The organism is Mycolicibacterium sp. XJ1819, from assembly GCF_053483675.1.
The window spans coordinates 1-57,671 of record NZ_JBEFST010000023.1; the positions used below are offsets into that span (position 1 = coordinate 1).

Consider the following 57,671-nt stretch of genomic DNA (forward strand, 5'->3'; position numbering starts at 1 on the left):
AGCCTTTCAGGCGGGCGGCCAGGTAGTCGCTGACGGCGTCCAGCGCGACGCGGTCCTGCGTCATCGCGTCGCGCTCGCGGATCGTCACCGCGTGGTCGTCGAGTGAGTCGAAGTCGACGGTCACGCAGAACGGTGTGCCGATCTCGTCCTGTCGGCGATAGCGCCTGCCGATCGCGCCCGCGTCGTCGAACTCGACGTTCCAGTGCTTGCGCAGTTCGGCGGCCAGGTCGCGAGCCTTCGGCGAGAGGTTCTCGTGCCGCGACAGCGGCAGCACCGCGGCCTTGATCGGTGCCAGGCGCGGATCAAGGCGAAGCACCGTGCGCTTGTCCACCCCGCCCTTGGCGTTGGGCGCTTCGTCCTCGGCGTACGCGTCGACCAGAAACGCCATGAACGACCGGGTCAACCCTGCTGCCGGTTCGATCACGTACGGCACATAGCGGGTATCGGAGGCCTGATCGTAGAACGACAGGTCGACGCCGGAATGCTTGGTGTGCGTGGACAAGTCGAAGTCGGTGCGGTTGGCCACACCTTCCAGCTCACCCCACGGATTGCCGGTGAAGCCGAACTTGTACTCGATGTCGACGGTGCGCTCCGAGTAGTGTGACAGCTTCTCCTTGGGATGCTCGTAGAGCCGCAGATTGTCCCGGTCGATGCCGAGATCGACGTACCACTGCAGACGCTCGTCGATCCAGTACTGGTGCCACTCGCGCGCGGTCGCGGGCTCGACGAAGAACTCCATCTCCATCTGCTCGAACTCGCGGGTCCGGAAGATGAAGTTGCCCGGGGTGATCTCGTTGCGAAAGCTCTTGCCCGTCTGGGCGATACCGAACGGCGGCTTCTTGCGCGCGGTCGTCACCACGTTGGCGAAGTTGACGAAGATGCCCTGGGCGGTCTCGGGCCGCAGATAGTGCAGCCCCTCCTCGGTCTCGATAGGGCCGAGATGAGTCTTGAGCATCATGTTGAAGTCACGCGGCTCGGTCCACTGGCCCTTGGTGCCGCAGTCGGGGCACCCGATCTCGGTCATCGGCACCGCGTCGGGATCGTCGAGACCCTTCTTCTCCGCGTAGCCCTCCTGCAGGTGGTCCTGCCGATGGCGCTTGTGGCAGTTCATGCACTCGACCAGCGGGTCGTTGAACACGTCGACATGGCCGGAGGCCACCCACACCTCACGCGGCAGGATGATCGCGCTGTCCAGCCCGACGACGTCCTCACGGGCGGTGACCACCGAGCGCCACCACTGGCGCTTGATGTTCTCCTTGAGTTCGACACCCAGCGGCCCGTAGTCCCATGCCGAGCGGGTCCCGCCGTAGATCTCGCCGGACTGATACACCAGGCCACGACGCTTGGCGAGGTTCGCGACGGTGTCGACGATCGATGAAGATCTCGAAGAAGATGAAGCCACGACTGCACAGCCTAGCGACCTCGGCTCGCATCGTTGACATGCATGGGTGCGCATGTATTCTGGCGCCATAATGAAAACCGTTTCCACTATCGCGGCCCGGGTCGACGACGACCACGACCACAGCGGCACGCCGTATCCCGAGCTGCCGCCGCGCGACGTGCTCGACACCTCCGGTGACCTGCTGCGCGCGCTGGCCGCGCCGGTGCGGATCGCGATCGTGCTGCAGCTGCGGGAGTCGGCCCGGTGCGTGCACGAACTCGTCGACGCGCTGGCGGTGCCGCAGCCGCTGGTCAGCCAGCACCTGCGCATCCTCAAGGCCGCGGGTGTGGTGGCCGGGCAGCGGTCGGGGCGCGAGGTGATGTATCACCTGGTCGACGGGCACCTGGCCGACATCGTGGTGGCCGCGGTGACGCACGCCAGCGAAGACAGTCAAGACAGTGACGAAGACAGGGTGAATCAGGGGTGAGAAGGACGGCCGGTGTGCGCTCGACTCGGCAGCGCGCCGCGATCTCCGCTCTGCTGGACAAGCTCGACGGCTTCCGTTCGGCCCAGGAGTTGCACGACGAGCTGCGCCAGCGCGGCGAGGGCATCGGGCTGACGACGGTCTATCGCACCTTGCAGCACATGGCGGCGGCGGGCACCGTCGATACGCTGCGCACCGACACCGGCGAGTCGGTGTACCGGCGCTGCTCGGAGGACCACCACCACCATCTGGTGTGCCGCGCGTGCGGATCCACGGTCGAGGTGCAGGGCGGCCACGTCGAGGCGTGGGCCACCGAGGTCGCGCGCGAGCACGGTTTCTCCGACGTCAGCCACACCATCGAGATCTTCGGCGTCTGCGGCGGCTGCGCCGCGGGCAGCGCCGCGGCCGCGAAACCCTAGGCGGCCCCCACCAGCGCGCGACGCACGTCGGCCCCGGTGGCCAGCACCATCATGATCAGCGTGCGCAGTGCATCGTCGGTCAGGCCCGCGCCGGGAAAGTTGTAGCGCAGCAACACGTCTGCGACCTTCTTGGCACGCTTGCCGCCGGCCTGGCCCGCCACGCTCTTGGCCGTCAGCGACACCGTGCCCAACAGGGTCTGGTGCGCATGGTCGGCGACCGTCGTCCGCAGCTTCGCGTCCAGGGGTAGATCCCAGGCCAGAATCTGGGTGAGCGAGACCATCTCGAGGCCCGCGGCGATCTCCACCACCCGCAGCGAGGCGAACGTGCCGTCGTGGGACACCGTGACCGCACCGTCGGACTCCCGTTGCACGGGCGACACCTCGCCGAGCACGGCGGCGAGTCGGTCGGGCCAGGCCGGCATCGGCTGTCCTCTAGGCCCTGCCGAATCGGCGGTTGCGGTTGACGTACTCCTGACAGGCCGCCCACAGGTCCCGGCGGTCGTAGTCGGGCCACAGCTTGTCCTGGAACACGAATTCGGCGTAGGCGGCCTGCCACAGCAGGAAATTGCTTGCGCGCTGCTCCCCCGAGGTCCGGATGAACAGGTCGACGTCGGGGATGTCGGCGCGGTGAAGGTGCTTGGCGAACGTCGCCTCGGTGATGCGGTTCGGCTTGATCTTGCCGTCCACCGCGAGTTGGGCGATCTCGCGCGTGGCCTCGACGATCTCGGTGCGGCCGCCGTAGTTCACGCAGTAGTTGATGGTGATGACGTCGTTGCCGACCGTCATCTGCTCGGCGATGTCGAACTCCTTGATGACGCTGCGCCACATCCGCGGTCGGGAACCGACCCAGCGCATCCGCACGCCCATGTCGTTGAGGTTCTCCCTGCGGCGGCGCACCACTTCACGGTTGAACCCCATCAGGAAGCGCACCTCTTCGGCGCTGCGGTTCCAGTTCTCGGTGGAGAACGCATACACCGTCAGATGTTTGATGCCGATTTCGATTGCGCCGCAGGTGATGTCGATGAGCACTGCCTCGCCCATCTTGTGCCCTTCGGTGCGGTGCAGGCCGCGCTGGGTGGCCCAGCGACCGTTGCCGTCCATCACCACGGCGACGTGGTTGGGCACCTGCTCGGCCGGTATCCGCGGCGCGGCGGCCTTCGACGTGTGTTGCGGCGGGCGCGCGAACCGGCCGTTGGTGTGCGGTGGCAGGTCGGGGAACACGACGGGCCACGTCGACTTGTCCGGGAAGCTGGGGTAGTCGTCAGGCGCCGGAGGCAGCTGTGGATGGGTAGCCTTCGTCGTCCGCTGCCCCGGCCGTTTCACTGCCATGAGCCACATCCTGCCCGACCAATGACACGCGATTCTCAGCGACTGTCCGGTCCACCCGATAGACCCGTTCCACCAGCGGCAACGTCCGCAACTGACGCTCCAGATGCCACTGCAGGTGTGCGGCCACCAGACCGCTGGCCTGGCTGCGATGCGAGTGCGACGAGACCTGGGCGTGTTCCCAGTCTCCTTCGTACAGCGCGGCCATCAGGTCCAGCACCCCCTGCGGAGGTGTCACCGACCCCGACGGCCTGCAGTGCACGCACACACTGCCGCCCGCCGCGACGTGAAACGCCCGGTGCGGCCCCGGCGCGGCGCAGCGGGCGCACTCGAGCAGAGCCGGCGCCCAGCCCGCGATCCCCATGGCACGCAACAGGTACGCGTCCAACACCAGTTCCCTGGGGCGGCTGCCGTCGGCCACCGCCCGCAACGCGGCGACGGTGAGCCGGTGCAGCGCGGGCATCGGGAGGCGCTCCTCGGAGGCCAGCCGTTCGGCGGTCTCCAGCATCGCGCACGCGCAGGTGTAGCGGCCGTAGTCGCTGACGATGTCGGTGGCGAACGCATCGATGGCCTGCACCTGGGTGACGATGTCGAGGTTCCGCCCGGGGTGCAGCTGAACGTCGATGTGCGCGAACGGCTCCAACCTGGCCCCGAACCTGCTGCGGGTGCGCCGCACCCCCTTGGCCACCGCGCGCACCAACCCGTGGTCGCGGGTGAGCAGGGTGACGATCCGGTCGGCCTCGCCGAGCTTGTGCTGGCGCAGCACCACCGCACGATCCCGGTACAGCCGCATCGACACAGTCTCGCACTGCGATCGGACAGGAACCGAGACGCAGCGCCGATATCCTCGTAACTGATGTCCGACACGGTTCGTTTTCCCACGCTCACTCAGCAGCTGTTCCAGCTGGCCAGTGGCACTGTCACGTCCGAAGAACTCACGCGTCGGGCGCTGGCGGCGATCGAGGCCAGCCAGCCGACGCTCAACGCGTTTCGAGTGGTGCTCACCGCAGCGGCCCTCGCCGACGCCGCCGAGGCCGACCGCAAGCGGGCCGCGGGGTCGCAGCTTCCGCTGCTGGGCATCCCCATCGCGGTCAAGGACGACGTGGACGTCGCGGGCGTGCCGACCCGGTTCGGCGCCGACGGCGACGTCGCGCCCGCCACGGCCGATTCCGAGGTCGTGCGGCGACTGCGCGCGGCGGGCGCGGTGATCGTCGGCAAGACCAACACCTGCGAGCTGGGTCAGTGGCCGTTCACCAGCGGTCCCGCGTTCGGCCACACCCGCAACCCGTGGTCGCGTGCGCACACACCGGGCGGGTCGTCGGGCGGCAGCGCCGCGGCGGTGGCGGCCGGACTGGTGACCGCGGCCATCGGCTCGGACGGCGCGGGCAGTGTGCGCATCCCGGCGGCGTGGACACATCTGGTGGGGATCAAGCCCCAGCGGGGGCGCATCTCCACCTGGCCGCTGCCCGAGGCGTTCAACGGCATCACCGTCAACGGCGTACTGGCACGCACGGTCACCGATGCCGCCCTGGTGCTCGACGCGGCGTCGGGCAATGTGGACGGCGACCTGCACCGGCCGGCGCCGGTGCGGGTGTCCGACTTCGTGGGTCAGGCCCGCGGCCCGTTGCGGATCGCGTTCTCCACCAAGTTCCCCTACACCGTGTTCCGGGCCAGGCTGCATCCCGAGATCCGCGCCGCGATGCACGTCGTCGCCGGCCAACTCGAGGATCTCGGCCACACGATGGTCACCGCCGATCCCGACTACCACCTGCGGATGTCGTGGAACTTTCTGTCCCGGTCCACATCTGGGCTGCTGACCTGGGCCGAGCGCCTTGGCCACGGTGTCAGGCTGGACAAGCGCACCGTCGCCAACCTGCGCACCGGCCGGCTGCTCTCCGAGCACGTGTTGCGCAAGGCCCGCGCCCGGGAGGCCGACGCGCAGCGTCGGATCGGCTGGATCTTCAACATCGCCGATGTCGTGCTGGCGCCGACGACGGCCCAGCCGCCACCCCCGGTGCACGATTTCGACCACCGCGGCGGACTGTCCACCGACCGCACGATGATCAAGGCGTGCCCGGTGACGTGGCCGTGGAACCTGCTGGGCTGGCCGTCGATCAACGTGCCCGCGGGATTCACCTCCGACGGGCTTCCCATCGGGGTTCAGCTGATGGGCCCGGCCAACAGCGAGCCCCTGCTGTTCTCGCTGGCCGCCGAACTCGAGGCGCTCAACGGCTGGTCGACCAAGCAGCCGAAGATGTGGTGGACATCCGACCAAGGACCCACGGACACAGCAAATCCTGACGTTGAGAGGATCGTCACAGACGAGGTCGCGTAAGGTCTTCGATCATGATTCCGCGACGCAGGCTTTCGACGACCCCTTTCGTGCGCGGCGCGTACGCGCTACCGATCCTCGCCATGGTCGGCGGGTTGGTAGGCATGCCGACCGCCCAGGCCGACAACAAGCGACTCAACGACGGTGTGGTGGCCAACGTCTACACCGTCAAGTCCCAGGCCGGCTGCGAAACGGACATCAAGATCAACCCGAAGCTGCGGCTGGCGGCGCAGTGGCACACCAACGATGTGCTGCACAATCGGGCGCTCAACGCCGACATCGGCTCGGACGGTTCGACGGTCGCCGACCGCGCCAGCAGGGCCGGATACGCCGGCGAGGTGTCCGAGACGGTGGCGATCAACCCGGCGCTGGCGATCAGCGGCATCGAGTTGATCAACCAGTGGTATCACCGCCCCGATTACTACGCGATCATGGCCGACTGCTCCAACGTCGACATCGGCGTCTGGTCGGAGAACCTGATCGACCGCACGGTGGTGGTCGCGGTATACGGCAAGGGTGACAGCGCACCGCCGGTGCAGGCGCCGGGTCGCGACGTCGGCCAGCCGGGCGCGGGCGTCCCGGGCTGACGCCCGGACGTCTCAGAACCCCAGCCGCCCCAGCTGCTTGGGGTCGCGCTGCCAGTTCTTGGCGACCTTGACCCGCAGGTCGAGAAACACCTTGGTGCCCAGCAGCCTCTCGATCTGGGTGCGCGCGGCGGTGCCCACCTCGCGCAACCTGGCGCCGCCCTTGCCGATGACGATGCCCTTCTGGCTGTCACGTTCGACGTAGAGGATCGCGTACACGTCGACCAGCGGGTCGGCGTCGTCGCGACCCTCCCGCGGCGTGATCTCCTCGATCACGACGGCCAGCGAGTGCGGTAGCTCGTCGCGCACGCCTTCCAGCGCGGCCTCCCGGATCAGCTCGGCGATCAGTACCTCCTCGGGCTCGTCGGTCAGCTCGCCGTCGGGGTAGAACGCCGGGCCGGGCGGCAGTTGCCGGGCCATCACCTCGATAAGCACGTCAAGGTTGTCGCCGGTGGTGGCCGACACCGGCACCAGTTCGGCCTCCGGTCCCGCCAGCTCGCTGGCCGCGATCAGCTGTGCGGCGACGCGGTCCTTGGCCACCTTGTCGATCTTGGTCACGACGACCATCAGCGTGGTGTTGGGCGCGACGGCGCGGATCTGTTCGTAGATCCACCGGTCGCCGGGCCCGATCCGCTCGTCGGCCGGAATGCACAGCCCGATGATGTCGACCTCGGAGTAGGTGTTCTTCACCAGATCGTTGAGCCGCTGGCCCAGCAGGGTGCGCGGCCGGTGCAGACCCGGGGTGTCGATCAGGATGATCTGGAAGTTCTCGCGGTGCACGATGCCGCGGATGGTGTGGCGGGTGGTCTGCGGGCGGTTGGAGGTGATCGCGACCTTCGTGCCGACCAGCGCGTTGGTCAGCGTCGACTTGCCGGTGTTCGGCCGACCGACGAAACAGACGAAACCGGACCGAAACTCGCTCACGCGATCACGTTGCCGGAGCGGTCGGCGACGATGACGGCGGCCTGCGCGGACAGCTCCCGCACCGCGGCGACGCCCGCATCGTCGGCGGACCCCCCGACCAGCACCGCGGCCTCCAGTCCGGTGGCGCCGCTGGACACCGCGGCGGCGACGGCGGCCTGCAGCGCGGTCAGCTTCAGCGCGTCCAGCGCGACGGGCGCGCCCGCGTAGGTGCGGCCGTCGACGTCGCGCACGGCCGCACCGCTGTGCGCCTCGGCGCGGCCCATCGCGCCGCGGGCCAACGTCACGAGTTTGGCGTCCTCGGGGTCAAGCTCTGTCATCACGCTCCTCGTCCACCGGCTCGGTCGGGCTGACAAGGACCGTACCGACGCGCACCCGGCCGCGGTGATCGCGGCCGCCCTCGGCCCGTAGCCGCAGCCCGTCCCAGGTCACCTCGGCGCCGGGCAGCGGCACCCGGCCCAGCTCGAAGGCCACCAACCCGCCCACGGTGTCCACGTCGAAGTCCTCGTCGAACTCGATGTCGTAGAGCTCGCCGAGGTCCTCGATCGGCAGCCGGGCCGACACCCGGTATCGCCGATCCCCCAGCTCCTCGATGGGGGCGACCTCACCGGCGTCGTACTCGTCGTTGATCTCGCCGACGATCTCCTCGAGCACGTCCTCGATGGTCACCAGCCCCGCGATCGCGCCGTATTCGTCGACCAGCAGCGCCATGTGAACGCGATCGCGCTGCATCTCCCGCAGCAGTTCGTCGAGCGGTTTGGAGTCCGGCACGAACACCGCCGGGCGCATCACGTCGCACACCCGGGTGTCGCGGCCGCCGGTGGTCGAGTAGTAGGTGCGCTCGACGAGGTCCTTGAGGTAGACCACACCGACGATGTCGTCGACGTTCTCCCCGATCACCGGGATGCGGGAATGCCCGCTGCGCACGGCCAGCGACGTCGCCTGCCCCGCGGTCTTGTCGCTCTCGATCCACACCATCTCGGTGCGCGGCACCATCACCTCACGGGCCGGGGTGTCGCCGAGTTCGAACACCGACTGGATCATTCGGCGTTCCTCGTCGGCGACCACGCCGCGTTGCTGTGCGAGGTCGACCACCTCGCGCAGTTCGATCTCCGAGGCGAACGGGCCGTTGCGAAAGCCCCGGCCCGGGGTCAGCGCGTTGCCCAGCAGCACCAGCAGCCGGCTCACCGGGGTCAGCACGATCGAGATCGCCTGCAGCGGAAGCGCCGCGGCCAACGAGATGCTGTAGGCGTTCTGCCGGCCCACGGTGCGCGGCCCGACCCCGATCACCACGAAACTGACCACCGTCATGATCGCCGCGGCGAACACCAGACCCCAGCTGACCCCCAGGTAGTCGTCGAGGTACGCGGCCAGCAGGACGGTGGCGCTGACCTCGCAGGCGATGCGGAGCAGCACGACGAGATTGATGTAGCGCGGTCGTTCGGCGATGATCCGGTCGAGCCGGACCGCACCCGGACGTTCCTCGCGGACCAGTTCTTCGACGCGCGCGATCGACACGGTGCTCACGGCCGCGTCGATCGCGGCGAACAGCCCACCCAGTCCGATCAGGGCGATCGCGCCGACGAGCTGCCCGAATCCGGTCACGGCTCGTCGAAGTATCGGGATTTGTCCAGCAGCCTGCGGTCCTTCTCCGACTGCCGGTCCTGGTGGTAGGCCTCGACCTGGTCGGCCACCCACTCCTCGAGCAGTTCACGCTGCAGCGCGAACATCTCCTTCTCCTCGTCGGATTCGGCGTGGTCGTAGCCGAGCAGGTGCAGCACGCCGTGCACGGTCAGCAGGGCCAGCTCCTGCCCGAGTGAATGGCCCTCCGCGGCGGCCTGTTCGGCGGCGAACTCCGGGCACAGCACGATGTCGCCGAGCAGCGCCGGCCCCGGTTCGGGGGCATCGGGTCGGCCGCCGGGCTCGAGCTCGTCCATCGGAAAGCTCATCACGTCGGTGGGCCCCGGCAGGTCCATCCAGCGCATGTGCAGATCGGCCATCGCCGCGGTGTCCAGAAGCACCATCGACAGTTCAGCCGCGGGATGCACTTTCATCTTGCGGATGACGAATTGGGCGATGCTGATGAGTTCCTCTTCGGAAACATCGATGCCCGATTCGTTGGACACCTCAATGCTCATGTTCGACTTCCGCTACCGCCGGGGACGATTTCCGGACGCGCGCCGCTGCGCACGGTTCATCAGACCGGGTTCCTCGAATTTCGCGTAGGCGTCCACGATTTCGGAGACCAGCCGGTGGCGCACCACGTCGGCGCTGGTGAGCTCGGCGAAGTGGATGTCGTCGATATCGTCGAGGATCTGCATTGCCGCACGCAGGCCGGAGTGCGCCCCGCCGGGCAGGTCGACCTGGGTGATATCGCCTGTCACAACGACTTTCGAGCCGAAGCCCAACCGGGTGAGGAACATCTTCATCTGCTCGGCGGTGGTGTTCTGCGCCTCGTCGAGGATGATGAACGCGTCGTTGAGCGTGCGCCCCCGCATGTACGCCAGCGGCGCCACCTCGATCACCCCGGCGCTCATCAGTTTCGGGATCAACTCCGGATCCATCATGTCGTGCAGCGCGTCGTAGAGCGGCCGCAGATACGGGTCGATCTTCTCGCTCAGGGTGCCGGGCAGGAACCCGAGGCGCTCGCCGGCTTCCACCGCGGGACGGGTGAGAATGATGCGGGTGACCTGTTTGGTCTGAAGCGCGTTGACGGCCTTGGCCATCGCCAGGTAGGTCTTGCCGGTGCCCGCCGGGCCGATCCCGAACACGATGGTGTGCGCGTCGATGGCGTCGACATAGCGCTTCTGGTTCAGCGTCTTGGGTCGGATGGTCTTACCGCGCCGCGACAGGATGTCGAGTGTGAGCACCTCGGCGGGTGACTCGTTGCCGGTGCCGGTGAGCATGGCGACGCTGTGGTGGACGGTGTCGGGGGTCAGCGTCTGGCCGCTGCCGACGATCGTGAGCAACTCCGAGATCACCCGTTCGGCCAACGCGACGTCGGCGGGTTCACCGGACAGTGTGAGCGCGTTGCCTCGGGCGTGGACATCGGCGGCCAGCAGGTCCTCGATTGTGCGCAGGTTCTCGTCGGCGGAACCAAGCAGGCCCATGACGAGGTCGGGCGGAACATCAATGCTGCTGCGGACCGAGGAACCGCTCTCGGCGTCGGAGTCAGCGTTCGTCTCGCGGGGCGTCACCTGGGGTTTTCTGCCTGCTTTCTGGGTTCTGGCCTGGTTGTTTGCGCTATCCGGTCCAGTTTAGCGCCGGGCGTCGACCCATCCCAACGGTTAACGCCTCCGGCCGGCTCGAACCAGCGAGGACCAGCTAGGACCACCGACCGGTGAGCACCCCCAACGCCCCCAGGGCCACCGCCGCGGCGGTGGAGGTTCGCAGCACCGTCGGCCCGAGCAGCACGGGTTCGGCGCCGGCGTCGGACAGCGCGGCGATCTCCCCGTCGGTGAGGCCCCCTTCGGGTCCGACGACCAGGATCAGTGAATCGGCCTGGGTCAGCGGCACATCCGCGATCGATCGGGTGGCCGACTCGTGCAGCACCAGAGCTCGTGTCGAGACGGCCTCGCGGATCCGCTGCACCAGGTCGTCGGTGGTCTCCACGCCGCTGACCGGCGGGATGTGGGCGCGCCGTGACTGTCTGGCCGCCGCGCGCGCCACCGCGCGCCAGCGTCGCAGGCCCTTGTCGACCCGCGCCGGCCCGTCCCAGCGCGCCACGCAACGCTGCGCCTGCCAGGCCACCACCGCGTCGGCGCCGGCCTCGGTGGCCAGCTCGACGGCCAGTTCGGCGCGGTCGGATTTGGGCAGTGCCTGAACGACGGTGACGGTCGGGGTGGGCGCCGGAACCGTCCGCCGGTCGAGCACCCGTGCCGTCAGCCGGCCCTTTGCCACCTCTTCGACCACGCAGCCGGCGAGTTGCCCGGCGCCGTCGCCGAGGTCCAGCGCCTCGCCGGGCCGGATGCGTCGCACGTTGGCGGCGTGGAAGCCCTCGTCGCCGTCGACCACGGCCACCTCCCCCACGGCAGGCACGGTGTCGACGTAGAACAGTGCGCCGCGGGCGCGAAGCGCGCCGGAGTCGTCAGCCACCAGACGTCACGAGATGTTAATGGCCGCTGAACGTTTCCCGCAGCCTGCTGAACAGTCCACCGCCGCTGGAAGCCGCCTGGGTGGAGCGCACCTCGGCGGTGTCGCGCCCGCGCTTCTCCTTCAGCTTGCGCAGCAGCTCGATGTCGTCGTGATCGAGCTTCCTGGGCACCACGACGTCGATGTGGGCGTGCAGGTCGCCACGGACCCCCGAGCGCAGATGCGGCATGCCGTGCCCGCGCAGCACCACGACCGCACCGGGCTGGGTGCCTGCCGGGATGGCTATCTCGGTGGGGCCGTCGATGATTCCCTCGACGGTCACCGCGGTGCCCAGCGCGGCGTCGACCATCGGCACCGAGATCGTGCAGTGCAGGTCGTCGCCGTCGCGCACGAAGATGTCGTGGGGTTTCTCGTGGACCTCGACGTAGAGGTCACCGGCGGGCCCGCCGCCCGGGCCGACCTCGCCCTGTGCGGCCAGGCGCACCCGCATCCCGTCGCCGACGCCCGCGGGGATCTTGACGCTGATGTCGCGTCGGGCGCGGACCCGGCCGTCGCCGCCACAGCGGTGACACGGATCCGGGATGACCTCACCGACACCGCCGCACACCGGGCAGGGTCGCGACGTCATCACCTGGCCCAGCAGGGAGCGCTGCACGGTCTGGATCTCGCCGCGTCCGCCACAGGTGTCGCAGGCCGCCGGTGCGGAGTTGCCGTGGGTGCCCTTGCCCTGGCACAGGTCGCACAGCACCGCGGTGTCCACGGTCACCTGCTTGGTGACGCCGGTGGCGCACTCGGCGAGGTCCAGTTGCACCCGCAGCAGGGAGTCCGATCCGGGCCGGACCCGGCCGATCGGGCCGCGCGAGGTGGTTCCGCCGCCGAAGAACGCCTCGAACACGTCGCCGAGTCCGCCGAAACCGGCGAATCCGTTGCCCGCGGCGGCCGCGGATTCCAGCGGGTCGCCGCCCATGTCGACGATGCGGCGCTTCTCCGGATCGCTGAGCACCTCGTAGGCGACGCTGATCTCCTTGAACCGAGTCTGCGCCTCCTCGTCCGGGTTGACGTCGGGATGCAGCTCACGGGCCAGTCGTCGGTAGGCGCGTTTGATCTCCGAGTCACTCGCACCTCTGCTGACCCCGAGCAGGCCGTAATAGTCGCGTGCCACGCTTGACCTTTCGAACGCCGGTTATCGGCTGCCTAGGACTTCTCCGATATACAGAGCAACCGCAGCGACATTAGCGATAGTTCCCGGATAGTCCATTCGGGTGGGTCCCACCACCCCCATGCCGCCGTACACCTTGCCCGCACTGCCGTAGGCGGTGGACACCACCGACGCCTGCACCATCTCCTCGGCCTCGGTCTCGTGGCCGATACGCACGGTGACCTTACCGGCCTCTTGCTGGGCGGCCAGCAACCGCAGCACCACCACCTGCTCCTCGAGCGCCTCGAGCACCGGCCGCAGGGTGCCGCCGAAGTCGGCGGTGTTGCGGGTGAGGTTCGCGGTGCCGCCCAGCAGCAGGCGTTCCTCGCGGTGTTCGACCAGCGTCTCGACCAGCACCGTCGCCGAGCGACCGACGGCGTCGGAGAGCCCGCCGTCGGAGCCGTGCAGCTGCGAGGCCAGATCGGAGACCGCGATGGACGCGGCGGCCAACGGCTTGCCTTCCAGCGCCTGGCCGAGCAGGTCGCGCAGCTTGGCGACGTCGTGTTCGTCGAGGGTGTCGCCGAGCTCCACCACCCGCTGATCGACCCGGCCGGTGTCGGTGATCAGCACCAGCAGCAGCCTGGCTGGGGTGAGCGCCACCACCTCCAGGTGGCGCACCGTCGAGGTCGACAGCGTCGGGTACTGCACGATCGCGACCTGGCGGGTCAGCTGCGCCAGCAGCCGGACGGCCCGGCGCAGCACGTCGTCGAGGTCGACGCCGGACTCCAGAAAGTCCAGGATGGCGCGGCGCTCCGGCGTCGAAAGCGGCTTGACCTCGTCGAGCCGGTCGACGAACTCGCGGTAGCCCTTCTCGGTGGGCACCCGGCCCGAGCTGGTGTGCGGCTGGGCGATGTAGCCCTCGGCTTCCAGCACCGCCATGTCGTTGCGAACCGTCGCGCTCGAGACCCCCAGGTTGTGTCTCTCCACGAGGGATTTCGAGCCGATCGGCTCCTTGGTGGCCACGAAGTCGGCGACGATGGCACGCAGCACCTCGAAGCGTCTGTCTTCGGCGCTACCCATGTTCACCTACCTCTCGCACCTCTCGCACATCGTTTACTTGCCATTTTACGGGTGACGAACAACGCACAGCGCTCGTGCGGGTTCTGCGCGTGGCGCTGGCGGGTCGATGGCGACCCGCTCGGCTAACCTGTCATGCCGAGGGGCCGAGTAGGCGAAGGCGCGTCGATGATCTTCAAGGGTGTCCGCGAGGGTAGGCCGTACCCCGAGCACGGGCTGTCGCACCGGCAGTGGGCGCAGATCCCGCCCCGCCAGATCCGCCTCGACGAGTTGGTCACCACGACCACGGTGCTGGCGCTGGACCGACTGCTGTCGGAGGACTCGACGTTCTACGGCGACCTGTTCCCGCACGCGGTCCGGTGGCGGGGCGTCATCTATCTGGAGGACGGGCTGCACCGCGCGGTGCGCGCGGCGCTGCGCAACCGGACCGTGCTGCATGCGCGGATCTTCGACATGGACGAAGCGGCGGCGTGGGCCCAGCCGCAGCCGCGTTGATCCGCCACCGTCAGGTGTCGGCGGACATGGTCTCGCGGGCCTCGCGCAAGCTGCGCGGACGCATGTCGGTCCAGTTCTCCTCGACGTAGGCCAGGCAGTCGGCCCGGGTGCTTTCGCCGAACACCACGCGCCAGCCGGCGGGCACATCGGCGAACGTCGGCCACAGGCTGTGCTGGTCCTCGTCGTTGACCAGCACGTAGAACGTGCCGGCTTCGTCGTCAAATGGGTTGGTGCTCATCACTTCTCCTGAGTGGTGTGTCGGTGGGCGAGGTGAGCTGGGCGCCGAGCACCCGGTCGGACAGCAGCCCCAGACAGGACAGGTTGGGAAATCCCGGGCCCTGGGTGAGCCCGGCCAGGCCGGGCAGAAACAGTTTCGGCATCACCTCGGCGACGGCGAGGTCGTCACCGATGGACTCTTGAAGCCGCTCGCCGGTCAACGGGCCGCCCAGACCCAGTTCGAGCAGGTCCAGGGCGTCCTGGGCCAACAGCGGCACGAACCAGAGCGCGTCGGCCCCGGACCCGTCGATCACCAGATCGAAACCGTGCACGGTCTCCAGCTTCTCGCCGCCCTGGCTGGTGTTCAGGGTCAACCGGATTCGGCTGTCACGGGCCACCGCGTGCGCGACCCGGCCGCGCAGATGGCGGATCCGGTCGTCGGAGAGCAGCGCGTCCTGCACCCGCGCCGAGAACACGCCACGGTCGGTGCGCGCCATCGCGTCGCGGCGTTCCGCCAGCGTCAGGCCGGTCCAGCCGGTGGGGTCGGAGAACAGCGTGTTCTCGAAGAACCCCTCGCCGCGGGTGAACAGGGTGACCTGCGGCGAGATGACGGTGATCGTCGAAACCCGGTGCCGGAACAACTCGTTGAGCATCGACGCCGCGGTCTCGCCACCGCCGATCACCGCGACCCGTTCCGCGGCGATCAGATCCCGTTGCGCGGCGCGGTGCCAGAACTCCGCGATCGACAGCACCCGCGGATTGCCCGGCAGGATCGAGCGTTCGGGCTGGCCGGGCCCGGTGATCATCACCCCGTCGGCGACCACGCTCTGATCACAGGTGTGCAGCACCCACCGCGGCCGCCCGGCCGTCGCGTCGACACTGATCCGGTTCACTTCGCCGAAGACCACCCGCATCGCGCAGTTGTCGGCGACCCACCGCAGGTATTGGCTCCACCGGCGGTGCGTGGGCGCGGGTCTGCCGCGGTCCACCCACTCGGCGAACTGGTTGGTGCAGATCAGATACGCCTGCCAACTGTGCCGCGTCATGCGCTCGTCGAGTTCGGCGTTTCTGCGCGGCACCAGCGCCGAGCGGTACGGGAAGCCGACGTCCTTCTCCGGGCTGGTGCCCAGCCGGTGCTGACCGTCGGTCCAGCCGCCGTCGGCCTGCCAGTTGGCGGCCACCGCGGTGCGTTCCACCGCGACGACATCGGGGGCGTCGATGCCCATGGCACGCAGTTCAGCGGCCTTGGCGGCGACCGCGACTGCCTTCGCACCCGCCCCGACGATCGCCAGGGTGCCCGCGGTCACGACACCACCTCGCGCAGCGCGTCCTGCCACATCGACTGCAGGGTGGCGACGTCGTCGGCGGACAAGATGTCGGGCACCGTGCGCCACTGAGTGCCCAGCAGCGGCGCGTCGACCTCGCCGAGCACCGCCGCGAGGATCGTCAGCTCGTGGCGCACCGCCACGTCGGGCTCCGGCAGCGGTGACACGTCGGCCAGCAGGGCGCGATCCGGCAGCAGCGCACCTCCGGTGCCGACGTGGATGCGGCCCAAGAAGTTCAGCAGCAGTTGCGGTTCGGGGCTGCCGCGCAGCCGTTCGGCGGTGTCGGCGCGCAGATAGCGCAACAGGCCGTAGTCGATTCCGTCGCCGGGGATCGTCTCGATCGACTCGGGAGTGGCCATCCGCAGCGGGTAGATCGCGGTGAGCAGGCCGACGGTGTCGGAGGTGTCGGCATCGACGAGATGGTCGGCGCGGCCGTGGGTCTCCAGCGCCAGCAGCGGCGCCGGCTCGGCCTGTCCGCGGCGCCGACGCCACCGGGTCACCGTCCGCGCGGTGGCCTCGGCCAGCAGGTGTGTGGCGGGCCGCGGCCCGGCGAGCAGGCGTGCGGTCACGTCGCTGTCGGTCATCGACATGGTGACGACGACGTCGCCGATGCGGTCGTGGCCCGGGCGGACCCGTCGGGAACCGAGCTGCGGATCAGCCCCGTCGAGTTGCGCGGCCCAGAAGTCCACGGTGTCAAGGCTTTCGACGCGCTCGGCGAGCAGCCGCGACCACCGGCGATAGCTGGTGTGCTCCAGTGCCGGCACGGGACTGCGGCCCGCGGCGATCGCATGCCATCCCGCGTCGAGCTCACCGAGCACGACCCGCCACGACGCGGGATCCAGGGCCAGCACGTGCGCGGTCATCACCAACACACCGGGGCCCTCGCCGTCGCGCAGCCACACCGCGTCCAGCATCGCACCCCGCTGCGGGTCAAGCCGTTGCACCGCGGCGGCGGTGTGCGCCGCGACGGCGACGGCCATGTCCCCGTCGATCCGCGCCTCGGTCAGGATGTCGCCGGGTTCGTGCTCGACCAACATCATCGTGGCGACGTCGAGGCGGCTGCGGAGCACCTCGTGGCCGTCGATCACCGCCCGCAGCATCCGAGTCAACTGTTCGCGGGTGATGCCGTCGGGCAGCCGGATCGCTTCGGTCTGCGCGAGCCGGCGCGGGTCGCCGTGTTCGTAGAGCCAGTGCGCGGCGGGTAGCACCGGGATCGGCCCGGCGCCCGCGTCGCCGCCGGGCAGGCAGACGTGCTCACTGTCGATCGCGGTGGCGAGTTCGCGCAGGGTGGCGCACTCCAGCATCAGCCTGGCGCGCAGCGGAATTCCGCGGCGGCGGGCACCCTGAACCACCGACAGCGCGACGATGCTGTCCAGTCCCAGTTGCAGAAGATCCGCGGTGACATCTATGTCGGACGTGTCGAGCAGTTCGGCGAGGACCGCGACCAGCGCGGCCTCGGTTTCGGTCTCCGCGGCGGTCGACGGGCCGTCGTCGACGGCGACGGCGGCCAGCGCGGCCTCGTCGATCTTGCCGTGCGATGTCAGCGGCATCTGCTCGACCACGACGATGCTGTGCGGAACCATGTAGCGCGGCAGTCGTTTGGCCAGCATGGGGCGCAACTCGGCCACGGCGGGCGGCGGGTCGGCCGCCACATAGGCGATCAACCGCGGCGCCGCGCCCGCCCGTTCGCGCACCGCGACGTGGGCGTGCTGCACGGCGGGGTGGCTGTGCAGCACCGCGGCGATCTCGGCGGGTTCGACCCGAAAGCCGCGGATCTTGACCTGGGAGTCGCAGCGGCCGAGGAACTGCAGCGCACCGCCGGGCCCCCTGCGCACGACGTCGCCGGTGCGGTACATCCGCTCCCCCGCCACGAACGGATCGGCGACGAACCGGCCCGCCGTCTCGGCGGGCCTACCGAGGTAGCCGCGGGTGAGTTGGTCGCCGGACAGGTACAGCTCGCCGGGTACCCCATCGGGCACCGCGCGCAGCCAGGAGTCCAACACGTATGCGCGGCTGGGCCCGGTCGGCACTCCGATGGTGGGTTGGTCGTGTTCGGCGATGGCGCCGACGACCGCTTCGACGGTGGCTTCGGTTGGGCCGTAACAGTTATAGGCCGTCATACCAGTGCGCGCGCACTCGTCGCGGATGAGGTTCCATGCCGGGATCCCGACGGCCTCACCGCCCAGCGCCAGCACCCCGAGCGGCACCGTGGACAGCAGGCCGACGGCATGCAGTTGGGCGAACATCGACGGTGTGGTGTCGATGATGTCGATGCCGTACCGCGCGATGGTCTCGACCAGCGCCTCGGCGTCGCGCTGCACGTCGTCGTCGACGATGTGCACCGCGTGGCCGTCCAGCAGCGCGGCCAGCGGCTGCCAGGCGGCGTCGAACGTGAACGACCAGGCGTGGACGACCCGCAGCGGGTGACTCAGCCGGGCGGCGGCCGGGCGCAGGATGTTTCGCGCATGGTCCTCGCTGTAGGCCAGCAGTGCGCGGTGGGTGCCGACCACGCCCTTGGGTCGGCCGGTGGTGCCGGAGGTGAACACCACGTAGGCGGCCTGGTCGGGATGGATGGTCGCGGGCCGAAAATCGACGTCGGCCGGTTCCGACTCGACGGCGGCGAGCAACGCGTCGTCGACGACGACGTCGGCCTGGCACTGTGACAGGATGTCGGCGACACGCTCGGTCGGCATCGTAGGATCCAGCGGTACGATCACCCCGCCGGCCTTGAGCACCCCGAACATCGCGATCACGTACTGCGGTCCGCGTGAAAGGCTGACCGCCACCGGGGTTTCGGCGCGAATGCCGCGGCGCACCAGTGCGGCCGCCAGCCGGTCGGCCGCTTCGTCCAGTTCGCGGTAGGTCATGGCGCCGTCCGACCAGGTCAGCGCCGGTGACGCCAACCGGCCGCCCGCGACCTCGGTGAACCGGCCGTGCACACCGCTACCGGACGCCGCGAAACCGTGGTCGACCGCCGCTATGGGGTTCTCCCCGTCGAGCAGGATGCTGACATCGCGAAGGGGGTCGTCCCAGTGGGTGATCAGCCGCTGGACGGTTTCCAGCAGCCGACGGCCCAGCGACTCGGCGGTCATCGTCCCCAGCGCGCCGTCGATCACCTCGACCAGGATGGTCAACCGGTCGTCGTCCATGTGCGCGGCGATGGTCACCGGAAAGTGCGAAAGGCTTTCCAGCGTCGCGGGAATGAAGATGGCGCCGTTGGCCTCGAACTGTCCACCTCCGACCAGTCCGCCGGGCGGGAAGTTCTCGTAGACCAGCAGGCTGTCGAACATCTCGCCGACACCGCCGAGCGACCGAAGTTCGGAATGCGCCAGATAGCTGTGATCGCGCAACAGCGCCGCCTCACGCTGCAGGGCCACGCACTGCGTGCCGGTGCGCATCGCCGGATCCAGCCGCACCCGAAGCGGCACGGTGTTGATGAACAGCCCGACCATCGACTCCACACCGACCAGTTCGCCGGGCCGACCGGACACTGTCACGCCGAACACCACGTCACTGCGGTCGGTGAACGCCGACACGACTGTCGCCCAAGCCATTTGCATCAGCGTGTTGACGGTCACCCCGCGCGAGCGAGCCGCCTCGGCGAGTCCGGCGGTGGTATCGGAGTCCAGCTTCAGCTCGGTGCGGCGCGGCGCCCCGGCGGGCGGCTCACCGTCGGTGAGCGCGGGCGTCAGCAGGGTCGGGCCGTCGAGGCCGCGCAGGTGGTCGCACCACACCTGCCTGCTGGCGTCCTGATCGCGGGCGCCTAGCCAGCCGATGTAGTCGCGGTAGGGTCGCGGCGCCTTCGGCAGCGCGGCGAGGTCTCCTCCGGAGCGGTACAGGGTGATCAGTTCGCCCACGAACAGCGGCAGCGACCAGCCGTCGATGATGATGTGGTGTGCGACCACCACGAAACGCCAGTGCGGCGCGCCGTCCGGTGACGCGTCGGCTCCGACCTCGATGAGCAGGAACCGGATCGCCGGGCCGCGCCCCAGATCGAACGGGTGCCGGCGTTCGTCGGCGTCGAGTGCGTCGACTTCGTCGGCCGTCGCGGTGACGGTGCGCCACGGGACGTCGACGCGGGTCGGGATGACCTGCACCGGTCTGCTCAGCGCGGCAGTCGAAGTCGCCCCCAAGAAGCTGGCTCGCAGGTTGGGGTGGCGGGCCAGCATCGCCGCCGCGCAGTCCCGCAACAGCGCGGTGTCCAGCGCACCGGTGATGTCGGCCGACATCGCGATGACATAGGGGTCCTCCGCGCCGTCCTCCCCGCCGCTGAGCTGCGACAGCGAGAACAGGCCCTGCTGCAGCGGACTGAGCGCGAGCACGTCCTCGACGGCCGGGGTGTCGGTCGCCGTCATGTCGCACCGTCTCGGGACGCGGCGAACATCGCGGTCACCGTCGCCAGTTCCTCTGCCGACAGCCCGGATGCGGTCATCGGCTCGTGGTGGGTGTCGGCGGTGTCGTTGGGCTCGCCGGTGTCGTCGACCCGGGCGGCCAGCGCGTGGATCGTCGGATGTTCGAACACCATTCGCGCGGTCAACGGCAACCCGGTATCGCGTGCCCTGGCCGCCAGTTGCACCGCGAGGATGCTGTCGCCACCGAGGCTGAAGAAGTCGTCGGTGCGACCGACCTCGGCCACCTCGAGGATCTCGGCGAGGATCGTGGCGATCGCGCGCTCGGTGTCGGTGCGGGCGGGCTCGAAGTCGCCCGCCGGGGCCGGCTCCGAGGGGTGCGTGGCCGTCTCGATGTACTCCAGCGCACCGTCTTCGGTCCAGCGGGCGCGCCTGCCGCTGGGCCGCAGATGCACACCGTCGTCGTCGGCATGGTGCTCATAGGCGTCGCCGATGCTGCCGATCGGGGCCGGGTCGCGCCAATGGTCGAGCACGCTGACTTTCGCGGCGGCGCTGAGGCCGTGGATCCGGCGGCGCTCGTCGCGGTCGGCGACCATCACGTCACGCAGTCTCTGGTCGGGATCCTCGGCGAACGCCGTCAACACCCGGGTGAGCCGGTCGACCAGTCGCTGCGCGGTGGAGCGCCTGTACAGGTCGGTGCGGTAGATGACGTGACCGCGGTAGCCGTCCTCGGCGGCGAAGAAGTTGACCGACAGGTCGGCGTGCGCGACGTCGAATGGCGGCTCCAGCGCGCTGAACTCGGTGTCGCCCGCGGGACCGGACTCGACGACGTGGTCGGTGGGCAGCGCCTCACGCACGTGCACGACGACACCGAACAGCGGGTTGCGTGACAGCGACCGGGTCGGCCGCACGGCGTCGACGACCTGGTCGAAGGGCAGGTCCTGATGCGCGTAGGCGCCCAGCGCGGTGTCGCGGGCCCGGCCCAGCACCTCACGCAGCGTGGGGTTGCCCGACAGATTGTTTCGCAGCACCACGATGTTGATGAAGAACCCGATCAACTGGTCGAGTTCGGCTTCCGTGCGTCCGGCCACCGGGGTGCCCAGCGGTATGTCGGGCCCCTCGCCGGCCTTGTGCAGCGCCACCGCGACCGCCGACTGCAGGAGCATGAACTCGGTGACCCCGAGTTCCTGGCACAGCCGGGCGAATTCGGCGCGGGTGGCGGCGTCGATGGTGAACTCGACGGCGTCGCCGTCGCCGCTCAGCACCGGCGGTCGGGGGAAGTCGGGGGTCAGCCCCGGATCCTCGGGAAGCCCTGCGAGCTGTGCGCGCCAGTAATCGCGTTGCCCCGCAACGGCTCCGTCGACATCGGCCAGCAGCGTGGCCTGCCACGCGGCGTAGTCGGCGTACTGCACCTGCAGCGGCGCGAACTTCGGCACGCGACCGGCCCGCCGCGCGCGGTAGGCGGTGAGCAGGTCGTTGAACAGCACCATGGCCGACCAGTGGTCGGCGGCGATGTGGTGCACGACCAACGACACCACGTGCGCGTCCGGTGTCGAGAGCACCGCGGCCCGCACCGGCGGGTCACGCTCGAGGTCGAAGACGTGGCGCCGCTCCTTGGCGAGTTCGGCGTGCAGCCAGGACTCGTCGGCGCCGCGGGCCCGCCGCACGGCCACGCCGTCGGCCGCGTCGTCGACGATCTGGTATGGCACACCGTCGATTTCGCGGTAGGTGGTACGCAGCACCTCGTGCCGCGTCACGACGTCGCGCACCGCGTCGACGAAGGCGTCGATGTCGCACGGCCCGGTCAGCCGCGCGGCGAACGGGACGTTGTTGACCGGGCTCGGCCCGTCGACGCGGTACTGAAACCACATCCGAAGCTGCGACGCCGACATCTGCAACGGTCCCCCGCGTGGGACGGCGACCAGTCGGGGGCGCACGGCGTCGGCCGTCGACGCGGAGTCGACGCGCGCGGCGATGCCTGCCACCGTGCCGAGTTCGAACACCTCGCGCACACCGATGTCGACGTTGCACTGGGCGCGCAGCGCCGCAACGAGTTTCGTCGCCAGCAGCGAGTGGCCGCCGAGGTCGAAGAACGAGTCGTCGGCGCCGATGCGCTGCCGCCCGAGCAGTTCGGCGAACAGGCCGGCGATCAGGCGTTCGGTGCCGTCGGCGGGTTCGCGGAAGTCGGCTCCGGAGCCGATGTCGGGTTCGGGCAGTGCCTCGCGGTCGATCTTGCCGTGCGCGGTGATCGGGATCTCGTCGACCACCACGTAGGCGGACGGGGCCATGTACTCCGGCAGCGCGGCGGCGACGCGGGCGCGGACACGTTCGACGTCGACGCCCTCGGCGTCGTCGGCCGGTGTCAGATACCCCACCAGACTCCGGCCGAGGTTGGGCAGATCACTGACGAGCACGACGGCCTGGCCGACGCTGGGGTCCACCGAGATCGCCGCGGCGACCTCGCCGAGTTCGATGCGGAACCCGCGGATCTTGACCTGTTCGTCGGCACGCCCGACGAACTCGATATCGCCGTCGGTATTGCGGCGGGCCAGATCACCGGAGCGGTAGAGCCGACCGCCCGGGGTGAACGGGTCGGCGACGAACCGCTCGGCGGTAAGCCCGGGCCTGCGGTGGTAGCCATGCGCGACGTGAGTGCCGCCGATGTAGATCTCGCCGATGACGCCGACCGGTACCGGCTGCAACGCGTCGTCGAGCAGGTGAATCTGGGTGTTGATCTTCGGCGTGCCGATCGGCACGATGCGAGTGCCCTGCTTGCCCTCCACCTTGTACCGGCTGGCGTTGATCACCGTCTCGGTCGGCCCGTAGAAGTTGTGCAGCAGCGCGTCGAAGGTGGCGTGGAACTTGTCGGCGAGTTCGCCGGGCAGCGCTTCCCCACCGATCGGCACCCGCTGCAGGGTGCGCCACTGGTTCACGCCCGGCAGCGAGAGGAACAGTCCCAGCAGCGACGGCACGAAGTGCATCGACGTGATCTTCTCGGTGTGCAGCAGTTCGGTGAGATAGCCGACGTCACGCAGCCCGTCGGGGCGCGGTATCACCAGCCGCCCGCCGCAGGCCAGCATGCCGAAGATCTCGGCGATCGACACGTCGAAGCTGGGCGAGGCGACCTGCAGAAGTCGTTCACTGTCGTCGATTTGGTACTCGTCGGCGAACCAGACGAAGTATTCGGCGACCGGGCGGTGCGGCACCGGGACGCCCTTGGGCAGGCCGGTGGAGCCGGAGGTGTAGATCAGGTAGGCGGTGCTGTCCGGGCGCAGCGGGCGCACCCGGTCGGCGTCGGTGGGGTTGTGCGCAGCGAACCGGTCCAGGTCGGTGACCGCTTCGCGCACCACCAGTTTCGGATCGGAATCCGACAGGATGAACTCCAGACGGTCCTGCGGGTAGGTGGGGTCGACCGGCGCGTACACCGCGCCGGCCTTGATCACCCCGAGCGCGGTGATCACCAGTTCCGGCGACCGGTCCAGCAGCACCGCGACCCGGTCCTCGGCGCCGATGCCCTGTGTAATCAACCAGTGCGCCAACCGGTTCGCCGACTCGTTGACCTCGCGGAAGGTGTAGTGGCGGCCCTCGTAGACCACGGCCACCGCGTCGGGGGTGCGCGCCGCCTGCGCTTCCACCAGCGCCGTGATCGTCGTCGCCGGCGCGTCGAATTCCTCACCCGCCGACACCCGGCGCAGCCACGCGGCGTCGTCGGCTCCCATCACGTCCAAGGTGCTGATCGCGGCATCCGGGCGGGCCAGCGCGTCGTCGACCAGCACCGCGTAGTGCTCGAGAATCTGGCGGGCCATCGCCGGTTCCAGGATCTCGACGAGGTACTCGGCCTCCACCACCACCACGGCGTCCTCGCCGTCGAACTCGACCATGAATCCCAGTGGCAGCTGGGTGAACTGGCTGCGCAACTCGGCGCGTCTGCAGGTGATTCCCGGCGGGTTGAAACCCTCGCCGTCCGCGCCGCGCGCGCCGAACGTCACCCGCGTCATCCGTTCCACACCGTGGCGTCGGTCGGGGTTGAGTTCGGCCACCACCCGGTCGAGGTTGATCCGTTGGTGTGCGAACGCCCCCAGCGCGGCGTCGCGCGCGTCGGCGAGCACCTCGCGGAACGTCTGCTGCGGGCGCGGGCGCAGGCGCAGGGCGACGGTGTTGCCGTAGTAGCCGATCACATCCTCGACCTGTGCCGAACGGTTGAGTACCGGGGTGGCGACCAGGAAGTCGTCGGCATGGGTGTAGCGGTGGATCAGCACGCCGAACGCGGCCAGCAGCACCATGTACGGTGTCGCGCCGGTCTCCTTGGCCAGGGCCGTCACGCGCTCGACGGTCGCCTCTGGCAGCGCCAGCGTGCTGCGTTGGGACCGCCAGTTCGTCGGTACGGCAGATCCGTTCGGCCCGGGCAGTTCCAGCGGCTCGGGCGGGTCGCTCAGCACGTTGCGCCAGTACTCGAGATCCTCGGTCACCGATTCGTCGGCCGGCGGCGGTACCGGAACGGGCCCGCCGAGGGGTTCGCCGCAATATGCGCGGGTCAGATCGGTGAAGAAGATGCGCCAGCAGCCGTCGTCCCATGCGATGTGATGGGCCACCAGCAGCATCACGTGCTCATCGGCGCCGGTGCGTACGACGGTCAGGCGCAGCGGCGCATCCGCACTCAGATCAAACGGCGCGCCGAACTCGCGCTGCGCCAACACTTCCAGGCGCAGCCTGCGCGCATGCTCGGACAGATCGGACAGGTCGTGTACGGACCATCCCGGGGTCAGGGCGTCGTGGACCGCGCGCTGCGGTTCGCCGGCGGCGTCCGCGTGGTAGGTGGTGCGCAGCAGTTCGTGTCGCGCCGCCACGGCATCGACGGCCTCGCGCAGCCGGGCGACGTCGAGCGCCCCGGTGATGCGGTACGACAGGCAGATGTTGAGGATCGCCCCGGTCGGGTCGGCCGTCTGCACGAACCACATCCGGCGCTGACCGTCGGAAAGCCCGGAGTGGGCCGGGGCGGGCGTCTGACCGGCCGACCGCAGTCCGCGTTCGGAGAGCTTGCGCCGCAACAACTCCAGCCGGCGCTCGTCAAGGCTCTCGCGGGTGTCAGCGATGTCAGTCACGCGTGGTCTCCACCTTCTGGTCGTTCCCGAGTGTCGAGTGCGGCGATGAGCTCACCGCCGGTGATTCCGCCGAGCAGCGCGGCCAGCGCGACCGACTTGCCGGTGGCCCGCCGCAGTCGGTTGCGCAGCTCGAGCGCGAGCAGCGAATCCAGGCCGAGGTCGAGCAACGAGGTTGTCAGGTCGATGGCGGCGTCGACGTTGAGCACCGCCGCAATCTCTTCGCGGACCCGCGTGGGCGTGTCGGCTTCGCCGTCCGACGGCGGTGCCGCCGAACCCGTCCGGCCGGTGGGCGCACTGTCCAGGAACATCCGCAGCCGGTCCTGGTCGGCGGTGATGATCAGCGGATCGGCCCAGTGGTCGCGAAGGCTGGCGGCCACGGCGAGATCGGGCGGCATCGGCAGCAGCCCGGCGCGTGCGATGTCGGCGACCCCGGGACCGTCGGTGATCGCGCTGCGGCGACCGGGGTCGGTGCGCCACAGGCCGTACCTGGCGGCCACGCAGTGCTGACCTTCGGCCCGCAGTTGACCGGCCATCACGTCGAGCATCCGGTTGACGGCGGAGTAGGAGACATGGCCGCGGCCACCCCACACCCCGGATACCGACGAGCACACCACGATCCGGGCGCCGGCCCGAAGCGGCCACAGTTGCACCATCCGCGCGAGACCGCCGATCTTGGCCGCTGCGGTGTCGGCGAACCCGTCGGCCGTGACGGCGGCCCGGTCGGCGAAAGCCGCCGTCCCCGCGGCGTGGATCATCAGCGACGCGCCCTCGCCGCCGTGCGCGCGGGCCGCGGCGGACACGTCGTCGGCGGAGCGGATGTCACAACGCGGCGCGACGATGTCGACGTTCTCGCGCAGACCCCGCCCGGCGATTTCGGCCGCGGCCGCCGCGTCGAGGCCGCCGCGGCTGAGCAATACGATGCGCCGGGCCCCGCGTTCGGCGAGACTCGCGGCGAAGTGCAGGCCGACCGCGCCGCTGCCGCCGGTGATGACGACGTCGTCGAGCAGGCCGTCGTCCAGCGGCCACTCCGCAGCCTGCTGGGTGGCCTCCGACATCGTGCGGACGAAAAGGCCTACCTGCCCGGTCGTCTGGCGTAACGCACCCTCATGCACGCCGCCGAGCAGCGCATCGACGGCGCCGGCGGCCACGGCGTCGTCGAGCTCCCACGAGGGCAGGTCGAGGTGGCGGAATGCCTGATCGGGGTGCTCGTGGGCGACGCTGCGGTGCATCGCGGCGAGCGCGGCCTGCGCGGGCAGCGCGACGGGTTCGTCGGGGCGCACCTGCTCGCCGCCGACGGTGACCAGGCACACCTCGCGGCACGCCGGGCCCGCGGCGGCCGGGTAGTCGAGCAGCCCGTCGCCGAGCAACCCGGCGATCTCGGCCACGGCGAGTTCGGTTTCAGGATGGTCCAGCACCGGGGCGACTGCGACCAGCAGATCGGCGTCACGCGGATCCACCAGCTTCGCAACGCGATGGTCGCGCACCGCCTCGCGCAACCGCCCGGCCAGCGGACCGGACGGTCCTGTCATGCCGATCACCGCGAGGCGTCGCTCGGTTGTCGGAGTCTCGAGATCGGTTGTTTCCTGCCAGATCTCGTGGCTGACGGTGACGCCATGCACCGGCGCCAGCGGCTCGGGCTGTGCCCAGAACCGGTCGGCCCGCATCGGCGCGTTCGGAAAGCCCTGCGACAACGGGCGATCGACGTCGACCAGGCCGCTCCAACGATAGCCGGGGTCGGCGGTCGCGGCGGCGCAGATCCCTGCGGACACGGCGTCGACGAACGGCACGTCACGCGCCCCGGACCCGACGACCGTCGGCGCGGCGTGATCGTCGGTGAGCTCACCGAGCGCGAACAACAGCGACGGGTGCGCCGACATCTCCACGAACGTCTCGGCACCGAGTTGACGGGCCACCGCGGCGGCGCGGTCGAAACGCACGGTGTTGCGCAGGTTGGCATACCAGTAGTCGACATAGGACACCCCTGCCGACACCACCTGTGAGGTCGCCGAGCTGACGAATTGCACCGGGGAATCGAGGAATTCCCCTGCGGGCAGTTGAGCGCGCAGGCCGTCGCGCAGGGGTTCCAGTGCGCTGGTGTGCCCGGGGTAGTCGACCTCGAGTTCGCGGACGAACAGGTTCTTCTCGGCCGCGCCGTGGACCAGTCGCGTGATGGCGTCGCGGTCGCCGGACACCACCACCGACGAATCCGAGTTGACCGCCGAGATTTCCAGCCAGCCCGACGTCGGCGATATCGCGGTCACCAACTTCTCGGCGTCGCCGGCCGAGACGCCGAGGGCGGCCATGCGGTAGCCGCCGGTCAGCGCCTCGACGACGTTGGCGCGGGCGACCACCACGGCGGCCGCGTCGGCCAGCGACATGACGCCCGCGACATATGCGGCCGCGACCTCACCGAGACTGTGCCCCAACGTGATGTCGGGCAGCACACCACAGGATCGCCACACCTCGGCGAGGCCGACGGCGTGCGTGAACTGTGCGGCCTGGATCTGCACCTGCGACCAGTCGCCGCCGCCGGCCTCAGCGGTCAGGTACGGCAGCGGGGACTGTCCGGCGACGCCGACGAACGCCTCGGCGCAGCGGTCGGCGTGGGTGCGATACACCGTCGAGCGCCGGTAGGCATCGGCGCCCATCGACGGCCACTGGCCGCCCTGACCCGGGAACACGAAAGCCGTTCGGGGCGCCCCGGTCCGGGCACAGCGCGCCACCAACGGGTGATCCTCGCCCGTGGCGATGGCCCGCAGTCCGGCGGCCAACTCGTCGAGGTCGGCGGCGCGCACCACCGCCCGGTGGCGGCGCAACCGTCGGGTGCGCAGCAGGGTGGCCGCCACCGACGCCACGTCGGGTGTCCGGTCCAGATAGCGCAGGATCGCCTCCGCGTCGGCGCGAACGAGGTCCTCGGCGTGCGCGCTGAGGACCACCGGAACGCGGCCGTCGGGAAGTGCGGTGGTCGGCATCAGGACGCCTCGCAGTGCGCGCCGCGGTCGGGCATCGCGACGATCACGTGTGCGTTGGTGCCGCTCATCCCGAACGCCGTCACCGCGGCCAACCGGTTCCCGTCGTGCGCGGGCCACGGTGTGAGTTTGGTCGCCAACCGCAATCCCTGGCTGTCCCAGTCGATCTCGAGGCTCGGTTCGTCGGTGTGCAGGCTCGCCGGTATCGCGGCGTGTTCGGCGGCAAGCAGCACCTTGGCGAGACCGAGTCCGCCGGCCGCCGCCTGCGTGTGCCCGAGATTCGACTTCACCGACCCCAGTAGGCCGCCGCCACCGGGCGCGGTGGCGCCGTAGGTCTGCGCCAGCGAGATCAACTCGGTGCGATCCCCGAGCCGGGTTCCGGTGCCGTGACCTTCGATCATCCCGATGTCCTCGGGGTGCACCCCGCCTCGATCCATGGCGCGCTCGAACAGTCGCGCCTGCGCGGGGCCGCTCGGCGCGGTCAACCCGGCGGAGCGACCGTCCTGGTTCAAGCAGGTCGCGCGCACCTCGGCGAGCACGTTGCGGCCGTCACGCAGCGCCCCCGACCGGCGCTGACAGACGAACACCGCTGCCCCCTCGGCCCATACGGTTCCGCTGGCGTGCGCGCTGTAAGGCCGGCAGTGGCCGTCGTCGGACAACGCATGCTGCTTGGCGAACTCGACGAAGAAGCCCGGCGAGCCCATCACGCAGACACCCCCGACGAGCGCCATCTCGCAGTCACCGGCCCGCAGCGCCTGCGCCGCCACGTGCAGCGCGGTCAGCGTCGACGAGCACGAGGTGTCGATGGTCAGCGCGGGCCCGGCGAGGCCGAGGGTGTAAGCGATGCGCCCGGACACCGGTCCCAGCGCGGTGCCGGCCATCAAATGACCGGTCAGATCGGTGTATTCGGCCAGGTCCGGTCCGTATCCCATCGTCGAGGCGCCCACGTAGCAGCCCACGTCGTGGTCGGACAGGTCGTCGGGATTGATACCGCTGTTCTCCAACGCACGCCATGCCACCCGCAGCGCGACCCGCTGCTGGGGATCCATCGCGACGGCTTCGCGCGGCGAGACGCCGAAGAACTCCGGATCGAAACTCGCTGCGGTGTCGAGGAATCCGCCGAGGTCGGAAATCGGTTTGAAGCCCTCGCGCCGGGAGCCCTCGAGCAGGTCGGCGATCGACCAGCCACGGTCGCGGGGAAAGGGGCTCAGGGCTTCACGTTGATCGGCCAGCAGCGACCAGTACTCGTCGGCGGTCTCGACGCCGCCCGGCGCCTCCACCGCCATGCCGACGATGACGACGGGATCATCCGATGGGTCGGCGTGACTACCTGTCATTGATCAGGTCCGCCACGGCGTCGAGGTGCTCGTTGAGGTAGAAGTGGCCGCCGTCGAACAGCGACAGCGTGAAGGCGCCCGCGGTGTGCGTCTGCCACCGGAGCAGCATGTCTTCGCTGATCCGGTGGTCGGCGCGGCCGCCGATGGTGTGGATGTCGGCGCCGATGCGCACGTCGGGTTCGCACGCATACCGGTTGAACGCGAGGTAGTCGGCCCGCACGGCGCGCACCAGCAGCTCGACGAAATCCTCGTCGGCGAGCAGTCGCGGGTCGGTGCCGCCGAGGTCCACCATGTTGGCGACCACGTCGGCGTCGGCGGTGGGCAGTCGAGGCGAGGTCGCGATCGTGCACGGCGCCTGGCTGGCCGACACCCACAGTTGGCGTACGTCGGCGCCGTGTTGCTCTGCGACGCGGGCGAATTCGAACGCGATCACCGCGCCCATGCAATGGCCGAACAACCGCAACGGGCCCAATCGACTCCAGTCGCCCGCCGCGAACAGGTCGGCGGCCAGTTCCTCGACGGTGTCGGGTGCGGGATGGTTGAGCCGGTCGGCCCGTTGCGGATACTGCACGACGAACGCATCGGGGCCGTTGGCGGACAGCGCCGCCGCCAGGGCGCGGTAGGCCGCGGCCGCGCCGCCTGCGTGGGGAAAGACCACCGTGGCGCCGGGGCGTTGTCCGGTGGATCGCTTGACCCATGGCGCAAAACGCACCTGGGGGCTCAGTTGGTGCCCTCCGTCGATCATCGTCGCGGTGCCGTCGAGTCGAGGTCGCGGCGGGCGGCCTGCGCGTCCGCTTCCGCAACACCCATGATTCCTCCGAACTATTTAGCGCAGGCTGCCCTAAGTCGGTGGTGAGGTTACCCTATCCTCGCTTGCCGGACACGCCTACGTCGCGCGCGCTCGCATCGGGCCTGACGTGCCCTAACGACCGGGTTCGCCGCCGGCCATCACCCATCCGCCCGCGGCCACGCGTTGTGACCAGAACTGGGCGTACTGTCCGCCGCGGCCCATCAACTCCTGGTGGGTGCCCTGGTCCTCCACATGGCCGTCGGCCGACAGCACGACGATGTTGTCCGCGGCGGTCACCGTCGACAGCTTGTGGGCGATGACGATGACCGTGCTGCCCTGGGCCAGGGTGCGGACGGACTCGGCGATGTGATGCTCGTTTTCCGGGTCCAGGGCGCTGGTCGCCTCGTCGAACAGCACGATCGGCGCGTTCTTGACCAGTGCGCGCGCGATCGAGACCCGCTGGCGCTCCCCGCCCGACAGCGCCGCACCGCCTTCCCCGACCCGGGTCTGCCAACCGTCGGGCAGCCGTTCGACCACCGACAGCAGGCCCGCGGTGCGCGCCGCCTCGAAGATCTCGTCGTCGCCGGCGGCGGAGCTGCCGATGCGAATGTTCTCCCACAACGTGTCGTCGAACAAGTAGACGTCCTGGAACACCAGCGACAGCTGGGCCATCAGGTCCGCGGTGGGCTGATCGCGCACGTCGAGACCGCCGACCCGGATCACTCCGGCGTCGACGTCGTAGAACCGCGCGATCAGTTTGGTGATCGTCGACTTCCCCGATCCGGACGGGCCGACCAGCGCGGTCATCGTCGTCGGCTCGGCCACGAAACTGACCTCAGACAACACCTTTCGGCCCGCATAGCCGAAGTCGACACGGTCCAGTTCCACCCGGCCGGGTACCGGGAGGGGTTGACCGGCATCGGGTTCGGGCAGTGCCGGGGTTTCCAGGATCGACGTGATCCGCCGCAACTCGGTGGCCGCGATCCGCATCGCAGAACCGATTTCGGCCAGCGCCGACAGTGGCGAGGCGAACCGGGCGGCCAGTCCGAGAATCGCGACCAGCGTGATGGGGTTCATGTCTCCGCTCACCGCGATCCACGCGCCCGCGGCGATCAGCACCGAGAACACCGCCTGCACCGCAACACCGTTGAGCATCAGACCCGCCACCGACTGCCGCAGCGCCTGTCTGCCGACCCGGTGCTGGGTGTCCAACGCGTCGGCCAGCGGCGCGTAGTCGGTACCGCTGCGGCCGAACGCCCGCAACACCGGCTGATGCCGCGCGAACTCCAAAACCCGGTTGTTGACGTCGGTTTCGGCCGCGTGACCGACCTGTTCGGCCTTGGCGATCAGCCGCGAGGCAAACCGCCCGCACGCCGCCAGCAGCACACCGCCGACCAGCGCGACCAGCCCGATGCGCCAGTCGAACACGAACAGGCCGACGACCACGGTCCCCGCGCTGACGATGTTGACCACCAACGGCGTGAGCAGGTTGCCTCCGCTGGTGCCCACGAACACGGTGCCCTTCACCGCGATCTGGGACACCTGCCCGGTCCGCTCGCGGTTGAACCAGCCCAGCGGCAGCGTGACCATGTGGTCACCGAGTCGGTGGTGCAGCAGGCGCATCGTGGTCAACGCCATCCGGATCGCCGCGGTGGCCTGCACGTAGTTCAGTGCCGAGGCGACGACCACCACCACGGCCAGCACCGCCAGCCAACGCGCCGCCGCGTCGAAGTCGCCGTCGAACAGGGCCACCGAGATCGGTACCAGCAGCACCATCGCGAGACCGTGCAGCACGCCGTACACCGTCACCAGCGCGAGGTAGGCATACATCCGGCCGCGCTGCGGGCCGAGGATCTGCAGGAAACCCCGGATCACCGCGCCACCTCCCATTCCTTGGCGTTGCTTTGGGTGTAGGTCTGCCACATCCGCGAGTACTGCCCGCCCGCGGCGAGTAAGTCGTCGTGTCTGCCCCGTTCGACGATGCGTCCCTCGTCGAGCACCGCGATCTGGTCGGCCGAGACGATGGACCCCAGCCGGTGCGCGATGACCAACACGGTGCGGCCGACGATCAGCCGGGACAACGCGGCCTGGATCTGGGCCTCCGAGTCCGGGTCGGCGAACGCGGTGGCCTCGTCGAGCACCAGGATCGGGGTGTCGGCCAGCAGCGCCCGCGCGATGCTGACGCGTTGCGCCTCCCCACCGGAGAAGTGCGCGTCCTCGCCGACGACCGAGTCGTAACCGTGGGGCAATTGTTCGATGCGCTGGTGGATCTGGGCCGCCTCCGCAGCCGCGACGATCTCCTGCTGGGTGGCCTCGGGCCGGCCCAGGCGGATGTTCTCGGCGACGCTGATTCCCAACAGGTGCACGTCTTGCAGCACGAACCCGACATGCCGGTACAGCTCGGCGGGGGCGATCTCGCGCACGTCGACGCCACCGACACGCACCGCACCCGAGGTGACGTCGTGGAACCGCGGAACCAGCGTGGCCAGCGTCGACTTCCCGCTGCCCGACGGGCCGACGAGCGCGGTGATCGAGCCGGGCACCAGCCCCAGCGTGACCTCGTCGAGCACCGTGCGCTGCTCGTCGTAGGAGAAACTCACCGCGTCGAACTCCACCGAGTTGTCCTGCGGCACTTGCGGGTCGGCGGACAGCGAAAGCGACGGGGCGTCGAAGAGGCGCTGCAATCTGCCGGCCGCGGAGGCGGCCTGTCGTTTGATGTGGGTGGAGTAGCCGACGGTGAGCACCGCGGCGGGCACGGTCACCGCGACCAGCGTGGCGCCCAGCACCTCGATCGGCGTCACCCAGCCGCTGCGGACGAACCAGTAGCCGCCCGCGAGGTTGGCCAGCAGCAGCACGGGTGTCTCGATGAAGATCGACGACGCCGCCTTGACCCGCACCAGCGGCTCCATCCAGCCCGCGAAGCCGTCGTTGAACTCGTCGGCGGCATCGGCGAATCGCTTGTGCGCCTTGCCCGCCTCGCCGAACGTCTTGACCACCGACACCCCGGCGATGAACTCGACGATGGTGGAGCTGATCCGTTCCACGCCGCGGTTCAGGCGCTCCATCTGGGTGCGGGAGTCGCGGCCGAGGACCACGAAGATGGCGATGTAGACGGGCACGGTGGCCAGCGCCAGCAGCCCCAGCCGCCAGTCCAGATAGAAGCAGTAGGCCAGCCCGAACACGGGGGTGGCCAGCGCGCCGGTGTTCTCCACCGCCGAATGCGCGACCAGGAAGTGCAATTCGCCGACGTCGTTCTGGACGGCCTTGCGCACCTCACCCGACGAGGTGGTGTTGAACCAGCCGAGCGGCAACCGGCCCAGCTTGTCGACGATGCGGCGGCGCAGCGAGCGCTGCAGGTCGATGTCGGCGTGGTGGGTGATGGTCAGCGCGAAGCCGCCCGCGATCGTGCGCACCAGCAGCGCGGCGATGACGACGGCGACGATCGTCCACACCCGCGTCGTGTTCACCGGTCCCCCGGCGAGCAGCTCCCGGCCGATCTCGACGATCCCGACGAACGGCACCACCGTGGCCGCCGACGCCAGCAACTGGTAGCGCTGGGCTCGTGCCGTGCGGGTGCGGGTCGGGGCGAGCAACTGCTGCAGCGCCAGCTTGTCGTAGGTGGCGGCGCGCTTGGCCGTGTCTGTGCGCTCCGGCTCGGGATCGTTGGCATCGACGTCGTCGAGCGCGGATTGCACTGCGGTCATGCGGCCTCCAGGACTTACGGAGTAAGGGAAGCCTAACCCTACCTGGGGTCGGTTCGGCGTCGGCCGCTACGTCGTCGGGCGCGGTCCGGGCTGTGCACCGGCCGAGTCGGGGTCGACCTCGACCGCATACGAGGTGATCGCGACGATCTTGTCACCGTCGAACTCGTAGATGTCGCAATTGGCGACCGCGGTGGTGCCGCCGGGCCCCCGGTAGCGGGCGATCGTGTCGACAGCGACGGCGTCGGCGCCGGCCGCGACGACGCAGCGGTCGTAGACGGTGGTGGTGTCGGCCAGGCTCGCCAGGGTTTCGCGGCAGGTGTGGCGGACCGCCGCCGCGCCCTCCAACACCATGTATCCGACGATTGTCCAGCGCACGTCGTCGGCGAGATGGTCGAGCGCCTCGTCGAAGCGATGCTCGGAGAACGCGCGGCCGACGGCGCCCCGATCGAATGGCATGCAGCGACGGTAGCGTGGCCGGCAGCGTCATCCGACGGTAAGACGAAAGGAACACGGTATGGATTTGGCGGGCGTGGGGGTCTGGAGTTCGCAGTTGCGCTACGGCGATCAGGCCGAGGCGGCCGAGGCCGCCGCGGAGTTGGAGGACCTCGGCTTCACCGCGCTGTGGATCCCCGACGTCGGTGGCAAGGTCTTCGATTCGGTCGGGCACCTGCTGTCGTCAACCAAGCAGGTGGTGATCGCCACCGGAATCCTCAACCTGTGGATGCACGAACCGCCCGCGGTGGCCGCTTCCTACGCCTCGCTCACCGCCAAGCACGGTGAGCGTTTCCTGATGGGCATCGGGGTCAGCCATGCACCGCTCATCGACTCCAAAGAGCCTGGCCGGTACCGTAAGCCGCTCACGGCCACCCGGGCATACCTCGACGCGCTCGATGCGCAGGATCCACCTGTGCCGGTCGGCAACCGGATACTCGCCGCGCTCGGCCCGAAGATGCTCGAACTGTCGGCCAAGCGCTCTCGCGGCGCGCACCCGTACCTGGTCACCCCCGAGCACACCCGCTACGCGCGCGAGCACCTCGGCGCGGACCCGCTGCTGCTGCCCGAGCAGACGGTGCTGCTCACCGACGACCGCGACGCCGCGCGTGCTGTCGGAACCGATTGGCTGCGTTCGTATCTCGCCCTGCCCAACTACGCCAACAATCTGTTGCGCAGCGGGTTCACCCAGGAGGACGTGGATACCGTCAGCGACCGGCTGTTCGACGCGATCATCGCGTGGGGCGACGAGGACGCGGTGCTGCGCCGGGTCAAGGAACACCACGACGCGGGCGCCGACCACGTGTGCGTGCAGGTGCTCACCGCCGACCCGCGGGAGTTCCCCCGCGAGCAGTGGCGACGGCTGGCCGCGGCCCTGGTCCCCTGACCCGCCGGTCAGGCCTCCGCCGGCCCCGCCGAGATCGACGTAACGGCGCGGCCGTCTCGCACTTCTTCGCCCGTTTGTCCGTTTCGGCGTAGTTCGGAGAGGACGTCGGCGCTGTCCATCTGGGCCACCTCCAGGTAGACCTCGGCCACCGCGTCCAGGCGTTCGCTGTCGGACTCGCGACTCGCCAGCCGTTCGGCGAGCGCCGCCACGCAGCGGGTGGCGAACATGTCGGTGACCACCGCGGTCGGGGTGTCGAGCCAGTCGCGCACGCAGGCGATCACCTGGGTGGCGAGCACCGAATCGCCTCCCAGGGCGAAGAAGTCGTCGTCGACGCCGACGCCGTCGGGCGCGGTGTTGCCCAGGACGTCGGCGACGATCGCGGCCAGCGCCGACTCCAGCGGCGTCGACGGCGCACGGTAAGCATCGGCGACGGGCACGTCGGCCTCGGCCAACTGCCGGGCGGCCGCGGCGCGGTCGATCTTGCCGTTGACGGTGAACGGAATCCGGTCGGTCACCACGATGACCGTCGGAATCATGTGCGCCGGAACCAGTTCGGTCATCGCGGCGGCGACGGCCGGCGAATCGACTTCAGGCGTCTCGGCGCGCACCAGCGCGGCGAGGATGTCGCGTTCGCCAGGGACGACGGCCGCGACCGCCGCGTCGACACCGGGGACCCGTTTGAGCGCGGCCTCCACCTCACCCAATTCGATCCGGTAGCCGCTGATCTTGACGCGGTCATCGATGCGGCCGACGAACTCCAGGCAGCCGTCGGGTAGGTACCGCACCAGATCTCCGGTGCGGTACCAGGTTCGGCCATCGTGCTCGACGAACTTCTCGGCGGTCAGGTCGGGTCTGCCGCGGTAGCCGCGGGCGATGCCCCGCCCGGAGAACCACAGTTCACCGGGCACCCAGTCCGGGCAGTCGGAGCCGTCGGCGGCCACCACACGGCAGGCGTTGTTGGGAAACGGTGCGCCGTAGGGCACCGAAGTCCAGTGCGGCGGCAGGTCGTCGACCTCACAGAGCGTGCCGTGCACCGCGGTCTCGGTGGCGCCGCCGAGACCGGCCGCACGCACATTCGGTGCCGAGTCCCGAAGGCGCCGAACGAGTTCGGGCCGCACCCAGTCGCCGCCGAGAAGCACCGTGCGCAATGTCGACAGCCGCGCGCCACCGACTTCCAGCAGCATGTCCAGCCATCCCGGCATCCAGTTCAGGAAGGTCACGCGGTGCTGCTCGATCAGCGCGGCCCAGGTGTCGGGGGCACGCCGGTCGGCCTCGTCGACGACGACCACCGTACCGCCGACCCGAAGAATCGCGAAGATCTCCAGCACCGACATGTCGGCCTCCAGCGAGGCCAGCGCAAGGCTACGGTCGGTGGCGGCAAGGCCGAACCGGGCGCTGACGAACTCGATGGTGTTCATCACCGCGTCGTGGGTCAACTCGACGCCCTTGGGTTCGCCGGTGGACCCGGAGGTGAACAGTACGTAGGCCAACGACTGCGGGTCCACAGGTTCGGGCGCGGCGGCGCTGTCACCGCGCGATGCGTCGGCGACGGTGAGCGTCGGCACCACCGCCGCTGCGGGCACCTCACCCCCGCACTGCAGGACCGCGGCCACCCCGCTGGACTGCAGGATGCGCGCGGTCCGTTCGGCGGGCTGGCCCGCGCCGATCGGCAGGTACGCCGCTCCGGCGGCCAGGATGCCGAGCACCGCGGGAATCTGCTCGGCGCACTTCGGACCGATCAGCGCGACCAGGTCGCCGGGGCGAACACCGTTGCGGCGCAATGTGTCCGCGATGGCCAGCGCCCGCTCACGCAATTGGCCGTAGGTGAGTGTGCCCTCGGTGTCGATCAGCGCGCACGCCTCGGGGGTGGCCGCCGCGGCGTGAAAGAACCCGTCGTGGATCGCCTCCCCGCTCGGCGCCGCGGTGATGCTGTTGGAGGCGTCGCGAACGGCGCACTGAGCGTCGGGCAGTGCGGGCGGATCGGGCCTGTCCCACGCCGCGTCGTCGCTGGCAAGCCTGCTCAGTTCGGCGATGTGGTAGGCGAACATCGCCTCGGGCACGCCCGGTCGGATCGCGTCCACGCGCACGTCCCAGTTGATCATCAGGCCCTCGGTCAGCGGGGTGGCCTGGGCGTCGATGAGCACCTGGGGGCCCTGCGAGATCGTCCACACCGGGGCGCCGAACTGCTCGGTGACCTCGCCGGCGAACAGGTCGCCGAGACCCAGCGCGCTGGTGTACACGATCGGGGCGAGCGTCTGGTGGCCGCGGTGGCGGCCGAGATCGCGCAGCACCGACAGGCCCGAGTAGCTGGAGTGGCGAGCGGTTTTGTGCAATGTCTCCTGCACGGCGCGGGCACGTTGGGCCGCGGTGCGGGTCTGGGTGAGGTCGATGTCGAGCATCAGCGACGAGGTGAAGCAGCCGACCAGTTTCTCGACGTCGGGGTGGAACGGTTCGCGGCCGAACATCGGCAGGTTGAGTAGAAACCTCGACCCGGTCGACCATTTCGCGAGCGCGTTGGCGTAGCTGGCGGCGACCGCCATCGCGGGGGTGACGCCGCGACGGTGAGCGGCGGCGAACAGCGCGTCACGGGTCGCGACGTCGTAGACGTGCCACAGCCGCACGCTGCGGCGGGGATCGTCCTGTTCGGCCGCCGGGACCAGCGGCAGCGCAGGCGATTCGGGTAGCTCGGGGATCCGCTCGGCCCACCACCGCCGGTCCTCCTCGGATGGTCCGGGATCCGCCGCGGTCAACGCCGTCCGGTACTGGCGGTAGGTGTAGCCGAGGTCGGGTAGTTGTCCGCCGCGGTAGAACACCGCCAGATCCGCCATGAACTTGCGGTAACTCACCGCGTCGGCGGCGTTCATGTCCATGTCGACGTGCAGCCGGGTGCGGCCGTCGGGGCGAAGGGACAGGCTCAGTTCCAGCACGTCACCGTCGAGCAGTTGATGGGACTTCTGACCGCGGATGGTCTGCAACCGCTGCTCGGCGGTGTCGGCGTCGAGTTCCCGCAGATCGTAGACGGTGACCGGCAGGCCGCGGTCGCCGATGCGCTGGGTGCCGTCGGGAAGGATCTCGACTCGCAGCATCGGATGACGGGCAACGAGTTTGGCGGCTGCCGCGCGTAACCGTTCGGGGTCGACGCCCGCGCCGTCGAACTCCACGTACAGATGGGCCGCCACTCCGCCGAGTTGCTGATCGTCGTTGCGCCCCAGCCACATTGCGTGCTGCATCGGGGCCAACGGGAACGGTGTGTCGTCATCGCCCGGGTCGGCGGCGTGCGCGGACTCTGCGGTGTGCGCGCCGGCAGACCCGTCGGCCACCAAGGCGGCCCACGCCGCGACGGTCGGCGACTCCGCCAGTGCGGCGAAGTTGATGTCGATGCCCTGCTTTCGCCACCGACCCGAGAGCGACATCATGCGGATCGAGTCGAGGCCAGAGGCGATCAGGTCGGCATCCGGGTCGATGTCGTCGGGGCGCACGCCGAGCAGTTCGGCAACCTCGGCGCGGACGGTTTCGGCGCTCGTCCCACCAGCACCCACGTCGATCCTCCAAACATTAGTACAGGCTGCCCTAACTAACGCGGAGGACGCTACCTTATTCTCGACGCACCGGACACACCTACCCGACAGGGGCGACATCACCGATGAGCACCGGATTCGAGCCTGCCCAACGCGACATCAGTGACCTGACCACAGGTTTCGTGCCGTTCCCCGCCGAGCGGGCCGCGGAATACCGCCGCGCCGGCTATTGGAGCGACCGTCCGCTCGACTCGATCCTCGGCGATGCCGCCGCGTGGTGGCCCGAGCGCGACGCGGTGATCGACGCGCAGGCCACCTACACGTTCGCAGAATTGGACGCCCGCGCCGACCGCATCGCCGCCGCGCTGGCCGATCGGGGCATCCGCCCGGGTGACCGGGTGCTGCTGCAACTGCCGAACACGTGTGGGTTCGCGGTCGCGTTGTTCGGGCTGCTGCGGGCAGGCGCCGTGCCGGTGATGTGCCTGCCGGGCCACCGCGCCGCCGAACTGAGTCACTTCGCCGCGGTGAGCGGAGCAGTCGCCCTGGTCATTCCCGACATTCTCGCCGGCTTCGACCACCGGACGATGGCACAGGATCTGCTCGCCGACAATCCGCAGTTGCGGCACGTGTTCGTCGACGGCGACCCTGGGCCGTTCCAACCCTGGTCGGAGCTGGGCGATTTCGACGGCGCGGCGCTTGAGCGCGCACCGGTCGACCCGGACGGGCCGGCCCTGTTGCTGGTGTCGGGCGGGACCACCGGGCTACCGAAGCTGATCGCCCGCACCCACAACGACTACGTGTACAACGCCGTCACCAGCGCCCAGGAGTGCAAGCTGACCGGTGACGACGTGTATCTCGTGGTGCTGCCCGCCGGGCACAACTTCCCACTGGCCTGTCCCGGGTTGTTGGGGTCGATGACCGTCGGCGCCGCCTGCGTGTTCACCAACGACCCCAGCCCCGAGTCGGCCTTTGCGCTGATCGACCGGCACAAGGTCACCGTCACCGCGCTGGTCAACGCGCTGGCCAAGATGTGGACGCAGGCCTGCGAATGGGAACCAGTGCTGCCCAAGACGCTTCGCCTGGTGCAAGTGGGCGGATCCCGGATGACCGCCGAGGAGGCCCGCTACATCTTCGACGGGCTCACCCCGGGACTGCAGCAGATCTTCGGCATGGCCGAGGGCATGCTGAATTTCACCCGACCCGGCGACCCGGTCGAGGTGGTGGTCAACACGCAGGGCCGGCCGATGTCACCGCACGACGAGATGCGGGTGGTCGACGACTCGGGCGCCGAGGTCGGGCCGGGCGAAGAGGGCGAGTTGTTGGTGCGCGGGCCCTACACCCTCAACGGCTACTACCGCGCCGACGAGGCGAATGCTCGCTCGTTCAGCCCCGACGGCTTCTACCGCACCGGCGATCGGGTGCGGATCTTCGCCGACGGTCCGCGGGCCGGCTACGTCGAGGTCACCGGCCGTATCAAGGACGTCATCCACCGCGGTGGTGAGACGGTGTCGGCGTCGGATCTGGAGGAGCATCTGTTCGCGCATCCGGCGGTTTACGCCGCCGCGGCCGTGGCGCTGCCCGATGAGTACCTGGGCGAGAAGATCTGTGCTGCTGTGGTTTTCAGGGGGGCGCCGATATCGCTGGCCGAGCTCAACCAGTTCCTCGACGCGCGCGGGGTGTCCGCGCACTGCCGGCCGGACGTGCTCGCGCCGATGCCGACGCTGCCCAAGACCGCGGTCGGCAAAGTGGACAAGAAGAAGGTCGTCGGGCAGCTGACAGGCGCCGACGCGGGGGCCTAGCATTCCTCGCATGGTCACGATCCATGTGGAGCGCACGATCGGAGCGTCACCGGACCTGGTCTTCCATTGGCTCGCCGACCCCGCCAACCTGACTTCCGGTCCGTTGGTTCTGCGGGCAGGATGGGCGAAGACCTCCCCTGGGGTCGGCGTCGGCGCAGTCCGAGAAGTCACCGCCGTGGGGGTGTGGTTCCGCGAGGAGATCACCGCCTACGACCCACCGCGAAGCTACTCGTATCGGATTGTTCGGTCCCTGCCGTCGTTCGACCATGACGGCGGCGCCATTACCGTGACCCCGACAGCGGGCGGCACACACGTGAATTGGGTGTCCACCTATAAGCACCCGATTTGGGTCGGCGGAAAAGCACTGCAGGCTGTCACATCCCGCTTGCTGCGGTGGAACTTCCGCGTGATCCTCGACGGTTGCGCGAGTGCTCTAGAGAGCCAGGGCGCGCTCGAGTAGAGCACCTCAGCGGAGGTGGCGCAGCCCTTCGGTCACGTGATCGCCCCACTCCAGGGAGGCTTTCCTACGCGCGAGGCGCGTTGCAAATTCTGGCGCCACGCCGCCGAACCTCGCCATGATGCGAATGGGAGTTCGGCCGGGCCGCTCCCGAGGGTCAGCGGCCAGCACCGGTGAGGTGATCGAGCACCGGCTTGATGCGCTCGGTGGGAGAGAAATCGACGTACTCGCAGTCCGTAATCGCCTCGGGTGCATGCCCCGCAGCCCAGTAGAACGCGTCTCCGGCGGTATAGGTGTGCTGTCCCTCCCGGGTGTGCATGCACAGTTGGCCGCTGAGCATGTAGCCCCAGTGCGGACACTGACAGAGGTCGTCGTCGAGTCCCATCAGGGCCGGCCGCAGATCGGTTCCGGCCGCCAACCGGACCCACGCGATCGACAACTCCCCCACCTGCTGGCTGCGGAAGTCCACGCCCCCGCCCGCCACCACCGCGGGGATGTCGTCGTGTGTGAATCGCTTCATGTTGCCCCCCCCCCGACGTTCGCTGCCAAGCCTAGAACTTGTCCGCACCGCGACGCGCCAAATCAGCGAGATCGCCAGCGTTTCCACACCGCATGGCCCGAGGCGCGGATCTTGTCGTCGTAGATCAGCTCGGCGTCGCAGACGATCTCGGCTCCGGTGGATTGGACGATGACGGCGCGGAGCTCCACCGGGGTGTCCAGCGGGCTGGGCCGCAAATACCGGACATCGATGCCCGCTGTCACGAAGGGCAGCAGTGCCCCGGGCGGAGGATCCCATCCCTGCAGCGAGGCCTCGTTCATGACGCCGGCGGCCGAGTGGCAGTCGAGCAGGGTCGCGATGATGCCGCCGTTGAGAAAGCCCAAGCCGTTGTCGTGCTCGGCCCATGGCGCGAAGGTCGCGGTGACGTACCCGTCGGCGACGTAACTCTTGAGTTGAAGCCCGCGAGGGTTGGCCGGTCCGCAACCGAAACAGGTCATGGTCGGGAAGAGTCGGTCCTGAACAGATGTCGCCCCCACAAGCAGTCAGTATCTGCGAAGCGGCGCTCCACGACGTGAGGTTTCGCCCAGATGGCACCCGTGAACAACTATCGGTCGCCCCGACACGCGCTCATCGGTGCCCCGGGTGGTGCGACTGCGGTGGGCCACTGGAGTCCTCGTCGGCCACGGTTCCCGGTGCGGGAAGGTTCAGCTCGGTGGCCGGGGCACCGGGCGCGGGTGGCCGGGGTGCGAAGCTGATGCCGTTGGGACCCAACCCGACCGGGATCGTGGCCGACGCCGTCTGGTCGCCCAGGTCGACGACCGAGACACTGTTGTCGTAGCTGTTGGTGACCCAGGCCAGGTTGCCTGCGTGGTCGATCACCACACCGTGCGGCCCGGCGCCGGTCGCGACGGTGGCGCGCACGTTCATCGTCCTGGTGTCGATCAGCGATACCGCATGCCCCGGGGCGTCCGGAGTGCCTTGGTCGGCCGAGACCACCGTCGCGTCATCGGGTGTGAGGTACACCTGTACCGGCGGCGCAGACACCGCGACGCTGCCAACCACCTTGCGTGCGCTTAGGTCGACCTTCACCACCGCCGCGGGCTCGGTGAGACCGGTGTAGACGTAGCGTCCGTCAGCGGTGACCGCTACCTGAGCCGGCCCAGCGCCCACCGGCACCGAGAACTGCAATTGGTCTGTCTGGCTGTCGATCACATCCAGTGCGCCGCTCATGTGGTTGGCGACGACGATGACCGAGCCGTCGGCGGCTGCGCGCAGGCCGTGTGGCATCCCGCCCAATTCGATCTGCCCCAGCGGCTGCAGACTTTGGCGCTCAAACACCGACACGGTGCCGTCGTCGGAATTGGCCACATAGACCTTGCCGTTGGGGGCCTCGATCACATGCGCCGGGTGATGCCCAGTCTGGGCCGTCGCCCGAACCTCATACGTCTCGGCGTCGATGGCCACCACCGTGTCGGTACCCACGCTGGTCGCGTACACCGTGGCCGCGTCTTGTCCCACTTGGACGTTGTGCGGCGCCTGAATCCCGGTCAGCGTGGTCACCACCGTGTTGGCCGCCGTATCCAGGACCGTCAGGCTGTTTCCGGTCTCGTCGGCCACCCAAACCGAGCCCGTGACACCGGTCGATTCCTGCGCGGTGCGATCGGTTGGGGTCTGCCCGGCAGTCTCGGTTTGCGCGCCGGAGCAGCCCACGAGCGCCACAGCCAGTAGCGCGGCCGAGAGGCCGGCGACAATCCTCGCCGACGCCGATGCGGGAAGCCACCCGCGCCGCCGCGGTCGAATGTCAGATGAGGTCGAAGCGTCAACCGGAAACATGGCCCGACCATACCCCCCGCCGGTATTCTCACCCGTGCAACCGAGATGGACGAGCAGCTCGGCCGCCGACGTGAGGCGGAACGCCTAGCACCCTCGAAGGTGCATGTGACCCGAGCCGGCGGCGAGATGATCGAAGCTGTGACAACGCCCTCTTCTCCGCGTCAGGCTGCCGCGCAATGTCGGTGGAAAGCCGGTGACACTGGGTCAGGACACTTCGGCCGCGCCGACAGACACCTCTGCGGGACTGAGCAGCTCAGCGATCCGGGCAGACACCGCGGCCGCGGTCGGGTACTCCCACAGCAGCGTGGGCGGTAACGAAAGTCCGGTCTGCTTTTCCAGGTGACGTAGCAGGCCCACGGTCATGATCGAGTCGACGCCGATCTCCACCAGCGGCAGCGTGGTGTCGACATCGGCCTCCGGCAATCCGAGTTGATCCGCGACCGCGCTGACCACGTGCTCGGCCACCCGCTGCGGGTCCAGTCTGCCGTCCTCGTCGAATAGCGCCATCGACGCCGCGCCTCCCGCCGCCGCCTCGACAGCCTCGGCCGGCGCCACCTCGGCGAACATCGGCACCGCCGCCGCCTCCGGAAGCAACGGCAGCACAACGACATTCGCGTCGTCGGTGCGCATGACCAGATCCAGCGCACGGGTGGCTTCGTCGGGGCCGATGGTGTTCATGCCCAGCGCCTCCAGTTGCGCCGCGACGAAGCCCGACGTCGAGCCCATGCCCATTCCCCGCCACGCCGTCCACGCCACGCTCACCGTGCGGTCGCCGAGGCGTCGGCGGTGCCTCGCCATCACGTCCAGGAACGAGTTCGCGCACGCGTAGGCCCCTTGCCCCGGGAAACCCGCCAGATAACCGCACGACGAGAACAGCACCATCCAGTCCAACTGTCCCGGCGGGAACACCTCGTGCAGCACCAACGTGCCATCCACCTTCGGGTGCATCGCGGCGGTGAAATCCTCGGCGGTCGTATCAACCAGTAGCGCACCGGCTTCCACGCCCGCGGCATGAAGGACGCCGCGCACCGGCGGCAGGTCGCGCAAGGCCTCGCGCAGCTTGTCCGCGGCGCCGGGCGCGCCGATGTCGACGGCCGCGACGCGCACCCACACCCCTCGCTCCTCGAGCGCGGTGACCGTCCGGATCAATTCCGAATCGCCGCCTTCGCGCCACCGTGACCGGTCCGGCATGCCGGAACGTGACAGCAGCACCAGTCGCCGCGCGCCGAGATCGGCGAGGCGTTGCGCCATCCGCAGGCCGAGCGCCCCGGTGCCACCGGTGACGACGTAGGTGCCGCCCGCCGAGCACTGCAACGGCGTGCCGGATCCGGGGGCCGCCATGGTCAGACGGGCACCCAGGGCGACGCCGTCGCGCATCACCACCACCGGTTCACCCCGAAGGGACAGCGCCCCGACCGGTAGGCGGTCGTCGGCCACGTCGAGCACACCGGCGAACACGTCGGGGTGTTCGGCGGCGGCCACCCTCGCCAGTCCCCACAGCGGCGCGTGCACCACCTCGGTACCTTCATGAACCCCGCGGGTCAGCACCCACATCCGCGCGGGTACACCGTGATCCAACAGGTGGCGCAGCGTCCGCATGACAAGGGCCACTGATTGCCGCGGTGTCCCGGCGGGGTCGGGCAGCACCAGCACCACCGCGTCACGGTCGAGCGCGGCCGAGGCCGTGGAAATCTCGTCCGGATCGGCACACCTCGCGTGCGGGACGTCGGCCGCAGCGAGGTCCCGGCTGACGAACTCCACAGTCGAGGCGTCGCCGCCGACGACGAGCACCGCGCTGGGCGGGTCATCGCGCCACGGTATGGGATGCCAGGCCACCTGCTGAACCATCCGTGAAATATCGGTGCCGGCAGGGTTTTCGAGTTCTTCGAACGTCATGCCGGTGAGCTCGGCACGCACCCCGCCGGATTCGTCGGCGATCAGGACGTCGGTGGTCGTGCCCACTCGGCGTTGCACGTGCAGGACGGCGATGGCGGGTGGCCCGCCGGAGACCTGGACGCGTTCGATGCCGGCGGGCATCCGCAGCCGCGGCGGCCCGTCGAACACCGTGGAGGCCGCCGACGTGGCGGCGTCGAGCAGCGAGGCCCAGGTGACCGGCACCGAGCCTGTCGCGTCGGCGGCCACCCTGGCCACCAATTCGCCTTCGCTCCTGCGCAGTTCGAGGATCTTCCAGTCGAATCCCATCGCGGCCACGCCCAGTTTCGCCAGGGTGTCCACGACGTGGTTCGTGGGCAGCGCTTCACCGCAGCGCTCGCGTACGCGGGAGGCGTCGAAGAGCCGGCCCCGCAGATCCGCGGTGTCGTCGGCCACCGCGCTGCTGTGGGTCAGCCACCCGCCGTCCTCGGTGGGGCCGTCGTCGAGCAGTCGCGACGACAGCGTCAGGCCGCGGTCCTGCAACACCACCTGCACATCGCGCGTCCGGCCGGGAGCGACGGGTGTGCGCAGCCGGACGTCGGCCAGACCGCAGCCCGCGGCCGCCGCCAGGAAAGTGTTCAAAATGACCGCTGCGGGCACGATTTCGGTGCCCTGCACCGGATGGTCACCCGGGTAGGGCCGGGTGCTCATGTCCAGCCGCGTCTGCCACATGCGCGTGGTGACGGCGCCGGTCACCTCCGTACACCCGCCGAGCAGCGTGTGGGAGTCGGCGTCGTGCACGCCGCTGCCGCCCGGCGGCGGGGTTGGTGTGTGCCAGAACCTTCGGTGCTGCCACTGCGTCCCCGGAAGATCTGCCGCCCACGGCGCGGACGCCGCCAGCCCGGAGTCGACGGGTGCCCCGTGGCAGTGCAGGGTGGCCAGCGCGGTGGCCACCGAGTGCAGTTCGGGACGGTCGCGGCGTAACAGTGGGACCGCGGCGTGCTCGTCGATGTCGGCGTGCCGCAGCGTCTCGACGATCGAGTGCGCGACCACCGGATGCGCGGACACCTCGAGGAACAACCGGTGCCCGTCCTCGGCGGCGGCGGCGACCGCCTCGGCGAAGCGCACCCGGCCGCGCAGGTTCACCGGCCAGTAGCGGTGATCTCGGGCGGCGTCAGATCGTGGGTCGGCGAGTGCGGTTGTGTACAACGGTACTTCGGCCGGCCGCCCGGCGGGCAGCCCCTCGGTGAGGCGCGCGAGTTCAGCGGTGAGGCCGTCCATCGCCGGGCTGTGGAACGCGACGTCGGTGTTGACCCGGCGCACCATCACGCCCTCGTCGGCCCAGCTTCGGCAGATCTCGTCGACCGCGGCGGCGTCTCCGGACACCACCGTCGACACCGGTGAGGCGCTGATGGCGGCGACCACATCGGTGCGGCCCCGCAGCCGTCGTTCGGTCTCGGCGAACGTCAACCGCACCAGCGCCATCGCGCCGTGGCCCATAACCGAGCGGAATCCGCGAGCGCGGTAGCAGGCCACCGCGGCGCCCACGGTGAGGTCGAAGACGCCCGCGGAGACGCATGCGGCGACCTCGCCCACCGAGTGCCCGATCACCGCGGCCGGCCGCACGCCACGCTGGCGAAGCACCGCCGCGAGGCCGGCCTGCATGGCGAACGTCAGCGCCTGCACGCGGTCGGTGCCGCCGAGTTCGCCGGCCGCCAACGCCTCGCGCGCACGGAATCCCAACTCGGCGGAGAACACCGGATCGATCTCGTCGATCACCGCGGCGAAAGCCGGTTCCCGGACCAGCAATTCGCGGCCCATGCCCGCCCACTGCGAGCCGTGACCGGAGAACACCCAGACCGGGCCGTCACTCGCCCGTGGCAGCACCGATCCGGTCACCAGGGCCGGGTCGGGCACGTCGTCGGCCACCGCGGTCAGCCCGGCCACCACGGCCTCGACGTCCTGGGCCACCACGGCCGCCCTGACCGGTTCGTGTGAGCGCCGCAGCCACATCGTCGCCGCCACCCGGTCCAGCCGATGTTCGCCGGTGCGCAGCCGCTCGGCCAACGCCCGGGCCTGAACGCGCAGCCGAGCACTGGACCGCGCGGAGAGCGGAACCACCGTCGGGGCCACAGCATCTGCGGTGTCGGCGGAAGCGGCCGGCAGCGGCGCCTCCTCGAGCAGGATGTGCGCGATGGTGCCGCCGTAGCCGTAGCTGCAGACCGCCGCGCGCCGGGGTGCGCCGTGGCTCCGCTGCCACGGCTCAACCTCGGTGGGCACCCGCAGACCGCTGTTGTCCCAGTCGACGGCCGGGGTGAGCTTCTGCACGCCGGCGGTCGGTGGGATCGCCTGGTGGTGAAGCGCCAGCGTGGCCTTGATGAGACCGACCACGCCCGCGCCGCCCTCGAGGTGGCCGACGTTGGGCTTGACCGACCCGATGCGGCACGGCGCGTCCTTCGGACGGTCGATCCCGTAGACCGACGCCAGCGCCCGCACCTCGGTGGGATCGCCGGCCGGGGTGCCGGTGCCGTGTGCCTCGATGAAGTCGACGGTGGCCGGGGCGATGCCCGCCGATTCGCAGGCGCGCCGGAACATGTCGGCCTGGGCGTCGCCGTTGGGCGACATGATGCCGACGGTGCGCCCGTCTTGGGCCACGGCCCCGCCGCGCACCACCGCCAGCACCCGGTCACCGTCGCGCAGCGCGTCGGGGAGGCGCTTGAGCACCACCACGCCGGCCCCTTCGCCGCGGCCGTACCCGTCGGCGGCGGCGTCGAAGGTCTTGCACCGCCCGTCGGGGGCGGTGGCGCCCGCCTCGTCGAGCACCCGGGTCAGACCGGGGCCGATCAGCGCGCTGACCCCGCCGGCCAGCGCCAGCGAGGTCTCCCCCCCGCGCAGCATCTGGCAGGCCTGATGGACCGCGACCAACGACGCCGCGCACGCGGCGTCCAGCGCGACGCTGGGCCCGCGCAGATCGAGCAGGTGCGATACCCGGTTGGCGATGCCGCACAGTGACGTGCCGATCCCGGTCCAGGCTTCGATGCCGGGTAGGTCCTCCATGATCAGCTTGCCGTAGTCGTCGGAGTTGACGCCCATGAGCACCGCGGTGTCACTGCCCGCCAGCGACCTCGGCGACACGCCCGCGTGCTCCAGCGCTTCCCAGCTGACCTCCAGCGCGAGGCGCTGCTGCGGATCCATCAGTTCGGCTTCGCGCGGAGAGACCCCGAAGAACTCCGCGTCGAACCCGGCCAGGTCGTCGAGAAACGTTCCGCGGCGGGTGATTTCCTTCAGCACGGCGGCATTGCGTGGGTCCCGGCGCAGATACGGCTCCCAGCGCTCGGGCGGTACATCGCGCACGTCGCTGCGCCCGTCGAGCAGAAACCTCCAGAACTGCGCGGGGTCGGTCACACTGCCGGCGAGGCGGCAACCGATGCCGACGATCGCGACAGGTTCGGCAGGAGATGCCACGTCAGCGGAGCCCGAGACGCATAGAGGTCTGGCAAGCCTTACCTAACAAACCGCACGGCATGCCGGCAATATTGACACATCCCCCGTGCACATAGGGAGCTACACCAATGTGGTGGTCGCCAGCGGCTGATCGGTGCCCGAGACGCGGATGTCGACGGTCTGAATCTCGGCGGTGGGGATGCTGGTGGCCGCCGACATGCCGGTGGCCTCGTCGCCGGCCGGCGCCCAGGAACCGACCGTCGTCTGGGTGCCGTCGCGGGTGGTCACCACGATGTCGTAGCCCTCGACGCTGCGCGCCCAGTCCCTGGTGTACTCGCAGGCCCAGTTCAGCTGGGTGCCCCAGGCTTTCTCGGTGACCGCGAGTTGGGCGGTCAGGCCTTCGCGCTCACCCGGTTGCATCGGCGCCATCGCCACCGTCGGCGCCGGTTCGCTGCGCGGGAACACCGTGGCCCCGACAACCCCGCCGACCACGGCCAGCGCGGCGGCGGCCGCGACCGCACTCAGCAGCATCGCGCGCCGGGAGCGCCGCTGCCGTCTGCTCGCCGCCTCCGCCAGCGACGCGACGCCGGGCTCGTCGGTCTCGATGAGCGCCATGGCCTCCTCGCGGCTGAGGACGTCGAGGATGTCGGGCATGGCGGAGACCTCGGCCAGGTCGGCCGCCCGCTCGGGGTTTTCCGCCAGGTAGGTCTCGTAGGCGCGGCGGTCCTCGGCGCTCAGCGCGCCCAGCACATAGGCGGCGTCCCACTCGGCGATGTTCTCCCCGGGCGATCGGTCAGGCACGGGCAACCCCCCTCTCCTGCAACGCGATCCGTAACGCACGTAACGCGTAGTGCAGCCGGGACTTGACGGTGCCCTCGGGGACCCGTTCGTGGGCGGCGATGTCGGCGACGGTCTGGCCGAGATAGTAGGCGCGCACGATCGCGCTGCGATGATCCGGACTCAGCGACTTCAACGCATCGGTGAGCACCCACTTGTCCACGGCCGGGCCGATTGCATCGAGCGACGGCCGCTCGGGCATGTCGCCGGTCTGCGACTCGCGGGTGTAGCGCGCGCTGCGCCGGTCGTCGATCACCAGGTTGCGCGACACGGTGAACAGCCAGGCCCGCACATTCTCGCTGGGCTGCTGCAGCACCTCGGGCTTGCGCCACAGCCGCAGCAGCGCCTCCTGCACCACGTCCTCGGCGAAGGGCATGTCACCCCTGGTCAGCCGCAGCACGTAGCGCAGCACAGCATGCCGGTGGGCGTCATGGATCGCGCGCAGCTGCGCGGCCTGATCGGACTCCGGCACCGGTCAATCGTTCAACGCATCGCCGCCGAACGTGGGCTTATGCGCGAGAAATCGGCGAAATCTCGCGAACAAGACAACGTTGGTCGTCAGTCGAGCAGGGTGCGCACCACCGCGTCGGCCAACAGCCGCCCGCGGTCGGTCAGCACCAGCCGGTCCCCGGCGCGGGTGGCCAACCCGTCGTCGACGACCGTCGCGGCGCGGCGGCGCTCGGCCGCGCTGAGCAGATCGACGGGCACACCGTCGCGCAACCGCACCCGCAACATCACGTCCTCGATGTGGCGGGTATCGCCGTCGAGTTGTTCGTAGTCGGCCACCGGAAGACGCCCTTGGTCCAGGGCCTGGGCATAGGTGTTGGGGTGCTTGACATTCCACCATCGGGTGGCGCCGACGAAGCCGTGCGCGCCGGGGCCGGCCCCCCACCATTCCCCGCCGTCCCAGTAGCCGATGTTGTGCCGGCACTCACCGCCTGGCCGGCTCCAGTTGGACACCTCGTACCAGTGCAGGCCCGCCGCCGCCAACCGCGCGTCGAGCAGTTCATACCGGTGCGCGAGCTCGTCGTTGTCGGGCGCCGCGAGCTCGCCGCGGCGCACCCGGCGCGCCATCGCGGTGCCGTCCTCGACCACCAGTGCGTATCCGGACACGTGATCGACCCCGGCGGCGACGGCGGCGTCGACCGACCGCAGTAGGTCCTCGTCGGACTCCCCCGGGGTGCCGTAGATCAGGTCCAGGTTGACGTGTGCGAAGCCCGCCTCGCGGGCCTCGCGGGCGGCGTCGAGCGCGCGGCCGGGCGAATGCGCCCGGTCGAGCACCGCGAGTACGTGCGGGGCGGTGGACTGCATGCCCAGCGACACCCGGGTGAACCCGGCCGCACGCCACCGGTCGAACAACTGCGGGGACGTCGACTCGGGGTTGGCCTCGGTGGTGACCTCGGCGCCGGGCGCCAGCGTGAAGTTGTCGCGGATCGCGTCGAGCACCGCCGCGAGCCCGTCACCCCCAAGCAGTGACGGCGTGCCGCCGCCGACGAAAACGGTGTCGACCTGCAACGACCCCAGCCGCTGGGCCGCCAGACGCAACTCGACGCGCAGCCCCGCCAGCCACCTGTCCACCTCGGTGCCCGCCCCGCCCAGCTCGGCGGGCGTGTAGGTGTTGAAGTCGCAGTACCCGCAGCGGGTCGCGCAGAACGGCACGTGCACGTAGATGCCGAACGCGCGGCCCGGCGTGGTCGCGAGGCCGGGCAGCTCCACGGGGGCGGTCCGGACGGTCATGAATCCAGTTTCCCAGAAGACTTTGAGCTCACCCTGAGCGCAAATATGGGCCGGTTAGGGCGAACGGCGTAGGTCGTGGCACAATTGTCGACGTGACTGCCGCACGCATCTACCCCCGCATTTCGCTGGTGGCGCGTCGACATGTCGATTTCAAGCGCGTTTGTACCTGTTGTTGTCTGCCCTGACGCGCTGATTACGGACCCCAGCCCACCACACCACTTCTAGCTGGCCGCCGGATCTGCGCTGCCGGTCAGCTCACCGGTGGCATGCGTGATCCGAACGCCGACTCCACGAAGGAGCCGACAACCATGACTCAGGCAAAGCCCAAACCTGCTCGCAAGCCGCGCGCCGAAGGCCAGTGGGCCCTCGGATACCGCGAACCGCTCAACGCGACCGAGCAGCTCAAGAAGGACGACGACGCGCTCAACGTGCGCGACCGCATCATCGACATCTACTCCAAGACCGGCTTCGACAGCATCGACACCACCGATCTGCGCGGCCGCTTCCGCTGGATGGGGCTCTACACCCAGCGCGCGGAGGGTTACGACGGCACCTGGACCGGTGACGAGAACGCCGAAATCCTGGAAGCCAAGTACCTGATGATGCGGGTGCGTTCCGACGGCAAGGCGCATTCGGTCGAGACGATCCGCACCCTGGGCCAGATCTCGATCGACTTCGCCCGCGACACCGCCGACCTCACCAACCGGGAGAACCTGCAGTACCACTGGATCGAGATCGAGAATGTGCCGGAGATCTGGCGTCGGCTCGAGGCCGTCGGCCTGGGCACCACCGAGGCGTGCGGCGACTGCCCGCGCGGCATGCTCGGCTCGCCGCTGGCCGGCGACTCGGTCGACGAGATCCTCAACGCCCAGCCCGCGCTCGACGAGATCGTGCGGCGCTATGTCGGGAACCCGGAATTCTCCAACCTGCCGCGCAAGTACAAGACCGCGGTCTCGGGCATGCAGGACATCCCCCACGAGATCAACGACGTGTCGTTCGTGGGCGTCAACCATCCCGAGCACGGCCCCGGCCTGGACCTGTGGGTCGGTGGCGGCCTGTCGGTCAACCCGATGCTGGCCCAGCGCGTCGGCGTCTGGGTGCCACTCGACGAGGTGCCCGACGTGTGGGCCGGGGTGACCTCGGTGTTCCGGGATTACGGCTACCGCAGGCTGCGTTCGAAGGCCAGGCTGAAGTTCCTGATCAAGGACTGGGGCGTCGAGAAGTTCCGGGAAGTTCTCGAGCAGGAGTACCTGGGTCGCAAGCTCATCGACGGCCCGGCGCCCGACCCGGTGCCGCACGCCATCGACCACGTCGGGGTGCAGCGCCTCAAGAACGGGCTCAACGCGGTGGGTGTGTCGCCGATCGCCGGGCGAGTGTCGGGGACGCTGCTGTGCGCGATCGCCGACCTGGCCGAGCAGGTCGGCTCCGACCGGATCCGGTTCACCCCGTACCAGAAGGTGATCATCCTCGACGTGCCCGACGACAAGGTCGACGAGTTGACCGCCGGACTCGACGAGCTCGGTCTGCCGTCGCGACCGTCGCATTGGCGCCGGAACCTGATGGCGTGCACCGGCATCGAGTTCTGCAAACTGTCGTTCGCCGAGACGCGGGGCCGCGCCCAGGTGCTGGCGCCCGAGCTGGAACGGCGGCTCGACGACATCAACGCCCAACTGGACGTGCCGATCACCGTCGGCGTCAACGGCTGCCCCAACTCGTGCGCGCGCATCCAGACCTCCGACATCGGGTTCAAGGGCCAGATGGTCGACGACGGCAACGGCAACACCGTGCCCGGGTTCCAGGTGCATCTGGGCGGCAGCCTGGGCGTGGACAGCGGTTTCGGCCGCAAACTGCGCAAGCACAAGGTCACCGACACCGAACTGGGCGACTACATCGAGCGGGTGGTCCGCAACTTCGTGAAACAACGCGACCAGGGTGAGCGTTTCGCTACCTGGGCGGCACGCGCGGACGAGACGGATTTGAGGTGACCGAAACGGTGACGAGAACCGAGGCGGACCTGCAGGCGCTGGCTGAGCGCGGCGCGGCCGAACTCGACGGGGCCACCGCCGAGGAGTTGCTGCGCTGGACCGACGAGCACTTCGGCGGCAGCTACATCGTCGCGTCGAACATGCAGGACGCGGTGCTGGTCGACCTGGCGGCCAAGGTGCGCCCCGGCGTGGATGTGCTGTTCCTCGACACCGGCTACCACTTCGCCGAAACGATCGGCACCCGCGACGCCGTCGAATCGGTCTACGACGTCAACGTCGTCAACGTGACACCGGAGAACTCCGTCGCCCGCCAGGACGAGCTGTTCGGCAAGGATCTGTTCGCGCGCGAGCCCAACGAGTGCTGCCGGATGCGCAAGGTCGAACCGCTGGGCAAGGCGCTGCGCGGATACTCCGCGTGGGTGACCGGCATCCGGCGGGTCGAGGCGCCGACCCGCGCCAACGCGCCGCTGATCAGCTGGGACAAGGCGTTCGGGTTGGTGAAGATCAATCCGCTGGCCGCCTGGACCGACGAGGACATGCAGAGCTACATCGACGCCAACGGTGTGCTGGTCAATCCGCTTGTCGACGAAGGCTATCCGTCGATCGGCTGCGCACCGTGCACGGCGAAGCCCGTCAACGGCGCCGATCCGCGCAGCGGCCGGTGGGCTGGCACCGGCAAGATCGAATGCGGGCTGCACGCCTCGTGACTCTCGTGCTCACCGCACACGGCAGCGTGGACCCGCGCTCGGCGGCGGTCACGCATGCGGTGGCGGGCCGGATCCGGCGGCTGCGGCCGTGGCTGGACGTGCGACCGGCGTTTCTGGAGAAGGCCTCGCCGAGCCTGCGCGACGTGCTCGCCGGCCTGCCCGGCCGGGGAGTCGTGGTTCCGTTCCTGCTGGCCGACGCCTACCACGCGCGCATCGACCTACCCTCGGTGATCGAAGCCTCGGGGGCCGACGTGCAGCAGGCCGGGGTGCTCGGTCAGGATCGCGCGCTGCTGTCGGTGCTGCGGCAGCGGCTCGCCGAGAGCGGAGTGTCTCCCGACGACGACGGCCTCGGGGTGCTCGTGGTCGCCGTCGGTTCGTCGAGCGCCACCGCCAACGCGCACACCGGCGCCGTTGCCGAGGCGTTGCACACCGGAACCCGCTGGGTGAGCACCGAAGTCGCGTTCGCGACCGGCCCGTATCCCGGTGTCGACGATGCCGCGCAACTGCTGCGCGCCAAAGGAGCGCGACGGGTGGTGATCGCCCCATGGTTCCTGGCGCACGGTCGCATCACCGATCGAATTGCGGACTACGCTGCCGCACACGGTATTCCGATGGCCGAGCCGCTGGGATCGCACAACCTGGTCGCCGCGACAGTGCTGGACCGCTTCGACGCGCTGACCGCCGTCAGCGCTGCCGCCTGATCACGGCGGCCTCATCACGGCCGCCTCATCACGGCGAGCAGACGTAAAATCCCCCTTTTTCCGGCGTGTCGCGCTCCCTTTGCGTCTGCTCGCCGGGGATTTGGGGCACCCGGGTGGCTCGGACGTAGACGGTGTCGCCCTCCCGCAACGCGAGCGCCTCGGCGTCGCCGCGGGTGATCTGCGCGGTGAACGGATGGTGGGACGCGGCGCTGGTGAGCTCCACGCGAACCTCGAAGCCCAGCATCACGATTCGGTTGATCGTCGCCCGCACCACCCCGGCGGCCTGCACCGAGTCGTCGCTGTTGGCGATCGCCATCTCCGGGGTGCGGCCGACCCGGATGTCGTGGGGACGCACCAACGCCCCGTTCAGTGACGACACCGCGCCCAGAAACGACATCACGAACGCGTTGGCGGGTTGGTCGTACACCTCGGTCGGGGTGCCGACCTGCTCGATGCGTCCCTTGTTGAGCACGGCGATACGGTCGGCGACATCGAGCGCCTCGGCCTGGTCGTGGGTGACCAGCACGGTGGTGACGTTGACCTCTGCGTGCAACCGGCGCAGCCAGGCGCGCAGATCCTCGCGCACCTTGGCGTCCAGTGCGCCGAACGGTTCGTCGAGCAGCAGCACCTGGGGATCGACGGCCAGTGCACGCGCGAGCGCCATGCGTTGGCGCTGCCCGCCGGACAATTGGTTGGGATAGCGATTCTGAAAACCGGCCAGCCCGACCACGTCCAGGAGGTTGTCGACCTTCTCCTGCACCTCGGACTTGGGCCGTCTGCGGATCTTGAGCCCGAACGCGACGTTGTCCCGCACGCTCAGATGCTTGAACGCCGCGTAGTGCTGGAACACGAAGCCGATGCCGCGCCGCTGCGGCGGGATCGCCGTGACGTCGCGGCCGTTGATGGTGACGGTCCCCGTGTCGGGCTGGTCCAGTCCCGCGATCGCGCGCAGCAGCGTGGACTTTCCCGACCCGCTGGGCCCCAGCAGGGCGGTCAGCGACCCGAACGGCACGTCGAAGTCGACGTTGTCCAGCGCGGCGAAGTCGCCGTAGCGCTTGTTGGCGCCCCGCACGGTGATCGCGTTGGTCATGTCAGCCAGCATCTCCTACCTGGTTGCCTTCCCGCGACGGGTGTCGAGAATCACCTGGGCGATCAGGACGATCACGGCCACGGCCATCAGCAGCGTCGAGATGGCGTAGGCACCGTATTCGGCACCGCGCGCGTGGCGGTCGGCCACCAGCAGCGTCAGCGTCTGCGAGGTGCCCGGCAGATTCGACGACACCATCAGCACCGCGCCGTATTCGCCCAACGTGCGCGCAATGGTCAGCACGATCCCGTACATCAGGCCCCACTTGATCGACGGCAGGGTGACCAGGCGGAACGTCTGCCACCCCGTCGAGCCCAGCGTGGATGCCGCTTCCTCCTGATCGGTGCCCAGTTCGTGCAGGACCGGTTCGACCTCGCGGATGACGTAGGGCACCGTGACGAAGATGCTGGCCAACACGATGCCCGGCAGCGCGAAGATGACCTTGAAGCCGAGGTCGTTCTCGACGAAGCCGAACACGCCCGTCGACCCCCACAGCAGGATCAGCGCCACGCCGACCACCACCGGCGACACCGCGAACGGCAGGTCGATCACCGCCTGAAGAAGGCTCTTGCCACGGAACTTGTTGCGCGCCAACACCAACGCGGTGGGCACGCCGAAGATCACGTTGAGCGGCACGACGATCGCGACCACCAGAAGCGAAAGCTGCAGCGCCGAGATGGCCGCCGGTGTGGTGACAGATTCGATGAACGCGCCGACGCCGGGTGCGAACGTGCGCCACAGGATCAGCCCGACCGGGATGACGAGCAGCATCACCAGATACCCGAGGGCCAGGAAGCGCAGCAGGTAGCGCGTGTTCCGCGACAGGATCACGCCGCCAACTCCTGCCGTTTGGCCGCGCGCGAACCGATACTGCGCAGGATGAACAGCACGATGAACGAAATTGCCAGCAGCACGATCGACACCGCGGCGGCACCGGTGCGGTCGTCGAACTCGATCAGGGTCCGGATGTACTGCGAGGACACCTCGGTGACGCCCGGCACTGCACCACCGATCAGGACCACCGAACCGTACTCGCCGATGGCGCGCGAGAATGCCAGTCCCACACCGGAAAGCAGCGATGGCATCAGCGCGGGCAGCACCACCAGCCTGAAGATGGTCAGGTTGTCGGCGCCCAGCGAGGCGGCGGCCTCCTCCACCTCCTTGTCGAGTTCGAGCAGCACCGGTTGCACGGAGCGGACGACGAACGGCAGCGTGACGAACAGCAGCGCGACGGCCACGCCCCACTGGGTGTGCTGAATGTGGATGCCCACCGGGCTGTTGGGCCCGTACAGCGCGAGCATCACCAGGCTCGCGACGATGGTCGGCAGCGCGAACGGAAGGTCGATGAGGGCGTCGACGAACCGTTTGCCTCCGAAGTCGTCTCGGGTCAGCACCCAGGCGACGAGCAGGCCGAACACCAGGTTCACCGCCGCGACGCCCAGCGAGATCGTCAGCGTCACACGAAATGAGTCCAGGGCCGCGTTGGAGGTGACGGCCTGCCAGAACGCCGCCCAGCCACCGCCGGCGGACTGCCACACGATCGCGGCCAACGGCAGCAGCACGATCACCGACAGCCAGGTCGTGGCGACCCCGACCCGCAACTTCGTGCTGCCGTAGCGGCCGGTGAAAAAGCCTCGAGGCGGCCCGGATTCACCGTCGCCGGTGAATACGGGCCGGGTCCCTGCGCTGTTGTCAGGGGACTCGAGGCTGGTCGTCATCCGGTGGCCTGCTTGTAGATCTTGGTGATCGAACCGTTGTCCTTGTCGAACAGCGCGG

General features: G+C 69.5%; 46 protein-coding genes (1 of these 46 running past the window's edge). 12 read left to right on the plus strand and 34 right to left on the minus strand.

The window, feature by feature from the left end; all coding sequences use genetic code 11:
- A partial coding sequence (locus ABQE89_RS22440; protein WP_448420751.1) for a glycine--tRNA ligase occupies window positions 1-1,402 on the minus strand: 1,402 nt, incomplete at its 3' end.
- A 70-nt stretch (window positions 1,403-1,472) separates the two neighbouring features.
- Here ABQE89_RS22440 and ABQE89_RS22445 point away from each other — a divergent pair.
- Window positions 1,473-1,868 (plus strand): ArsR/SmtB family transcription factor, encoded by a 396-nt coding sequence (locus ABQE89_RS22445; protein ID WP_448420753.1) that lies wholly within the window; start codon window positions 1,473-1,475, stop codon window positions 1,866-1,868.
- Window positions 1,865-2,284, plus strand: coding sequence for a Fur family transcriptional regulator (locus ABQE89_RS22450; protein WP_448420755.1), 420 nt, complete (start codon window positions 1,865-1,867; stop codon window positions 2,282-2,284). The genes ABQE89_RS22445 and ABQE89_RS22450 overlap by 4 nt, the downstream gene beginning before the upstream one ends.
- Here ABQE89_RS22450 and ABQE89_RS22455 read toward each other — a convergent pair.
- Genes ABQE89_RS22455 through recO form a run of 3 tightly spaced genes read right to left on the minus strand, consistent with a single transcriptional unit; the run spans window position 2,281 to window position 4,403 of the window.
- Complete coding sequence (locus ABQE89_RS22455) at window positions 2,281-2,706, minus strand: hypothetical protein (protein ID WP_448420757.1); 426 nt, start codon at window positions 2,704-2,706, stop codon at window positions 2,281-2,283. The two genes, ABQE89_RS22450 and ABQE89_RS22455, sit on opposite strands and share 4 nt — an antisense overlap.
- Window positions 2,707-2,716: 10 nt before the next feature.
- Window positions 2,717-3,613 carry a decaprenyl diphosphate synthase gene (locus ABQE89_RS22460; RefSeq protein ID WP_448420759.1) on the minus strand — a complete coding sequence of 299 codons (897 nt, stop codon included), beginning with the start codon at window positions 3,611-3,613 and terminating at the stop codon, window positions 2,717-2,719.
- On the minus strand, window positions 3,546-4,403 hold the full coding sequence (recO, locus tag ABQE89_RS22465) for a DNA repair protein RecO (RefSeq protein WP_448420761.1): 858 nt from the start codon (window positions 4,401-4,403) through the stop codon (window positions 3,546-3,548). The genes ABQE89_RS22460 and recO overlap by 68 nt, the downstream gene beginning before the upstream one ends.
- Before the next feature lie 63 nt (window positions 4,404-4,466).
- On the opposite strand from recO, the gene ABQE89_RS22470 reads away from it, so the two are divergent.
- Together ABQE89_RS22470 and ABQE89_RS22475 are read left to right on the plus strand one after the other, a co-directional pair.
- Window positions 4,467-5,945 carry an amidase gene (locus tag ABQE89_RS22470; protein ID WP_448420763.1) on the plus strand — a complete coding sequence of 493 codons (1,479 nt, stop codon included), beginning with the start codon at window positions 4,467-4,469 and terminating at the stop codon, window positions 5,943-5,945.
- Between the two features lie 80 nt (window positions 5,946-6,025).
- Window positions 6,026-6,529 carry a CAP domain-containing protein gene (locus ABQE89_RS22475; RefSeq protein WP_448420927.1) on the plus strand — a complete coding sequence of 168 codons (504 nt, stop codon included), beginning with the start codon at window positions 6,026-6,028 and terminating at the stop codon, window positions 6,527-6,529.
- A gap of 12 nt (window positions 6,530-6,541) precedes the next feature.
- Here the strand turns inward: ABQE89_RS22475 and era are convergent, their stop codons facing one another.
- The 8 genes from era to hrcA all read right to left on the minus strand — a co-directional run bounded on the left by era (window position 6,542) and on the right by hrcA (window position 13,757).
- Window positions 6,542-7,450, minus strand: coding sequence for a GTPase Era (gene era / locus ABQE89_RS22480; RefSeq protein ID WP_448420765.1), 909 nt, complete (start codon window positions 7,448-7,450; stop codon window positions 6,542-6,544).
- Window positions 7,447-7,767: a cytidine deaminase-like protein gene (locus ABQE89_RS22485; RefSeq protein WP_448420767.1), complete on the minus strand. Its 321-nt coding sequence runs from the start codon at window positions 7,765-7,767 to the stop codon at window positions 7,447-7,449. Before ABQE89_RS22485 ends, era begins: the two co-directional genes overlap by 4 nt.
- A complete protein-coding gene (locus ABQE89_RS22490; RefSeq protein WP_448420769.1) occupies window positions 7,754-9,052 on the minus strand; it encodes a hemolysin family protein in 1,299 nt (432 codons plus the stop codon). Before ABQE89_RS22490 ends, ABQE89_RS22485 begins: the two co-directional genes overlap by 14 nt.
- Window positions 9,049-9,585, minus strand: coding sequence for an rRNA maturation RNase YbeY (gene ybeY, locus ABQE89_RS22495; RefSeq protein ID WP_448420771.1), 537 nt, complete (start codon window positions 9,583-9,585; stop codon window positions 9,049-9,051). Before ybeY ends, ABQE89_RS22490 begins: the two co-directional genes overlap by 4 nt.
- Window positions 9,586-9,597: 12 nt before the next feature.
- The gene (locus tag ABQE89_RS22500) at window positions 9,598-10,644 is read right to left on the minus strand and encodes a PhoH family protein (RefSeq protein WP_448420773.1); all 1,047 of its coding nucleotides are present in this window, start codon (window positions 10,642-10,644) and stop codon (window positions 9,598-9,600) included.
- A gap of 127 nt (window positions 10,645-10,771) precedes the next feature.
- Window positions 10,772-11,542 (minus strand): 16S rRNA (uracil(1498)-N(3))-methyltransferase, encoded by a 771-nt coding sequence (locus ABQE89_RS22505; RefSeq protein ID WP_448420775.1) that lies wholly within the window; start codon window positions 11,540-11,542, stop codon window positions 10,772-10,774.
- A 16-nt stretch (window positions 11,543-11,558) separates the two neighbouring features.
- A complete protein-coding gene (dnaJ, locus tag ABQE89_RS22510) occupies window positions 11,559-12,701 on the minus strand; it encodes a molecular chaperone DnaJ (protein ID WP_448420777.1) in 1,143 nt (380 codons plus the stop codon).
- A 21-nt stretch (window positions 12,702-12,722) separates the two neighbouring features.
- Window positions 12,723-13,757, minus strand: a complete 1,035-nt coding sequence (gene hrcA / locus ABQE89_RS22515; RefSeq protein ID WP_448420780.1) for a heat-inducible transcriptional repressor HrcA — start codon at window positions 13,755-13,757, stop codon at window positions 12,723-12,725.
- A gap of 165 nt (window positions 13,758-13,922) precedes the next feature.
- On the opposite strand from hrcA, the gene ABQE89_RS22520 reads away from it, so the two are divergent.
- Window positions 13,923-14,249 carry a type II toxin-antitoxin system VapB family antitoxin gene (locus ABQE89_RS22520; protein WP_448420782.1) on the plus strand — a complete coding sequence of 109 codons (327 nt, stop codon included), beginning with the start codon at window positions 13,923-13,925 and terminating at the stop codon, window positions 14,247-14,249.
- 10 nt (window positions 14,250-14,259) lie between these two features.
- Here ABQE89_RS22520 and ABQE89_RS22525 read toward each other — a convergent pair whose 3' ends face one another.
- The 10 genes from ABQE89_RS22525 to ABQE89_RS22570 form a co-directional block, all read right to left on the minus strand.
- Window positions 14,260-14,487, minus strand: a complete 228-nt coding sequence (locus ABQE89_RS22525; protein WP_448420784.1) for an MbtH family protein — start codon at window positions 14,485-14,487, stop codon at window positions 14,260-14,262.
- The gene (gene mbtG, locus ABQE89_RS22530) at window positions 14,468-15,772 is read right to left on the minus strand and encodes an NADPH-dependent L-lysine N(6)-monooxygenase MbtG (RefSeq protein ID WP_448420786.1); all 1,305 of its coding nucleotides are present in this window, start codon (window positions 15,770-15,772) and stop codon (window positions 14,468-14,470) included. The genes ABQE89_RS22525 and mbtG overlap by 20 nt, the downstream gene beginning before the upstream one ends.
- On the minus strand, window positions 15,769-20,145 hold the full coding sequence (locus tag ABQE89_RS22535) for a non-ribosomal peptide synthetase (protein WP_448420788.1): 4,377 nt from the start codon (window positions 20,143-20,145) through the stop codon (window positions 15,769-15,771). The genes mbtG and ABQE89_RS22535 overlap by 4 nt, the downstream gene beginning before the upstream one ends.
- A complete protein-coding gene (locus ABQE89_RS22540; RefSeq protein WP_448420790.1) occupies window positions 20,142-25,241 on the minus strand; it encodes a non-ribosomal peptide synthetase in 5,100 nt (1,699 codons plus the stop codon). The genes ABQE89_RS22535 and ABQE89_RS22540 overlap by 4 nt, the downstream gene beginning before the upstream one ends.
- Window positions 25,238-28,213: a mycobactin polyketide synthase MbtD gene (gene mbtD, locus ABQE89_RS22545; protein WP_448420792.1), complete on the minus strand. Its 2,976-nt coding sequence runs from the start codon at window positions 28,211-28,213 to the stop codon at window positions 25,238-25,240. Before mbtD ends, ABQE89_RS22540 begins: the two co-directional genes overlap by 4 nt.
- Window positions 28,213-29,547 carry a beta-ketoacyl [acyl carrier protein] synthase domain-containing protein gene (locus ABQE89_RS22550; RefSeq protein WP_448420794.1) on the minus strand — a complete coding sequence of 445 codons (1,335 nt, stop codon included), beginning with the start codon at window positions 29,545-29,547 and terminating at the stop codon, window positions 28,213-28,215. Before ABQE89_RS22550 ends, mbtD begins: the two co-directional genes overlap by 1 nt.
- Complete coding sequence (locus ABQE89_RS22555; protein WP_448420796.1) at window positions 29,537-30,292, minus strand: thioesterase II family protein; 756 nt, start codon at window positions 30,290-30,292, stop codon at window positions 29,537-29,539. The genes ABQE89_RS22550 and ABQE89_RS22555 overlap by 11 nt, the downstream gene beginning before the upstream one ends.
- Before the next feature lie 177 nt (window positions 30,293-30,469).
- A complete protein-coding gene (locus ABQE89_RS22560) occupies window positions 30,470-32,212 on the minus strand; it encodes an ABC transporter ATP-binding protein (protein ID WP_448420798.1) in 1,743 nt (580 codons plus the stop codon).
- Window positions 32,209-34,041 carry an ABC transporter ATP-binding protein gene (locus tag ABQE89_RS22565; RefSeq protein ID WP_448420800.1) on the minus strand — a complete coding sequence of 611 codons (1,833 nt, stop codon included), beginning with the start codon at window positions 34,039-34,041 and terminating at the stop codon, window positions 32,209-32,211. Before ABQE89_RS22565 ends, ABQE89_RS22560 begins: the two co-directional genes overlap by 4 nt.
- Window positions 34,042-34,107: 66 nt before the next feature.
- Window positions 34,108-34,497 (minus strand): nuclear transport factor 2 family protein, encoded by a 390-nt coding sequence (locus ABQE89_RS22570; RefSeq protein WP_448420802.1) that lies wholly within the window; start codon window positions 34,495-34,497, stop codon window positions 34,108-34,110.
- Between the two features lie 58 nt (window positions 34,498-34,555).
- On the opposite strand from ABQE89_RS22570, the gene ABQE89_RS22575 reads away from it, so the two are divergent.
- Window positions 34,556-35,419: an LLM class F420-dependent oxidoreductase gene (locus ABQE89_RS22575; RefSeq protein ID WP_448420804.1), complete on the plus strand. Its 864-nt coding sequence runs from the start codon at window positions 34,556-34,558 to the stop codon at window positions 35,417-35,419.
- A gap of 8 nt (window positions 35,420-35,427) precedes the next feature.
- Here ABQE89_RS22575 and ABQE89_RS22580 read toward each other — a convergent pair whose 3' ends face one another.
- Window positions 35,428-38,958: a non-ribosomal peptide synthetase gene (locus tag ABQE89_RS22580; RefSeq protein WP_448420806.1), complete on the minus strand. Its 3,531-nt coding sequence runs from the start codon at window positions 38,956-38,958 to the stop codon at window positions 35,428-35,430.
- A gap of 104 nt (window positions 38,959-39,062) precedes the next feature.
- Between ABQE89_RS22580 and ABQE89_RS22585 the strand changes: the two genes are divergently transcribed.
- Window positions 39,063-40,736 carry a (2,3-dihydroxybenzoyl)adenylate synthase gene (locus tag ABQE89_RS22585; protein ID WP_448420808.1) on the plus strand — a complete coding sequence of 558 codons (1,674 nt, stop codon included), beginning with the start codon at window positions 39,063-39,065 and terminating at the stop codon, window positions 40,734-40,736.
- A gap of 10 nt (window positions 40,737-40,746) precedes the next feature.
- Window positions 40,747-41,196 carry an SRPBCC family protein gene (locus ABQE89_RS22590; RefSeq protein WP_448420810.1) on the plus strand — a complete coding sequence of 150 codons (450 nt, stop codon included), beginning with the start codon at window positions 40,747-40,749 and terminating at the stop codon, window positions 41,194-41,196.
- 154 nt (window positions 41,197-41,350) lie between these two features.
- Here ABQE89_RS22590 and ABQE89_RS22595 read toward each other — a convergent pair whose 3' ends face one another.
- The 7 genes from ABQE89_RS22595 to hemW all read right to left on the minus strand — a co-directional run bounded on the left by ABQE89_RS22595 (window position 41,351) and on the right by hemW (window position 51,415).
- On the minus strand, window positions 41,351-41,713 hold the full coding sequence (locus ABQE89_RS22595) for a cupin domain-containing protein (protein WP_448420812.1): 363 nt from the start codon (window positions 41,711-41,713) through the stop codon (window positions 41,351-41,353).
- 62 nt (window positions 41,714-41,775) lie between these two features.
- Window positions 41,776-42,189 carry a PaaI family thioesterase gene (locus tag ABQE89_RS22600; RefSeq protein ID WP_448420814.1) on the minus strand — a complete coding sequence of 138 codons (414 nt, stop codon included), beginning with the start codon at window positions 42,187-42,189 and terminating at the stop codon, window positions 41,776-41,778.
- A gap of 130 nt (window positions 42,190-42,319) precedes the next feature.
- The gene (locus ABQE89_RS22605; RefSeq protein ID WP_448420816.1) at window positions 42,320-43,309 is read right to left on the minus strand and encodes a YVTN family beta-propeller repeat protein; all 990 of its coding nucleotides are present in this window, start codon (window positions 43,307-43,309) and stop codon (window positions 42,320-42,322) included.
- Between the two features lie 420 nt (window positions 43,310-43,729).
- The gene (locus tag ABQE89_RS22610; protein ID WP_448420818.1) at window positions 43,730-48,862 is read right to left on the minus strand and encodes a type I polyketide synthase; all 5,133 of its coding nucleotides are present in this window, start codon (window positions 48,860-48,862) and stop codon (window positions 43,730-43,732) included.
- Window positions 48,863-48,961: 99 nt separating this feature from the next.
- Window positions 48,962-49,642 carry an anti-sigma factor gene (locus tag ABQE89_RS22615; RefSeq protein WP_448420820.1) on the minus strand — a complete coding sequence of 227 codons (681 nt, stop codon included), beginning with the start codon at window positions 49,640-49,642 and terminating at the stop codon, window positions 48,962-48,964.
- On the minus strand, window positions 49,635-50,150 hold the full coding sequence (locus ABQE89_RS22620; RefSeq protein ID WP_448420822.1) for a sigma-70 family RNA polymerase sigma factor: 516 nt from the start codon (window positions 50,148-50,150) through the stop codon (window positions 49,635-49,637). The genes ABQE89_RS22615 and ABQE89_RS22620 overlap by 8 nt, the downstream gene beginning before the upstream one ends.
- Before the next feature lie 86 nt (window positions 50,151-50,236).
- Window positions 50,237-51,415: a radical SAM family heme chaperone HemW gene (hemW, locus tag ABQE89_RS22625; RefSeq protein WP_448420824.1), complete on the minus strand. Its 1,179-nt coding sequence runs from the start codon at window positions 51,413-51,415 to the stop codon at window positions 50,237-50,239.
- Window positions 51,416-51,507: 92 nt separating this feature from the next.
- On the opposite strand from hemW, the gene ABQE89_RS22630 reads away from it, so the two are divergent.
- The 4 genes from ABQE89_RS22630 to ABQE89_RS22645 all read left to right on the plus strand — a co-directional run bounded on the left by ABQE89_RS22630 (window position 51,508) and on the right by ABQE89_RS22645 (window position 54,808).
- Window positions 51,508-51,600 carry an Ms4527A family Cys-rich leader peptide gene (locus ABQE89_RS22630; protein ID WP_448420826.1) on the plus strand — a complete coding sequence of 31 codons (93 nt, stop codon included), beginning with the start codon at window positions 51,508-51,510 and terminating at the stop codon, window positions 51,598-51,600.
- 123 nt (window positions 51,601-51,723) lie between these two features.
- A complete protein-coding gene (locus tag ABQE89_RS22635; RefSeq protein ID WP_448420828.1) occupies window positions 51,724-53,400 on the plus strand; it encodes a nitrite/sulfite reductase in 1,677 nt (558 codons plus the stop codon).
- A gap of 8 nt (window positions 53,401-53,408) precedes the next feature.
- Window positions 53,409-54,107, plus strand: a complete 699-nt coding sequence (locus tag ABQE89_RS22640; protein WP_448420830.1) for a phosphoadenylyl-sulfate reductase — start codon at window positions 53,409-53,411, stop codon at window positions 54,105-54,107.
- Window positions 54,104-54,808 carry a sirohydrochlorin chelatase gene (locus tag ABQE89_RS22645; protein ID WP_448420832.1) on the plus strand — a complete coding sequence of 235 codons (705 nt, stop codon included), beginning with the start codon at window positions 54,104-54,106 and terminating at the stop codon, window positions 54,806-54,808. Before ABQE89_RS22640 ends, ABQE89_RS22645 begins: the two co-directional genes overlap by 4 nt.
- A 28-nt stretch (window positions 54,809-54,836) precedes the next feature.
- Here the strand turns inward: ABQE89_RS22645 and ABQE89_RS22650 are convergent, their stop codons facing one another.
- The 4 genes in view from ABQE89_RS22650 to ABQE89_RS22665 are tightly spaced (at most 15 nt apart) and all read right to left on the minus strand, a layout consistent with a single transcriptional unit that may run on beyond the window.
- Window positions 54,837-55,898, minus strand: a complete 1,062-nt coding sequence (locus ABQE89_RS22650) for a sulfate/molybdate ABC transporter ATP-binding protein (protein WP_448420834.1) — start codon at window positions 55,896-55,898, stop codon at window positions 54,837-54,839.
- Window positions 55,899-55,913: 15 nt separating this feature from the next.
- The gene (gene cysW / locus ABQE89_RS22655; protein ID WP_448420836.1) at window positions 55,914-56,726 is read right to left on the minus strand and encodes a sulfate ABC transporter permease subunit CysW; all 813 of its coding nucleotides are present in this window, start codon (window positions 56,724-56,726) and stop codon (window positions 55,914-55,916) included.
- Entirely contained in the window at window positions 56,723-57,613 is an 891-nt protein-coding gene (cysT, locus tag ABQE89_RS22660) for a sulfate ABC transporter permease subunit CysT (protein ID WP_448420838.1), read from the minus strand. The genes cysW and cysT overlap by 4 nt, the downstream gene beginning before the upstream one ends.
- Window positions 57,610-57,671, minus strand: the 3' end of a protein-coding gene (locus ABQE89_RS22665) for a sulfate ABC transporter substrate-binding protein (RefSeq protein ID WP_448420929.1). 913 nt of this gene lie beyond the right edge of the window; the window shows 62 of its 975 coding nt (coding positions 914-975); the start codon falls outside the window, past its right edge; its stop codon occupies window positions 57,610-57,612. The genes cysT and ABQE89_RS22665 overlap by 4 nt, the downstream gene beginning before the upstream one ends.

Excerpts from the sequence above, each read along its gene's own strand:
- ABQE89_RS22445 (WP_448420753.1), top strand. The coding sequence starts at position 1,473 with ATGAAAACCGTTTCCACTATCGCGGCCCGGGTCGACGACGACCACGAC.
- ABQE89_RS22455 (WP_448420757.1), bottom strand. The coding sequence starts at position 2,706 with ATGCCGGCCTGGCCCGACCGACTCGCCGCCGTGCTCGGCGAGGTGTCG.
- ABQE89_RS22460 (WP_448420759.1), bottom strand. The coding sequence starts at position 3,613 with ATGGCAGTGAAACGGCCGGGGCAGCGGACGACGAAGGCTACCCATCCA.
- recO (WP_448420761.1), bottom strand. The coding sequence starts at position 4,403 with ATGCGGCTGTACCGGGATCGTGCGGTGGTGCTGCGCCAGCACAAGCTC.
- ABQE89_RS22470 (WP_448420763.1), top strand. The coding sequence starts at position 4,467 with ATGTCCGACACGGTTCGTTTTCCCACGCTCACTCAGCAGCTGTTCCAG.
- ABQE89_RS22475 (WP_448420927.1), top strand. The coding sequence starts at position 6,026 with ATGGTCGGCGGGTTGGTAGGCATGCCGACCGCCCAGGCCGACAACAAG.
- ABQE89_RS22485 (WP_448420767.1), bottom strand. The coding sequence starts at position 7,767 with ATGACAGAGCTTGACCCCGAGGACGCCAAACTCGTGACGTTGGCCCGC.
- ybeY (WP_448420771.1), bottom strand. The coding sequence starts at position 9,585 with ATGAGCATTGAGGTGTCCAACGAATCGGGCATCGATGTTTCCGAAGAG.
- hrcA (WP_448420780.1), bottom strand. The coding sequence starts at position 13,757 with ATGGGTAGCGCCGAAGACAGACGCTTCGAGGTGCTGCGTGCCATCGTC.
- ABQE89_RS22520 (WP_448420782.1), top strand. The coding sequence starts at position 13,923 with ATGATCTTCAAGGGTGTCCGCGAGGGTAGGCCGTACCCCGAGCACGGG.
- ABQE89_RS22525 (WP_448420784.1), bottom strand. The coding sequence starts at position 14,487 with ATGAGCACCAACCCATTTGACGACGAAGCCGGCACGTTCTACGTGCTG.
- ABQE89_RS22535 (WP_448420788.1), bottom strand. The coding sequence starts at position 20,145 with ATGACGGCGACCGACACCCCGGCCGTCGAGGACGTGCTCGCGCTCAGT.
- mbtD (WP_448420792.1), bottom strand. The coding sequence starts at position 28,213 with ATGCCGACCACCGCACTTCCCGACGGCCGCGTTCCGGTGGTCCTCAGC.
- ABQE89_RS22550 (WP_448420794.1), bottom strand. The coding sequence starts at position 29,547 with ATGACAGGTAGTCACGCCGACCCATCGGATGATCCCGTCGTCATCGTC.
- ABQE89_RS22555 (WP_448420796.1), bottom strand. The coding sequence starts at position 30,292 with ATGATCGACGGAGGGCACCAACTGAGCCCCCAGGTGCGTTTTGCGCCA.
- ABQE89_RS22565 (WP_448420800.1), bottom strand. The coding sequence starts at position 34,041 with ATGACCGCAGTGCAATCCGCGCTCGACGACGTCGATGCCAACGATCCC.
- ABQE89_RS22570 (WP_448420802.1), bottom strand. The coding sequence starts at position 34,497 with ATGCCATTCGATCGGGGCGCCGTCGGCCGCGCGTTCTCCGAGCATCGC.
- ABQE89_RS22575 (WP_448420804.1), top strand. The coding sequence starts at position 34,556 with ATGGATTTGGCGGGCGTGGGGGTCTGGAGTTCGCAGTTGCGCTACGGC.
- ABQE89_RS22585 (WP_448420808.1), top strand. The coding sequence starts at position 39,063 with ATGAGCACCGGATTCGAGCCTGCCCAACGCGACATCAGTGACCTGACC.
- ABQE89_RS22590 (WP_448420810.1), top strand. The coding sequence starts at position 40,747 with ATGGTCACGATCCATGTGGAGCGCACGATCGGAGCGTCACCGGACCTG.
- ABQE89_RS22595 (WP_448420812.1), bottom strand. The coding sequence starts at position 41,713 with ATGAAGCGATTCACACACGACGACATCCCCGCGGTGGTGGCGGGCGGG.
- ABQE89_RS22600 (WP_448420814.1), bottom strand. The coding sequence starts at position 42,189 with ATGACCTGTTTCGGTTGCGGACCGGCCAACCCTCGCGGGCTTCAACTC.
- hemW (WP_448420824.1), bottom strand. The coding sequence starts at position 51,415 with ATGACCGTCCGGACCGCCCCCGTGGAGCTGCCCGGCCTCGCGACCACG.
- ABQE89_RS22635 (WP_448420828.1), top strand. The coding sequence starts at position 51,724 with ATGACTCAGGCAAAGCCCAAACCTGCTCGCAAGCCGCGCGCCGAAGGC.
- ABQE89_RS22650 (WP_448420834.1), bottom strand. The coding sequence starts at position 55,898 with ATGACCAACGCGATCACCGTGCGGGGCGCCAACAAGCGCTACGGCGAC.
- cysT (WP_448420838.1), bottom strand. The coding sequence starts at position 57,613 with ATGACGACCAGCCTCGAGTCCCCTGACAACAGCGCAGGGACCCGGCCC.